The following is a 51001-nucleotide window of genomic DNA, read 5'->3' as shown; positions in this document are numbered from 1 at the left end:
ATGTGTTAAGCACGCCGCCAGCGTTCGTCCTGAGCCAGGATCAAACTCTCCAAACAATGTCTGAAAAGTGTCACCCCTGGCCGGCACCCCCCGGCTAAGGAAAGGCACCGTCAAAGGAATCCGCCACTAATCAACGGTGACGGGGTCATGCATGATTCATGCACTGGCTTTTAGCACACTGTTGAGTTCTCAAGAAACGGACGCGACCACCATCACCCGAAACCCGTCAACCAGGTCCCACGCTCCGGGGCGTTTCGTTTCGCTTGTGGTCTTAATCCTTCCCGATCAGCCATTCCGTGTCAAATCCGCCCTGTTCAGAACCGACTTGACCCGAAACCCGCCAACCGACAGGAATTCGACCGCCCCGTTTCCGGGGCAACCCCTCTAACTTACCCGAACCCTCACCCCGATGCAAACCGCATATCAGGACAAGATCCAGGAGAGTACGAGAGGCCGTCGGTCAACCGACCCGCGCACGCCAAGCCAACCACCAAGGTGATCGAAGAGGAGTGCGCCGGACCGCGCCGACATCACAAGATTACCAGGCCTCGGCAGCGCCATGACCCGAGTTGAAAGGAACGCATCCGAGGGGCGCCCTATTCCCGGTGTCGATCCCCCTGGTGTGGATCCGGGGACCGCCCCCCGAGACGGCTCGGAGGAGCCGTGGCAGGACCATGCCGAACATAGACTCTGGCGGGTGAGCGACATGCCGCCTGTAGCGAAGAAGGTTCCTTTCGAGCGCAGCCACCACGGTGACACCGTGGTCGACGAGTACGCGTGGCTGCTCAAGAAGGACGACCCCGACACCATCGCCTACCTGGAGGCGGAGAACGCCTACACCCAGGAGACGACGGCCCATCTTGGGGATCTCCAGGAGACGATCTTCAAGGAGATCAAGGGCCGGACCCTGGAGACCGACCTTTCTGTGCCCACGCGCAAGGGCGCCTGGTGGTACTACTCGCGCACCGAAGAGGGCAAGCAGTACGGCATCCAGTGCCGGGTGGCCGCCGACGGCGACGACCCGCCGAAGCTGGAGCCGGGCGAGCCGCTCCCCGGTGAGCAGGTTCTGCTGGACGGCAACGAGCTCGCCGGCGACAGCCCGTTCTTCTCCATCGGCACGAGCGCGGTCAGCCCGGACGGCACGAAGCTCGCCTATTCCACCGACTTCTCCGGCGACGAACGGTTCACGCTCCGGTTCAAGGACCTGGAGACGGGCGAACTGCTCTCGGACGAAATCCCCGGGGTCTTCTACGGCGGCGCCTGGTCGGGCGACGACTCCACGTTCTTCTACACGACCGTGGACGACGCCTGGCGGCCGTACCGGATCCACCGGCACACCCTCGGCCAGGCCTCCGAGCAGGCCGCCGACCAGAACGGGGACGTCGTCGTCTACCAGGAGGACGACGAGCGTTTCTGGGTGGGCATCGGGCTGACCCGCAGCCAGCGCTACCTCGTGCTCACCTCCGGCAGCAAGATCACGAGTGAGGTCCGGGTGCTCGACGCGAGCACTCCGGACGGCGAGTTCGCCGTCGTGCGGCCCCGGCAGACCGGCGTCGAGTACGCCCTGGAGCACGCGGCGGACGGGTTCCTCGTCCTCCACAACTACGGCGGCCCGGACGGCGACGGCGCCGTCAACTTCGAGCTCGCCACCGCCCCCATCGACGACCCGGGCACCTGGACCCCGCTGATCGAGCACAGGGACGACACCAGGCTGCTCGACGTGGACGCCTTCAGGGACCACATCGTCGTCCACTTCCGCCGCGACGGCCTCACCGGCGTGCGGATCCTGCCGGGCGACGGCGGCGACCCGTACGACATCTCCTTCCCCGAGCCGCTGTACGACGTCGCGCCGACCGGCAACGCCGAGTTCGAGACGGGCCGCCTGCGGCTCGGCTACACCTCGATGGTCACCCCGCCGTCGGTGTACGACTACGACCTGCGGTCGCGCGAGCTGATCCTGCTCAAGCAGAAGGTGGTGCTCGGCGGCTACGACCCGGCCGACTACGAGCAGTTCCGTGAGTGGGCCACGGCCGACGACGGCACCAGGATCCCGATCTCGATCATGGTGCGGAAGGGCACGGACCGGCCCGCCCCGACCCTGCTGTACGGCTACGGCAGCTACGAGTCCTCCATCGACCCCTACTTCTCGGTGGCCCGGCTCTCGCTGCTCGACCGGGGACTCGCCTTCGCCATCGCGCACGTGCGGGGCGGCGGCGAGATGGGCCGCCGTTGGTACGAGGACGGCAAGCTGACCCGGAAGAAGAACAGCTTCACCGACTTCGTCGCGTGCGCGCGCCATCTCAAGGCCTCGGGCTGGTCGAGCCGGGTCGTCGCCAGGGGCGGATCGGCGGGCGGGCTGCTCGTGGGCGCCGTCGCCAACCTCGCGCCCGAGGAGTTCGCCGGGATCGTCGCCGAGGTGCCGTTCGTCGACGCGCTGAACACGATCCTCGATCCCTCCCTGCCGCTGACGGTGACCGAATGGGACGAGTGGGGCGACCCGCTGCACGACCCCGAGGTCTACGCGTACATGAAGAGCTACTCGCCGTACGAGAACGTCGACGGCCGGCCGTACCCGCCGATCCTGGCGACCACCAGCCTCAACGACACGCGGGTGTTCTACCACGAGCCCGCCAAGTGGATCGCCCGGCTCCGCGACAGCGCGGCGGGCGGCCCGTTCCTGCTGAAGACCGAGATGGGCGCCGGCCACGGAGGCCGCAGCGGCCGTTACGACGCCTGGCGTGAGGAGGCGTTCGCGCTCTCCTGGATCCTTGACCGAGTTGGAGTGACCGAGTGAGCTACGTGGCAGCCGAGGGCCGGTACGGGCCCATGCCGTACAACCGGACCGGACGCAGCGGGCTGAGGCTGCCCGCCGTGTCACTCGGGCTGTGGCACAACTTCGGTGACGACAAGCCGATCGAGACGCAGCGGGCGATCCTCCGCCGGGCCTTCGACCGCGGGGTCACCCACTTCGACCTCGCCAACAACTACGGCCCGCCGTACGGCTCCGCTGAGATCAACTTCGGGCACCTCTACCAGCAGGACTTCGCCAGGTACCGCGACGAGCTGGTCATCTCGACCAAGGCGGGCTACGACATGTGGCCCGGCCCGTACGGCAACTGGGGATCGCGGAAGTACCTGCTGGCGAGCCTCGACCAGTCGCTGAAGCGGATGGGCCTCGACTACGTCGACATCTTCTACAGCCACCGCTTCGATCCCGAGACGCCACTGGAGGAGACCATGGGGGCGCTCGCCCACGCGGTGCGCTCCGGGAAGGCGCTCTACGCCGGCATCTCGTCCTACTCCCCTGAACGGACCCGGCAGGCGGCGGCGATCCTGCGGGACCTGGGCACGCCCCTGCTCATCCACCAGCCCTCCTACTCGATGCTCAACCGCTGGATCGAGAACGGGCTGCTCGACGTGCTGGAGGAGGAGGGCGCCGGCTGCATCGCGTTCTCGCCGCTGGCGCAGGGCATGCTGACCGACCGCTACCTCGACGGCATCCCCGAGGACTCGCGGGCGGCGCAGGGCAAGTCGCTCGACCCGTCCCTGCTGTCGGAGGAGAGCCTGCGCCACGTCCGGCGGCTGAACGAGATCGCCGGGCGGCGGGGCCAGTCGCTGGCGCAGATGGCGCTGGCCTGGGCGCTGCGCGACCGCCGGGTGACGTCGGTGCTCATCGGCGCGAGCAGCGTGGAGCAACTCGACGCCAACCTGGACGCGGTCGGCCGGCTCGGCTTCGACCAGGAGGAACTGGACGAGATCGACAAGGACGCGGTCGACTGCGGCATCAACCTCTGGGCCGCCTCCAGCGCCGAGTGACCGAGGTGAGCGTCCCGAAGTGACCCCGCGCGCCGGTCCGGGCGGTCGCGCGGGGCGGTGCCCGCTGAAAGGCAGGGCGGAGGAGGCGGGTCAGAGGGCGTTCTTGCGCTGGAGGTAGGCGAAGGAGGCCCAGCCGGGGAGGACGGGCAGCCAGAACGTCATCAACCGGAACAGCAGCACCGCCGAGGTGGCGACCGTGGCGGGCAGCCCGGCGACCGTGAGGCCGACCGACAACGAGGTCTCCACCGCGCCGAGGCCGCCGGGCGTCGGAGCTGCGGAGCCGATCGCGTTGCCGGCGAGGAACACCACGGCGACGGCCGTGAACGACACGTCGCCGCCGAAGGCCTGTACGCAGCCCGCCAGACAGATCACGAAGCTGAGCGTGAGCAGCAGCGTGCCGGCGACGGCCTCCAGGACCTTCCGGGGCGACTGCACGACGTCGAGCAGCCGGGGGATCACCCCCGAGAACAACGCGCGCACGCGGGACGTGACCACCCGGCGCAGCGGCCGTATGGCGAGCAGGATGAGGAACAGCACGGCCACCCCGAGCAGCACCACGAGAAGCCCGCGCGACGGGGTCAGGGACGGCGCGGCCTGCGTGCCCGTCAGATAGCCGAACAGCAGCAGCAGCATGATGTGCATGGTCAGGCCGATGAGCTGGGACGCTCCGACGCTCGCCACGGCGGCCCCGGGCGGCACCCCGCGCTTCTGCAGGTAACGGGTGTTGATCGCGACCCCGCCCACCGCGGCTGGGGCGACCAGCTTCACGAACGACCCGGCGAGCTGGGCCAGGATCGTGTGCCCGAGCGGCAGCGACTCGGGGACGAAGCCGCGCAGCATCACCGCGGCGGCCACGTAGCTCAGCGCGGCCGCCACCAGCGCGACCCCGCTCCACGCCCAGTTGGCCGTGGTGACGACGGAGACCAGGTTGACCTGGCTGAGCTGGGGCAGCAGCAGGTAGGCCGCGATCACGCTGAGGATGATCGTGACGAGCGTGCGGGGGTGGAACCGCTCCAGCCGCACCTCCTCCACCTCGGCCTTGGGCTTCAGCGCGATGATCTGCTCGCGGAGCGCGGGCAGCAGGTGCTTGTCGCGGCGGGCGGCGGTCCTGGTGTCGCGGCTCAGCGCGATCCGCTGGAGCAGCGGCATCGCCCCGGCCAGAGCGTCCTCCCCCAGCGCCTTCGCCGCCGACCGGACGGACCGCTCTGCTCCCACGCGGGTGCCGAGGTAGGAGAGAAGCTGGGCGATGTCGAGCCGCAGCAGCAGGTCACCGGCCGCGATCTCGCCGCTGCGGGCGTCCACGAGGTAGACGTCGCCGTGCGCGTCGACGTGGATGCTCTCGCCGGTGAGATGGCGATGGGCCAGGCGGTGGGCCTGCAGCAGCCGCACCTGCTCCCACATCCGCGCGAGCAGCTCGTCGTCGAAGTCCGCGTCGTCCAGCTCGCTCACCGGCCGGGTGTCCACGTGCTCGTAGGCGAGCAGCGCGGCCTCGGTGCCGACCTCGCTGGTGCCCAGCAGGCGCGGCAGCCGTACGCCCGCCGCCTGCGCGGCGTACGCCATGAGCGCCTCGCGCTCCAGCTCGGCGCGCAGCGAGCGGATGGCCCGGCGCCGGGTCTCGTTGTTGAGCAGGAACCGCCGCCACAGCCGGTAGAGGACCCCCGCGACCTGGCGGTCCCGGTCGAGGACGGTCACGTCGACGGTGCGGTCGCCGGCGAGGCCGATGAGGTAACGGCGGCTGCCCGAGCTGTCGTCCTCCACCCGCCGGGCGCTGACCGGCGTGAACCCGAGCCTGCGCAACGCGGCCAGCACGGCGCTGCCCGGCGGCCGGGTGTTGGCGCTGCCGATGCCGTACAACGTGCCGAAGCCGACGGCGAGGCCCACGACGTAGGTGAGGATCACGCCGAGCGCGGTGACCTTGGTGGCGGTGAACAGCGCGAACACGTCGAGGCCCAGAGCGACCCACATGAGCGCCCGCCAGTGGGGGCGGCGCGACATCCGCACCGCCGTGGCGTAGGCGATCGCGGGGGTGAGCACGGTGTTCAGCGGCTCGACGTCCCGGTTGCCGGTGAGCAGCTGCCTGAGGTCCGCGGGACCGGACTGCACCAGCCACTCGCCCAGCGCGTACGAGACCAGCAGGGCGAGGATCGCGGCGATCAGCCCTTGGGTGACGCGCATGCCGTCGCGGTGGAAGACCCGCTCGACGGCGAACGCCACCGGGACGACCAGCACGGCCACGCCGCCCAGCAGCCCGGCGGCGGCCGAGAGCACCTCGGGCGCGCGGCCGGTGCCCGTGTGGACGTCGGACTCCAGGCCGTTGAGCGTCCGCTGCAGGGCCAGGGCCAGCAGCACGACGGCGGCGAGGGCCAGCAGCGTGAGCAGGAACCGCAGGGCGTCCGAAGGACGGCGGATCCGCTGCGGCAACAGAGGCTCGACGACCAGGACGACCCCCGGGCCGGGGGTGTCCAGTGTCAGGTCCTGCTCCTTGATGCCTCTCACCACCAGCGATTCTGTGCGATCTTCGCACTCAGTGTCCAGAATTAATGGCATGCATATATCCCTGGCCTCGGACAGCCTCGACGGGATCACGCCGGCGCTGGCCGCCGAGGTGCAAAGGCGCGGCCATACAGTCACACTCTATGGAGCGCTGGCCCCGGACGGCCGGGCCGATTGGGCCTGGTGCTGCTCCAGCGCCGCGCGGGACGTGGCGGAGGGCCGGTCGGACCAGGCCGTCGTCTGCTGCTGGACCGGCACCGGCGCCTCCATCGCGGCCAACAAGGTGGCGGGGGTGCGGGCCGCGCTGTGCGCCGACGCCGTCACCGCCGCGGGCGCCCGGAAGTGGAACGACGCCAACGTGCTCGCGCTCAGCCTCCGCCTGACCTCCCCGCAGGTGCTCACGGAGATCCTGGACGCCTGGTTCGCCGCCGCGCCCAGCACCGAACCCGAGGACGCCGCCAACATCGCGTACCTGCGGGAGATCCGCTGAGGACGGTGGGAGGACGCGGCGAGGGGACGGCCGACAGCGGCACGCTAACGTCAAGGCCATGAGCACGTCGCTACCCATCCTGGGCGCCTGTCCGCTCGACTGCCCCGACACCTGCTCCTGGGTCGTGACCGTACGCGACGGCGAGGCCGCCGCGCTGCGCGGCAACCACGACCACCCCTACACGCGCGGAGCGCTGTGCGTGAAGGTGAACCGCTATCTGGAGCAGGTCCGCGCGGCGGACCGGATCCTCCATCCCCTGAAGCGGGTCGGGCCCAAGGGGTCCGGCCGGTTCGAGCGCGTCCCCCTGGACCAGGCGCTGGCGGAGATCGCGGCGAGGCTGACGTCGATCGTCGAGGAGCACGGCGGCGAGGCGATCTGGCCGTACCAGGGCACCGGGACGCTCGGGTATATCCAGGGCGAGTCGGGACAGGCCGGGCGGCGGTTCTGGAACGTCCTCGGCGCGTCCCGGCACGATCTCAACATCTGCGCGCGGGCGGGCAACGACGGCCTGCGCTACGTCAACGGGACCCCCGGCGGCATGGATCCCGAGACGTTCGCCCTGTCCCGGCTGATCCTGCTGTGGGGCACCAACACGCTGACCAGCGGGCACCACATGTGGAAGTTCGTCCAGGACGCCCGCGCCGCCGGAGCCCACGTCGTCGCGATCGACCCCGTCCGCACGCGCACGGCCGACCAGGCGGACGAGCACCTGCCGATCCGGCCCGGGACGGACGCCGCGCTCGCGCTCGGCCTGCTGCACGTCGTGCTGGAGGAGGGCGCCGAGGACCGGGCGTACATCGAGGAGCACACGACCGGCTGGGACGAGTTCGAGGCGGAGATCCGCAGGCATCCCCCGGCGCTCGTCGCGGAGATCACCGGGCTGCCCGAGGAGCGGATCAGGGCCCTCGGCGTACGCCTCGCGCACACGCGGCCGACCGGCATCCGGGCCACGATGGGCATCCAGCGGCACGAGGGCGGCGGGACCGCGATGCGGACGATCGCCTGCATCCCGGGTGTGACCGGCGACTGGCGGCACCCCGGCGGCGGGGTGGCCTACTCCACCTCGGCGTACGCGCCCACTGGGCCCGACCCCCGCGACGACCTGCTCCCCCACCCGGTGCGCACGCTCACGATGACCCGGCTGGCCGACGGGCTGGACGAGTCGGTCAAGTGCCTGTGGGTCTACGCGGCCAACCCCCTCGGCTCGACCTCCGACCAGAACCGGATCAGGGCGGCGCTGGCGCGGGAGGACCTGTTCACGGTGGTGATGGAGCAGTTCCCGACCGACACGGCCGACTACGCCGACTACGTGCTGCCCGCGACGATGCAGATCGAGCACCTGGACGTGCATCACGGCTACGGCCACATGTACATGGTGTGGAACGAGCCCGCCGTCGCGCCGCCGGGCGAGTGCCTGTCCACGACCGAGACGTTCCGCCGGCTCGCCCGGCAGATGGGCCTGACCGAGCCGTCCCTGTACGACACCGACCTCGAACTCGCCGAGCAGACGCTCGCCCAGGCCGGGATCACGCTGGAGGAGATCCGCAAGCAGGGCTGGGCGCGGCTGCCGGCGGCCGACCCGTTCGTGCCGTTCACGGAGGGCTTCCCGACCCCGAGCGGCCGGCTGGAGTTCGCCTCCGAGCGGGCCGAGGCGGCCGGGCTGCCGCGCGTCGCGGGTTACGTGCCGTCGCTGACGGCCCGTACGGCTCCCGCCGACCGGCCGCACCCGCTCGTCCTGGTCACGCCGGCGTCGCACACGTTCCTGAACACGACGTTCGGCAACAACCCGGAGCTGCGCAGGCGGTCGAAGGGCCCGCGGGTGCTGGTCAACCCGGCCGACGCGGCGCCGCGCGGCCTCGTGGACGGGCAGGCCGCCCGTGTCTTCAACGGGAACGGGGAGTTCCGGGCGTACGTGGAGGTCAGCGACCGGGTAGCGGCGGGGGTGGTCGCGGCGCCGAAGGGCCACTGGCCGAAGCACGCGGCCGGCGCCAACCCCAACGCGGTGGTGGACGAACGCGACGCCGACATGGGCCGGGGCGCGGTCTACCACGACAACTTCGTCGACGTCGCCCCGCTCCCGGAGGGGGTCACCCTGGAGGGATAGGGGTGCCGGGGGACCTGACCAGGGGGCGTCAGGGGATGCTCAGGGACTTCCCCGATGCCGCCGGACCACCCGGGCAGGCACGCTGTAACCATGAACGAACTCACCCGAATGGACGAGATGTCCCTGGCCGGCGCGGCCCTGCGCGGCGCTCCCTGGCGTGCCGCGGCGACGGCCGGCGGGGCGGTCGCAGCCACGAGCTTCCTCCTGGGCGTCATCCTGCCCGGACCGGCGGACCTGACCTGGGCCCTGTGCTCGGGTATCACCCTGTTCGCCCTCGTCGCGGGGATCGGATCGATCTCCAAGCCGAACGTGGGCGACCGGGTGACCCGGCAGGCCCGCCACTGGGCGTTGCGGCACCCCTGGCGCTTCTCGCTCTACCCGGGGCTGGGCGCGGCGGCCCTGATGTATCCCGTGCAGCTCGTGATCGACCGCGAGGGCGTCTTCGGCGCGGGCTGGGACGCGCTGTGCGGGGGCCTGCTCGTGCTGCTGGTCACCGCCGTCTTCACGCTCTCCATGCGGAGCCGGGCCAAGGGCGCGTGAGTCTCAGGACTCCCGCTCCGCCGCGCTGCGGCACACGCAGAGTTCGTTGCCCTCGGGGTCGAGCAGCGTGACCCAGCCCGCCCCTTCGGGGGTGCGGTGGTCCTCGTACGGCTTGGCCCCGAGCGCGAGCAGCCGCTCGACCTGCTGGTCGCGGGTGCCGTCCCCGGTCGGGTTGACGTCGAGGTGGAGCCGGTTCTTGACCGTCTTGCCCTCGGGCACCCGGATGAAGAGCAGGTGCGGAGGACCGTCCGGGCGGTCCAGCATGACCTCGTCGTCCTCCGGTTCGGAGCCGACGAGCGGCCAGCCCAGGGCCTCGCTCCACCACCGGGCCAGCTCGTACGGCCGGGCGCAGTCGAAAGTCATCGTATGGATCTCAAGCATGCGCCCACCCAACCGCGACACCATCAAAGGTGTCAAGCCGGTTATGTGACCATCCGCCGCGGCCGGAGCGATCGGACGAGGCCGGCCGCGGAGACCACGGCCCACACCCCCTCAAGCAGCAGGAACCCCCAGTCGGCGTCCGCGTACGCGAGCCACGCGAGCACGGCGGAGCCGACGAGGTTGAGCGTGAGGTAGATCTTCGACCGGCCGTCCAGGACGTTCATCTGGGAGAGCAGGAAAGCGCCGAGGACGAGGACGGCGCCGGCGATCTGCAGAAGCTGGTTCATATCCCTTCGCCCGCCGTCTTCGCCGCTCCGGGTACGGCAGGCACCTCGTCCGGGAGGGCCGCGAGTCGCGCCCCTCACAACCCCAACATATCCGTTGTGCGGGAGGATTCGCGCGATCTGTGGTGGAGGCTATGGATATGCCGGGTTACCGGCGGGTAGCATTCGGGCTAGAGTTACCGACCAGTACGTTACCCCCGGGTCTGGTTCTAGGAGCGCACACAGATGGGTCACTACAAGAGCAACCTCCGCGACCTGGAGTTCAACCTCTTCGAGGTGTTCGGGCGCAGGGAGATCCTCGGCGCCGGCCCCTTCGCCGAGGTCGACGAGGACACCGCCCGCAGCGTGCTGGACGAGGTCAACCGGCTCGCCACCGGGCCGATCGCCGACTCGTTCGAGGACGCCGACCGCCACCCGCCCGTCTTCGACCCGGCCACCCACGACGTGACCATGCCGGAGAGCTTCAAGCGGTCGTACCAGGCCTGGGTGGACGCCGAGTGGTGGCGCCTGGAGCTGCAGCCTGAACTGGGCGGCACGCCCGCTCCGCGCAGCCTCGTGTGGGCGATGGCCGAGATGGTGCTCGGGGCCAACCCCGCCGTGTGGATGTTCGCCTGCGGCCCCGCCTTCGCCCGCCTGCTGTTCGAGCTCGGCACCCCCGAGCAGAAGCGGTTCGCCGAGATGGCCGTCGAACGGCACTGGGGCGCGACGATGGTCCTGACCGAGCCCGACGCGGGCTCCGACGTCGGGGCCGGCCGTACGAAGGCGATCGCGCAGCCCGACGGCACCTGGCACATCGAGGGCGTGAAGCGCTTCATCACCAGCGCCGAGCACGACATGGCCGAGAACATCTTCCACCTCGTGCTGGCCCGCCCCGAGGGCGCCAAGCCCGGCACCAAGGGCCTGTCGATGTTCCTCGTGCCGAAGTACCTCGTCGACATCGAGACCGGCGAGCTGGGCGAGCGCAACGGCGTCTACGTCACCAACGTCGAGAAGAAGATGGGCCTCAAGGTCTCCACGACGTGTGAGCTCACCCTCGGCGAGAAGCACCCCGCCATCGGCTACCTGGTCGGCGACACGCACGACGGCATCCGGCAGATGTTCATGGTCATCGAGCACGCCCGCATGATGGTGGGCGCCAAGGCCATCGCCACGCTCTCCACCGGCTACCTGAACGCGCTGGAGTTCGCGAAGAACCGCCTCCAGGGCGCCGACCTCACCCGCGCCGGCGACAAGACCGCGCCGCGCGTGCCGATCACCCACCACCCCGACGTACGCCGCGAGCTCATGCTGCAGAAGTCGTACGCCGAGGCCATGCGGGCGCTGGTGCTCTACACGGCGACGATCCAGGACCAGATCCAGATCGCGGAGTTCGAGGGCCGTCGCGACGAGGCCGCCGAGGCGCTGAACGACCTGCTGCTCCCGCTGGTCAAGGGTGTCGGCTCCGAGCGGTCGTACGAGCTGCTCGCGCGCTCGCTGCAGACGCTCGGCGGCTCGGGCTTCCTGCAGGACTACCCGATCGAGCAGTACATCCGCGACTCGAAGATCGACTCTCTGTACGAGGGCACGACCGCGATCCAGGGCCAGGACCTGTTCTTCCGCAAGGTCCTGCGGAACCAGGGCGCGGCGCTCGGGTCGCTGCTCGGCGAGATCAAGGCGTTCGCCGCCTCCGAGGCGGGCAACGGACGGCTGAAGGTCGAGCGGGGGCTGCTCGACGAGGCGGCCGACGAGGTCAAGGCGATGGCCGACACGATGGCCGGATGGGCGATCGCCTCGATGGAGACGCCGCGGGAGGTCTACAAGGTCGGCCTCAACACGACCCGGTTCCTGATGGCGCTCGGCGACCTGGTCCTCGGCTGGCTGCTGCTGCGCCAGGCCGAGGTGGCGCTGAACGCGCTGTCCGTCTCGGAGCACGACAAGGACTTCTACACGGGCAAGATCGGGGCGGCCTCGTTCTTCGCCCAGACGATCCTGCCCCGCCTGGCCGCCGAGCGCCGCGTGCTCGCCGCCACCGGGCAGGACCTCATGGACCTGCCCGAGAGCTCCTTCTAGGAGGAGGCGGTCGCGTCGGTGTCGACGGTGGTGAGCAGTTCCTCCCGCTCGGGGGTGTTCTCCGGGCGGACGAAGCCGATGACCGTGAACAGCACCAGCGAGGTGGCCACCGGCGCGGCCGTCGCCACGGCGGTCGAGACGCCGCTCACGCCGTAGTCGGTGAGCCGGCGTGTGTGACCGGCTCCCGGCCGGGCACGCGCAGCCGCTCAATGGGCCCTTCGGTGATCGTCCGGCAGGGCACGTGCGCGAACGGCGGGACGAGCGGCGACGCCCGCTCGCCCTCGGCCGTTCATGCCCGGGAAGCGTGAACCGTGGTCAGAGTGCGTACTGCACGGCCGCGCGGGCGGCGAGAATCTGCGCGATGCACTCCTCGATCACCGCCAGGTGAGCCGGGTGGTCCCGATAGACGATGTAGTCCTCCGGGGAGTCGAACTCGGCCGTCACGGCGAAGGAGAAGTTGCCCTGGTTGACGCCCGCGTCCAGGCCGATCTGGTAGGTCCGGATCTCGGGGATGATGCCCGGCAGCTCGTTCAGCCGCCTGGCCACCTCGGCGCGCTGCTCCTCGGTGGCGTCGTCGGTCCACTTCAGCAGCACGATGTGGCGGAACATGCACTCTCCCTGGGACGGGACGCACGCGGCCCGGTGGCCGCGCTCTTCACGGCGCTCATCCTCTCATCCCCCGTCCCCGGCGATCTCCAGCGCCCCTGCCGTCTCCGGCGTCCCGGCTTCTCCGGCCTTCCCCGGCTTCTCCACGGCGCGGGTGTCAGATCCAGTGGCACTCGACGGAGGCCCTCCTGCGCCGTGCCACGAGCCACTCGCCGAAGGCGGCCTCGCCCGCGGCGGCGAGCGTCTCCGGATCGTCCCGCGCCGCCCGGCGGTCCAGCACCACGCCGGTCAGATAACCGTCGCCGTACGGGACCGGGCCGACCAGCGCGTCGAGGCCCGCGTGGCGCAGCGGCAGGGGCAGCTCCCCGGCCCACCGCTCGCCCACCGTCACCACGGCCTGCTCGTAGCCGGTCAGGACGGAGACGCAGTGGAGCAGTTCGCCGTCCACCGGCTGGGAGCCCGTCACCCACAAGGCGCGTACGCGGTCGAAGTCGGAGCGGTGGGAGGCGAGGTGGCCCGGCCCGAGCTCGGCCTGTTTGCGCCGCCGGAAGCGGCGCCGCCGGGCGATCCCGGCGACGAGCGCCTCGAACTGCTCCCCCGACCACGGCGTCTCCGCCAGCCAGGCCAGCGTGGCGGCCCGGTCGTGCAGGCCGCGCCGGGCGCGGAGCTCCGCCACGGCCTCCCGCAGATCGCCGTCCTCAAGCGGCTCGTCGTCCTCCACGAGCTCGCGCGGCGGGAGGCACCGCTCGGCGACCTCGTCCGGGCCGTCCGGCCGATGTCGCTCGCCTCGCGGCACCGACAGCGTCACCACCCCGCCCTCGGGATGGCGCAGCCGCAGGCCGTACCCGTCGCGGTCGCCCGGCACGAGGCGGGGGCAGGCACCGGGATGGCGGCCGGCCCACTCCTCGATCACCTTGCCCGCCTCGGCGAGAGGCGTGGCCCGACGGCTCAGGGCGCGCAGGATCTCCGCGCCCTCGGCGAGTACGACGGCGAACCCGGCGATCGCCGCCGCTCCCCCGTCTCGCGTCACGAGCGGGCCGTGGTCTCCACGAATCACGGTAGGGAGGCTAGGAACCCGTGCTTGAGTGTCACTGGTTCCGATCTTGCAGACGGCTTGTACGCCCCGAGCCGACGGGCGTGACGTGCTCCTCCGGGGTTCACGAGCGGCGCAGTCACGAGCCGCGCAGTCACGAGCGGCGCAGTCACGAGCGGCGGGTGCGCGGAGCTCGCGCCCCGGCGTCCGTCGGTAAGGCGACCGTCGGCGGAAGGGCCGGAGACCGCCATCGGTCTCCGGCCCTCCGGGGAATCGTGTGCGTCAGCTCCAGGCGAGCATGCGCAGGGGGTCCTCCAGCATGGCGCCGACGTCGCGCAGGACATGGGAGCCGAGTTCGCCGTCGACCACACGGTGGTCGAACGACAGCGCCAGCGTGGTCACCTTCCGGACGGCGAGCTGCCCGTCGACCACCCAGGGCATGTCCCTGATCTGGCCGACGGCGAGGATCGCCACCTCTCCCGGGTTCAGGATCGGCGTTCCGGCGTCGACGCCGAAGACCCCCACGTTGGTGATCGTGATCGTGCCGCCGCTCAGCTCGGCCGGCTGGCACCTGCCCGCCCGCGCCCGCTCGGTGAGCTCGCCGAGCGCCCGCGCGAGGTCGGGCAGCGACATCGCGTCGGCGTCCTTGACGTTCGGCACGATCAGCCCGCGGTCGGTGGCGGCGGCGATCCCGAGGTTCACGTAGTGCTTGACCACGATCTCCTCGCCGGTCCACGAGGCGTTCGCCATCGGGTGCCGCTTCACCGCCGTGATCAGCGCCTTCGCGACCAGGAGCAGCGGCGACACCTTGACCTCGGCGAACTCGGGCAGCGTCCGCAGCCGCCGCACGGCCTCCATCGTCCCGGTCACGTCGACCTGGAGCCACTCCGTCACGTGCGGAGCCGAGAACGCGCTGGCCACCATGGCCTGCGCGGTCGCCTTCCTGACCCCTCGGACCGGGATGTACTCCTCCCGCGCGGTCCCCGAGGCCGCGGAGGTTCCCGAGGCCGCCGGGACGGGCGCCGCCACCGCCGCCTCCACGTCGGCCCGGGTGATCGACCCCTGCGGGCCGGTGCCGGTGAGGGCCGTCAGGTCGACGCCGAGGTCCCTGGCGAGCTTGCGCACCGGCGGCTTCGCCAGCACGCGGGCCCCGGCGGAGGCCGGATGCCCGTTCCCGGGCACAGCGGGCACGGAGGACGCAGCGGGCGGGGTAGCCGCGGCGCGGGTGGCCGGAGCAGGTGTGACCGAAACAGGAGGGGCCGAAACAGGCGCGGGCGAGGCCGGTTTGCGGGGCCGGCGGCGGGTCGCGGACGTCTTCACGCCGTACCCCACGAGCACCGGCTGGCGCTTCTCCTTCTTCGGCTCGGCGCCGTCTCCCGCGCCCGGCACCAGGTCGTCGGCCAGCGCCTCCCGGCCGGCGTCGGCCGGGCCCTCGCCGTCGCCCGTACGGACCGAGATGATCGGGGCGCCGACGTCGACCGTCTGGCCCTCGTCGGCCATCAGGGCCGACACCGTGCCCTCGTACGGGCAGGGCAGCTCCACCACGGCCTTGGCCGTCTCGATCTCCACGATCGTCTGGTTGATCTTCACGGAGTCGCCCGGGGTGACGTGCCACCTGACGATCTCGGCCTCGGTCAGCCCCTCGCCCACGTCGGGGAGCCTGAACTCACGGAGCATCAGATCTCTCCCCTCTAGTAAGCGAACGAGCGGTCGACGGCGTCGAGCACCCGGTCGAGGTCGGGCAGGTAGTGCTCCTCCAGCCGGGACGGCGGGTACGGCGTGGAGAACCCGCCCACCCGCAGCACCGGGGATTCCAGGTGGTAGAAGCAGCGCTCGGTGACCCGCGCCGCGATCTCGGCCCCGAACCCGGTGAAGACCGGAGCCTCGTGGACGACCACGCAGCGGCCGGTCCGCGTCACCGACTCGGTCAGCACCTCGGCGTCCAGCGGGTTGAGCGAGCGCAGGTCGATCACCTCGATGTCCCGTCCGTCCTCCTCGGCCGCCGACGCGGCCTCCAGGCAGGTCTTCACCATCGGCCCGTACGCCACGAGCGTGACGTCCCGGCCGGGCCGTACGACGCGGGCGCGGTCGAGCGGCAGGCCGGGGGCGGCGAGGTCCACCTCGGCCTTGTCCCAGTAACGGCGCTTGGGCTCGAAGAAGATGATCGGGTCGTCGCAGCGGACCGCGTCCTGGATCATGGTGTACGCGTCGGCGGGGTTGGAGCACGCGACCACCCGCAGGCCGGCGGTGTGGGTGAAGTACACCTCCGGCGATTCGGAGTGGTGCTCGACCGCCCCGATGCCGCCGCCGCAGGGAATGCGCACGACGACCGGCAGCTTCAGCGTGCCGAGCGACCGCAGCGGCATCTTGGCGAGCTGCGTGATGATCTGGTCGGCGGCCGGGAACACGAACCCGTCGAACTGGATCTCGCAGATGGGCCGGTAGCCGCGCAGGGCCAGGCCGATCGCCGTGCCGATGATCCCCGACTCGGCGAGCGGCGTGTCGATGACGCGGTCCTCGCCGAAGTCCTTCTGCAGGCCGTCGGTGACCCGGAAGACGCCGCCGAGCTTGCCGACGTCCTCTCCCATGAGGAGGACCTTGGGGTCGTCCTCCATCGAGCGCCGCAGTCCCTCGTTCAACGCCTTGGCGAGAGTCAGTGTGGTCATCGCTCGAATCCCGCCAGGTAGGTCAGATACTGCTCGCGCTCCTCGTCGAGGAGTGCGTGGGCGCCCGCGTACACGTGATCAAAGATAGCCCCGGGCGGCGGGTCGGGCAGCGCGAGGCACCGGTCGCGCACGTCCTTGCCGAGGGCGTCGGCCTCCGCGTCGACCTTCTCGAAGAACTCCTGGTCGGCGAGCTGGTTCTTGAACAGGTACGCCTTGACCCGCTCGATGGGGTCCTTCAGCTTCCAGGCCTCCAGCTCGTTCGCGAGGCGGTAGCGGGTGGGGTCGTCGGACGTGGTGTGCGCGCCCATCCGGTAGGTGAACGCCTCGATCAGGGTCGGGCCCTGCCCCTCGCGGGCGTTCCGCAGCGCGCGGCGGGTCACGGCCAGGCAGGCGAACACGTCGTTGCCGTCGACCCGGATGCCGGGGAAGCCGAAGCCCGAGGCCCTCTTGTAGAGGGGGATCTTCGACTGCTTCTCCAGCGGCTCGGAGATCGCCCACTGGTTGTTCTGGCAGAAGAACACGACCGGGGCGTTGAACACCGAGGCCCAGATGAAGGACTCGTTCACGTCGCCCTGGGAGGTCGCGCCGTCGCCGAAGTAGACGATCGCCGCGGACTCCCCGCCGTCGCGCTGGATGCCCATGGCGTACCCGACCGCGTGCAGGGTCTGGGAGCCGATGACGATCGTGTAGAGGTGGAAGTTGTGCTCGGCCGGGTTCCATCCGCCGTTGTTCACGCCGCGGAACAGCGCGAGCAGGTTGACCGGGTCGACGTCGCGGCACCAGGCCACGCCGTGCTCGCGGTAGGTGGGGAAGGCCATGTCGGCGCCGGTGAGCGCCCGGCCCGACCCGACCTGCGCGGCCTCCTGCCCGAGCAGGGACGCCCAGAGGCCGAGCTCGCCCTGTCGCTGGAGCGCGACGGCCTCCAGGTCGATGCGGCGGACGAGGACCAGGTCGCGATAGAGGGAGCGGACCTCTTCGGCGGTCAGCTCGATGTCGTAGTCGGGATGCTCGACCCGCTCTCCCTCGGGGGTGAGCAGTTGGACGAGATCCGGGGGTGCGTCGGCACCGCGAGGGGCGTGGGCTGTCACATGCCACTCCTGTGCGTCTCGTGCCCGCCACGGGTGGGGTCGCCACCGCCGGAGGGCCGGGTAGGGTCGGCGGTCGGCCGCTGGGGGTGGGCGACCGGTCGCATATGCGGACATCGTGGCAGAAGTCACACCCCTTCGCGCAAGACCCCGCCTCCTGTCCACACTTCTCCGATTCCCGGGGCGTGAGGCGCCACACTCCTCCGCCGCGGCCCGGCCCACCGCGTGGCCCGTCGCGAGCGCGTCGCCGGGCCGCCACTAGGCTTGACCGCGAAACGGACCCACCGAAACCGGCGGACCCCCCGAAACTGGCGGACCACTCGAAATTGGAGGCACATCGTGGCGCGCGTCATCGTCGACGTCATGCTCAAGCCGGAGATCCTCGACCCGCAGGGGCAGGCGATCGCCCGGGCGCTGCCGCGGCTCGGCTTCTCCGGGGTCTCCGAGGTGCGGCAGGGCAAGCGGTTCGAGCTGGAGCTGGACGGGCCCGCGGACGAAGCCGCCCTTTCGGAAGTCCGAAAGATGGCCGAAACCCTGCTGGCCAACACGGTGATCGAGGACTTCGCAATCCACGTCGCGGAGTGAAGTGGTGCATTTCACACCGCCGTGCCCCTGACTTCTCCCTCGTAAATGGGACATAGGTCGTCTTAAACCCACCCATGAGGCACGCCCCGAATAACAGGACCGTCATTTTGCGGTTAGCCCTGATTCAGTGGGGAAGCCTACCGTGGTGACCTTCGACACCGGGGAGGGGTCCGGTGGATATTGAGTTCTCGCTGGCCATGCCGAGGGATGCGATCGGCATCCCGATGGTCCGCCGCGTGGTGGGGAACGCGCTCAGGTCCCTCGGGGTGACCGAGGAGTGCGTGTCCGACATACTCCTGGCCACGTCCGAGGCATGCGCCAACGCTGTAAGGCACGGTGGACCGGCCAACCGTTACGAGGTCATGGCCACCATCGGCAACGGCCGATGTGAGCTGCGCGTCGCCGACGGCGGCGAGGGGCTGCACATGATTCCCCGGCAGCACCCGCCGGCCGAGACCGAGCACGGCCGTGGAATCCTGATCATGCGGGCCGTCGTGGACGACCTGTCCTTCGACATCACGCCCGGCCGCGGCACGACCGTGCGGCTGTGCAAGGAGCTCGACTGGGCCGAGGACGCCATCGCCCACCATCTCACTCTCGACCGCCACCTGGCCGGGGTCTGAGGACCCCGGCCACCGGCCGCGCCGGCCCAGGGCGCGGCACGGGTGGCCCATGACGCGCCCCGATCGGTTCGGGGCTCCGCGAGAGCAGCCGATTTGGCGGCTCCGATACTCTGAGGTGTACCGCCACTGACCGCCGTCCGGCACATGAGACGGTGGCGTCCGGCCTGGCGGCGATCCTTGGAGGGAACACAGTCATGAGCGCTGCCCGGGTGGGCGTCGTCACCTTCCCCGGAACACTCGACGACCAGGATGCCGCGCGAGCCGTACGGCTGGCCGGAGCGGAGGCGGTGCCGCTGTGGCACGCCGACCACGACCTCAAGGGCGTCGACGCCGTCTTCCTGCCCGGCGGGTTCTCCTACGGCGACTACCTTCGCTGCGGGGCGATCTCCCGGTTCTCCCCCCTCATGACCGAGCTGATCCCGGCCGCGCAGGCCGGGCTGCCCGTGCTCGGCACCTGCAACGGCTTCCAGATCCTCTGTGAGGCGCACCTGCTGCCGGGCGCGCTGACCCGCAACGAGGGCCTGCACTACATCTGCCGCGACCAGCGCATCCGCGTGGAGAGCACGCGTACTGCCTGGACCGCGGACTTCGCGGACGGTCAGGAGATCGTGCTGCCGATCAAGCACGGCGAGGGCCGCTACGTCGCCGACGCCGCCACGCTGGCGGCGCTGGAGGGCGAGGGCCGGGTGGTCTTCCGCTACGCCGGCGGCAACCCCAACGGCTCGCTCAACGACATCGCGGGGATCGCCAACGAGGCCGGGAACGTCGTCGGCCTCATGCCCCACCCCGAGCACGCGGTCGAGGACCTGACCGGCGCGCCGAGCGTGGACGGCCGCGGCTTCTTCTCCTCGATCCTGAAGAGGCTGGTGAACGCGTGATGGCCCTCGACAGCGTGAAGCGCGCGCAGGAGACGCCCGAAGAGCGTCAGCCGTACGCCGAGCTGGGCATGAAGGACGACGAGTACCAGCGCGTACGGGAGATCCTCGGACGGCGGCCGACCGGCTCCGAGCTGGCGATCTACTCGGTGATGTGGAGCGAGCACTGCTCCTACAAGTCGTCGAAGGTCCACCTGCGGCAGTTCGGGACCAAGGCGCCCGAGTCGGAGGCCCTGCTCGTCGGCATGGGCGAGAACGCCGGCGTGGTCGACGTCGGCGACGGCTGGGCCGCCACCTTCAAGATCGAGTCGCACAACCACCCGTCGTACGTCGAGCCGCACCAGGGCGCCGCGACCGGCGTCGGCGGCATCGTGCGCGACATCATGTCGATGGGCGCGCGGCCGGTCGCGGTGATGGACTCGCTGCGCTTCGGCGGAGCCGACCAGCCCGACACCCGCCGGGTGCTGCCCGGGGTGGTGGAGGGCATCAGCCACTACGGCAACTGCCTCGGCCTGCCCAACATCGGCGGAGAGGTCGTCTTCGACCCCTGCTACATCGGCAACCCGCTCGTCAACGCCCTGTGCGTCGGCCTGCTGCGCAAGGACCAGATCAAGCTGGCCACCGCCCCCGGCCCCGGCAACAAGGTCGTGCTGTTCGGCGCGCGTACCGGCGCGGACGGCATCGGCGGCGCGTCGGTGCTCGCGTCGGCCACCTTCGAGGACGAGTCGCAGGCCAAGCGGCCCGCCGTACAGGTCGGCGACCCGTTCATGGAGAAGCTGCTGATCGAGTGCTGCCTGGAGCTCTACCAGGCGGACGTGGTCGTCGGCATCCAGGACCTCGGCGCGGCCGGGGTGTCCTGCGCGACCACCGAGCTGGCCGCCAAGGGCACCGGCGGCATGCGGGTGGACCTGAACCTCGTCCCGCTGCGCGATCCCTCGCTGCGGCCCGAGGAGATCCTGATGAGCGAGTCGCAGGAACGCATGATGGCGGTCGTCACGCCCGACGACATCCCGGCCTTCATGGCGATCTGCGACAAGTGGGACGTCCCGGCGACCGTGATCGGCGAGGTCACCGACTCCGGCAGGCTCGTCATGACGTGGGACGGCGAGGTCATCGTCGACATCCCGCCGGGCACGGCCGCCGACGAGGGCCCGGTCTACGAGCGCCCGTTCCACGAGCCCGCCGGGCAGGCGGCGCTCAACGCCGACGGCCCCGAGCGCCTGCCCCGGCCCGCGGACCTGCGCGAGACCCTGCTCACCCTGCTCGGCTCGCCCAACCTCGGGTCGAAGGAGTGGGTGACCTCCCAGTACGACCGGTACGTGCGAGGCAACACCGTCCTGGCGCAGCCCGCCGACGCCGGCATGCTGCGGATCTCGGAGACGATGCCGGGGGCGGAGGAGACCACCCGGGGCATCGCGCTGGCGACCGACGGCAACGGCCGCTACGCCAGGCTCGATCCGTACAGCGGGGCGCAGCTCGCGCTGTCGGAGGCGTACCGGAACGTCGCCGTCACCGGCGCGAAGCCACTCGCGGTCACCAACTGCCTCAACTTCGGCTCTCCGGAGGACCCCGAGGTCATGTGGCAGTTCTCGGAGGCCGTACGCGGGCTCGCCGACGCCTGCCGCACCCTCGGCGTGCCGGTCACCGGCGGGAACGTGTCGTTCTACAACCAGACCGGCTCGACCGCGATCAACCCGACACCCGTGATCGGCGTGCTGGGCGTGATCGACGACGTGGCGCGGCGGGTCAGGTCCGGCTTCCCGGAGGCCGGCCTGCGCGTGCTGCTGCTGGGCGAGACCCGCGAGGAGTTCGGCGGCTCGGAGTGGGCGCACGTGGTCCACGGCCACCTGGGCGGGCTGCCGCCCCAGGTGAACCTGGAGGCCGAGCGCGCCCTGGCCGCGGTGCTGGCCGAGGCGGCGGCCCGCGGGCTGCTGGAGGGCTCGCACGACCTCTCCGACGGCGGTCTTGCGATCGCCCTGGCCGAGGCGTGCCTCTCCCGTGGCGTCGGCTGCACGGTGACGCTGCCGGGCGAGGACGCGTTCACCGACCTGTTCAGCGAGTCGGCCGCGCGTGCGCTGGTGTGCGTCCGCCCGGACGCGTTCGACGCGTTCGCCGAGCTGTGCGCCCGGCACGAGGTGCCCTGCTCCGGGCTCGGCCTCACCGGCGGCGACGCGCTCGTGGTCGAGGGCGTGCTCGACGTCCCGGTCGCCGAGCTTCGCGAGGCTCACACCTCGGCCCTGCCCCGCGTCTTCGGCTGATCGTCTGTCCGAGGGCCCTTCCGGACGACCCCGTCCGGAAGGGCCCTCGGCCTTCCGTGGTGGGGAGTCGGACTCTGGACGTAGTGCCGTCTTCGAGTCGCCCGGATCACGATGGCGCGGCTAATCAACAAGTACGGGGGGCCCACGACTCACGCGGCTTTCCTCGATCACCTTCACACCACCACGAGCACCGGCGGCTTCAGCCTTGTCTCTCTCACTCCCGGGGATTTGAATCGCATGGCCGAACTGGTGCGCGGTTATCCGGCCCTGCGCCTCGATCCGGCCGTGAACTCACCACGTCAGGGTCCTTGCGTCGCGGCGGGGAAAACGGCTGGCGAGCGGAGTGCTCGGGGACCACCATGGGCACGGTGAACGACCAGCCCCAACGATGGACTCAGGCGACCGTATATCGAGACATGTGGGTGGATCCGGCTGACGATCCCCGCGAGAACAACGAAGTCAGCCCGGAAGGCGAACTGGCGACGCTGCGGGAGTACCTGAGGAACTACCGGCTGACCCTGCTGATGAAGTGCGAGGGGCTCAGCGCGGAGCAGCTGGCCCGCCGGTCGGTGCCGCCGTCGACCATGTCGCTGCTCGGCCTGCTCCGGCACCTCGCCGAGGCGGAGCGGGACTGGCGCGGCTGGATCCTTCCCGGTGGCCCGCCGCCGAAGCTGTACGGCCCGGGTGGCGACTTCGACGGAGCGGTCGCCGACCAGGCGGTGGTGGACGCCGCGTACGCCGACCTCGCCCGTGAGCAGGAGGCCACCGACGCCGCGCTGGCCGAGCACCGGGATCTGAGCGTGCGTCTGGGGAAGGACGCCATCGCCGTCCGCGACCTGCTGGTGCACCGGATCGAGGAGTACGCCCGGCACTGCGGCCACGCGGACCTGCTGCGGGAGTGCGTCGACGGCCGCGTGGGCCAGTGAGGCACATCGCCCGGGGGCGTCAGGAACACCTGCCGTTCTTGAGCAGACGGCCGCCGACCGCCTTGTTGTCGCAGGTGATCGTGTTTCCGCCTACGGTGTCGTTGATGCCGACACCGGCGGCGCCGTCGAGATAGAGGGTGTTCCTGCGGAAGACGTTGCCGGTGCCCCAGCCGTCGACGATCTCGTGGGTCTGGAAGCCGTCGGCGGGGGTGTTCCTGCCGACGTTGCCCTCGATCAGGTAGCCGTTGCCCTTGACGTCGACCCAGGAGTCGGCGGTCGCGGCGACGAGCGCCGACCCGTCGAAGACGTTGCCGACGATGCGGCCCCCGCGGGTGCCCTCCTTGACGTCCACCGCCTCGGCCCTGGACCGGATGACGTTCCCGCGGACCAGGTTCCGGTCGCTCCGGTCCATCCGCCCGCCGGAGTACCGATCCCAGTTGGACTTCGCCGAGCCGAGGTAGACGCCCTCGCCGAACTCCGCGCGACGCAGGCCGGTGTTGTCGATCCGGTTGTACTGGACGATGTTGCCGCTGCTGAAGGCACGCAGATGGACGGCCTCGTCGCCGATGTCGCGGACGGTGAGGCCCTGGATGACCGAGCCCCGGGTTCCGTCCGCCATGACGCCCTTCTGGCTGTTCCTGACGGTGAAGCCCACCAGGCGCCAGTAACCGGCCCGGTCGAGGTGGAAGCCGTACCCCTTGCCGACGCCGCCGCCGTCCAGCACCGCCGCGGCGGGGCCGCACAGGTAGATCGGCTTCTTCGGCGTGCCGGAGCGCCGGGCGACGAACCTGCCCCGGTAGGTGCCGGGCCGCAGCCGGATGACGTCGCCCGCACGTGCCGACCTGAGCGCCTCGTGCAGCTCACCGGCGCTGCCGACGGTCCTGGTCGGCTTCGGGCAGCGGATCGCGCCCGTCCCGGTCGGCACGGACATCGCGGGTGCGGCGGTGGCCGCGGCCGCCGGCCACGCCACGGCGGGGACGACCAGGGGTACGACGAAGGCGCCGACGAGCGTGGCGTTTCTCATGAGACGTCTTTCCGTCCGATTGCGCAGTCGACCACAAAGGGTGCGAGGTGGTGCAAAGCTACACCGTTCCATAGTCGGTGTCCCGGGACCATCGTGATCAGACGGCCTATCCGGGGCGGGAGCGCGTAAAGTCACTCCGGTGATCGTCGCCTCCGGCAGAGGAGAAGACAGTGTGGCTTGACGCGGAACTGAGTCCCCGGTCTCTTCACGACCCGGAGGACTTCACCGCTCTCAAGGTGACGGCCCGGCGCGAGGACCATGTCTGGCTCACCCGGGAGGACATCATCCGCCTGGCCGGTGACCAGGGCCGGGACCCGGAGTGGCGGGACAGGCTCGATCGGATGCTGGAGTACGCCGCTTCCAAGGGCTGGGTCGACGACGCCGGGGCCGTACGGGCCCACGTGGAGTGGACCTGACCCTTCGTCACGACCCGGACGGCGGGCCGGCGGCGGCCACCGGCTTGCGGGCGACGAGGTAGGCCTGGGGGGTCCGTTCGGACTCGCCGCGTTCGCAGAGCAGGCGGGCGATCACGGGGATTCCCGCGTCGGCCAGCAGCCGGGTCAGGTGATCCGGCGAGACGCGGTGGAAGTCGAGCGCGACCTGGTGCCCGAACGCCTCCGCGAGGTGGAACGGCTCGTCGCCGACCTGGCCGACCTGGAAGGCGAGCAGGAGATGACCGCCGGGCGCCAGCACCCGGTGGAACTCGGCCAGCACCGCAGGATGATCCTCCGGCGGCGTGTGGATGATCGAGTACCAGGCGACCACACCGCTCAGGGACTCGTCGGCGATGTCCAGGGCCGCGAGGCGGCCTTCCTCGAACCGGATGTGCGGGTGCTCCTGACGGGCTACCGCGATCATGCCCGGTGACAGGTCGACGCCGGAGACGTCGAGGCCGAGCGCGTGCAGGTGCGCCGTGATCCGGCCCGTTCCGCACCCGGCCTCGACCACCGGGCCCGGGAGGTCCGACGTCCGCACGAGCTCGGCGTACGTGGCGAGCATCGCGCGTTCGAAGGGCTTGCCGGCCAGCGAGTGCCGGGCGAAGTCGACGTAGTCTCCGGCCATCGCGTCGTACGCCGCCCGGGCGACCCGGACGTAGGAAGGCTCGATCATGACCGGCCACCCTAGTACCCGGAGCCGGCGACCGCCTTCCGGGACCACGAGGGCCGCACCCGTGCCCGTCGCGCGGCCTCCGGGGAGCGGCGGAGTCGAAAGCAGGCCGGAAACGCGCGAAGACCCCTCCGGTAACCCCTCCGGAAGGGCCTTCGCGGTGCCGTACGCCAACGCCTCGTCGCGTACGGCAGGCATATGTGGAGCGCCGTACGGTGGAGCCCCCACGGACTCCACCCTTCCGGCGGCGTGGCTGACTCAGACGCCGACGCAGATGACGTACATGGTGCCCTTGGTGCCGACGGACCCCTTGACCTCCCAGCCGGTCGGCTTGCCTCCGGTGATGATCGGGCCGTTGGTGGTGACCTCACCGACGATGTTGGTGCCGCGGTAGCCGCCGCCGGTCGCGTAGGTCCCGCTGTCGCAGCTCAGGCTCTTGGAGCCGCCGCCGAGGCCGAAGCTGAACTCGGCCGACTTGTACGAGACGCCGGCGACGCCGTCCTTACCGTCCTTGCCGTCCTTGCCGTCGTCGCCCTTGGGACCCTGCAGACCACGCGGGCCCTGCTCGCCGGCCTTGCCGTCGTCGCCCTTCGGGCCCTGCGCACCGGTCTCGCCCTTCGGGCCCTGCGCGCCCGTGTCGCCCTTGGGGCCCTGAAGGCCACGCGGGCCCTGCAGACCCCTCGGACCCTGCAGACCACGCGGGCCCTGGGGACCCTGCGCACCCGTGCCGCCGATCCCCGCCGGACCCTGCGGCCCCTGCGGACCCGCCTGGTTCCACGACACCTTGTACTCGGTCGCCTTGCACCTGGTCGTCACCCCGACCAGACGCATGTACCGCGTCGACTTGTTCACACACGCGTAGTACGCGCCACCACTCGCCGACGAGGCCGTCGCCGCCCCACCCAGAACCAGAACCGACCCCACCAGAGCACCAGCCGTCACAAGGCCGATGGTCCGACCGCCCGGCAACTTGATAGCCACGAGACTTCCCTTTCTGCGGCACACGAGGTGCTTGGATCACAAGAGGTACGAGTGATACACGTGCGAAAGAAAGGGATGGTTGACGGCACAAACATCACGTATGCGCATCAAGGCCGCGAGTCAGGCCGCACAGTCAGATTTGTCCGCGGCCCTCAGTGGGCGGGAGGCCGTTCCCTCCTGATCGGTGACGACGACACCGCGTCCATCGTCGCGACTTGATCTAGATGTCGATGACGATCTTGCCGTGCACGTGCCGGCCCGCCTGGAGCTCGACCGCGCGGCGGATCTGCTCGACCGGGAAGCTCGCCGCGACAGGCACCCGCAGCCGGCCCGCCGCGACCAGGGCGGCGACCTCTTCCAGGGCGCCGGGGGCGGCGTTCGCGCCGTTGGCCGTCGGCACGCCGTCGACCTGCGCGGCGATGGTGCAGATGCGGCTGTCCGGGACGCCGAGTTCCCTTGCGGCGTGCGCCGTCTCCGTCCCGTACAGATCGACGGCGGCGGTGACACCGCCGGGAGCGAGGGCTCGGACCCGGTCGGCCAGGCCGTCGCCGTACGCGACCGGCTCGGCTCCGAGATCGCGCAGGAAATCGGATGATGTCGCCGATCCCGTCCCGATCACGCGCGCTCCCGCGATCCGGGCCAGCTGGACGGCGAACACCCCGACCCCGCCCGCCGCGCCGCCGATCAGCACCGTGTCGTCCGGGCCGGGGCCGACCACGGCGAGGGCGGCGGATGCCGTGCGGCCGGCGATCGTGAGGGTGGCGGCGGTGCGGTCGTCGACGCCGTCCGGAGTGTGATGGGCCTCGTTCGCCGCGCTCCCCCCGGCCGTGTCGATCACCACGAAGTCGGCGACCGCGCGGGACAGGGCGCCCCCGAACACCCGGTCGCCGGGCGCGAAGCCGGTCACCCCGTCACCGACCTGGTCGACCAGTCCCGCGTAGTCGGTCCCGAATCCGGCCGGGAGGCTCAGGCCGAACCGGGCGGCGGTGTCCGCGTCGGCGGTCATGATCCAGTCCATCGGGTTCAGACCGGCCGCGGTGACCCGCACGCGGATCTGTCCCGGGCCGGCCTGCGGAGCGGGAACCTCACGGATGTCCAGGACTTCGGGGCCGCCGAACGAATCGAGCCGGACCGCCCTGCTCCTGCCCGCCGGCGGTTGATCGCTCTGTTCCTGCATGTACGCCTGGCTCCTTGGGGACGAGGGAACGCGTTGAAACGGACTATGCTCCGTTTCCATGGGCGACCCTAACACAACCGGAGCGCGATCCGTTTTTACTGAGGCGGAGCTGCGCGCGCCGCGGGCGGACGCGACCCGCAACCGCGACCAGTTGCTCGCGGTGGCGACCCGCGTGTTCGTGTCGGCTGACGCCGAGCCGTCGATGCGTGCGATCGCCCGCGAGGCCGGAGTCGGCATCGCCACGCTCTATCGGCATTTCCCGACCCGCGAGTCGCTGGTCGACGCGGTCTACCGGGACCAGGTCGTGCGGCTGACGACCGGCGCCCGCGAGCTGCTCGGCCGGCTGCCCCCGGCCGCGGCGATGCGGCGCTGGATGGACTTGTTCGGGGACTGGATCGCGACCAAGAACGGCATGCTCGACACGCTGCTCGCGATGATCGAGTCGGGCGAGATCGCCCATGCACAGACCCGGAGCGAGCTGCTGGCGGCCATCACCACGATTCTCGACGCCGGTCGCGCGGCGGGCGACCTCCGCTCCGACGTCACCGCCGAAGACATCGCCGCCTCCCTCATCGGCATCTTCACCGTGGCCCCCCGGCGCGATCAAGAAGCCAAGGCCGGCCGCCTGCTGGACCTCCTGATGGACGGCCTCCGGCCCCCCACCCGGCCGGCCTGAGCCCGGATCGAAGCGCGCCTTTCTCGCCGCGTACGCGGGCGCGTTCCCGGCGTGCCGATCGGATGCGATCGAACCGATCCGATCGGCACGGGGAGCCACGTGCGGACCGATGATCGTTTCCGGCTACAGCACTAGCTCTTGAGGCACAGCACGTAGATGGTGCCGCTGACGTTCTTGCCGTAGAGCTTCCAGCCGACCGCCTTGCCGTCGTCGTTCAGGTACGGCGCGTTGGTGGTGATGAAGGGCTGGCCCGAGCCACCGGCGACGAAGCCGCCTCCCGTGGCGACGGTTCCGCTCGGGCACATGACGGAGTCGCTGCCACCGGCGGCCGGCAGGTAGAGGGAGTCGGCCTTGGTGACGACGGTGGCGGAACCCCCCTCGCCCGCGGGGCCTGCCGGGCCCGCCGGGCCCGCGGGACCACGCGCGCCCGTGTCGCCCTTGTCACCCTTCGGACCGGTGTCCCCCTTGGGGCCCTGCGGCCCGGTGACGCCGTTCCTGCCGTCGTCGCCCTTCGGGCCCTGCGGACCGGCCGGACCGCGCTCGCCCTGCGGCCCCTGCTTGCCGTCGTCGCCCTTCGGGCCCTGCGCGCCTGCCGGACCGGCCTTGCCGTCGTCGCCCTTGGGACCCTGCGCACCGGTCTCGCCCTTCGGGCCCTGCGCACCGGTCTCGCCCTTCGGGCCCTGCGCGCCCGTGTCGCCCTTGGGGCCCTGAAGGCCACGCGGGCCCTGCAGACCCCTCGGACCCTGCAGACCACGCGGGCCCTGGGGACCCTGCGCACCCGTGCCGCCGATCCCCGCCGGACCCTGCGGCCCCTGCGGACCCGCCTGGTTCCACGACACCTTGTACTCGGTCGCCTTGCAGGTGGTCGTCACCCCGACCAGACGCATGTACCGCGTCGACTTGTTCACACACGCGTAGTACGCGCCACCACTCGCCGACGAGGCCGTCGCCGCCCCACCCAGAACCAGAACCGACCCCACCAGAGCACCAGCCGTCACAAGGCCGATGGTCCGACCGCCCGGCAACTTGATAGCCACGGGACTTCCCTTTCTGCGGCACGCGGAGCGTGAAGATCACATTTGTACGCGCGTATCACACGTGCCGGAAGGTGCTTTGGTTGACGTCCGAAACATCACGGATGTGCAACTTCGACCACAGGGCTATGACGCGGCGTCGCCCGTCGCACCGCCCCGTGACTTCCTCGCGGCCATGGTCTCGACGCCGCCCATCAGGAGGTCCAGGCCGAACGTGTAGTAGGCCTCCACGTCCGTCTCGTTCTCCATCAGCTTCGCGAACTCCACCATGCGGGGGAACTCGTCGGCCGGCAGCCGTTCCAGGGCGAGCCGCTTCTGCCGCCGCCACTCGGCCGCCTGCGCGGCCGTGAGCGTCCGGGGGCACCCCGGCTCGCCGCCGACGAGGGCGATCGCGCCCTGCAGGAGGTAGTGGGACACGGCCCAGCCCTCCGAGAGCGTGAAACCCGCCAGCGACAGCAGGTCGAGCGCGGCCTCGGTCGCGCGGGTGAAGCTGGGCACCTCCTCCTCCTTGACCAGCGCGAACAGCTGCGGCATGAACCGGTGCCGCCGCATCACGCCCACCAGCGCCTCGACCATCGCGCGCAGCCGGAGGTTCCACGGCGCGGCGGGGTCGAACTCGGGCGTGACCTCGGCCAGGAGGTGGTCGGAGAGGCAGGCGAGCAACTGGTCCTTGTTCTTGACGTGCCAGTACAGCGCCATCGGCGTGACGCCCAGCTCCTGGGCCAGCCGCCGCACCGTGACGGCGTCGAGGCTCTCGGAGTCGGCCACCTCGACGGCCTTCTCCACCAGCGCCCGGCGGCTCAACCGCTCCGTGTCAGCCATGGTCCGCTCCCTCGCTACCTCCGCACTTGACAACTATACGACGTACAAGTTCTCCTATGCACTGTACATGTACGCCGTACATGTACCCCGTACAAGAGGAGGACTCATGTCTGGACGGTGGTGGGCGCTCGTCGCGGTGGCGCTTGCGACATTCATGACGTATTTGGACAACAACGTCGTCAACGTGGCGTTGCCCACGATCCAGCGCGACCTAGCGCTGACGATCTCCGGCCTGGAGTGGATCGTGAGTGCGTACATCCTGGTTTTCGCGGGACTGCTGCTCGCCGGGGGACGCCTCGCTGACGTCTTCGGTCCCCGGGCCGCGTTCTTCACCGGCTTGACGGTCTTCACGCTCGCCTCGGTGGCGGCGGGCCTGGCCTGGAACCAGGAGACGCTGATCGGCGCGCGGGCCCTGCAGGGGCTCGGCGCGGCGCTGGTGACTCCGGCCACGCTGGCCTTGCTGCCGCGGATCTTCCCCGACCCGCGTGAGCGGGCGACGGCCGTCGGCGTCTGGAGCGCCGTCGGCGCCCTGGCCCTCGCGATCGGCCCGCTCACCGGCGGTTTCCTCAGCGAGAACGCCCACTGGGGCTGGATCTTCCTGATCAACGCGCCGATCGGCGTGGTGGCGGCCGTGATCGGCGCGCGGGCGATCCGGGTGGAGCGGGTCACGCCTGAGCAGGTCGCCACCGGGCAGGTCACGGTCGCTTCCGGGCGGGGCGCGACCGGGCGGCTCTCCCTCGACCTGCCGGGCCTGGCCACCTCCGCCGTCTCGCTGTTCGCCCTCACCTACGCGCTGATCGAGGGCGCGTCCCGCGGGTGGACCTCCGGCCCGATCCTCGGCGCGTTCGCCGTCGCCGCGGTGGCCGCCGTCGCCTTCCTCGTGGTCGAGTCCCGTACGGCGCAGCCGATGATCGACCTGACGCTGTTCAGGGAGCGGGTCTTCAGCGGCGGGCTGCTGGCGATGGGGCTGTGGGCGTTCGGGGTGTTCGGCATCTACTTCTTCACGGCGATCTATCTGCAGAGCGCGCTCGGGTTCTCCCCGATCGAGGCCGGTGCGGGCTTCGTGCCCATGGCGCTGCTCATGGCGGTGTCGGCGACCGTCGCGCCCCGGCTCGCCGAGCGTTTCGGCAGCGGGCCGACCGTCGCGGCCGGTCTCGGCCTGATGGCGGTGGCCGTCGCCGGACTGTCGAGCGCGGGCGAGGGCTCCCACTACGGCGACCTGCTCCCCTGGTTCCTCGTGTACGGCCTGGGCGGCGGCCTGCTCGTCCCGCTGACGAACGTCGTGCTGAACGCCATGCCCCCCGCCCGTGCGGGGGTGGCCTCGGGTGTGCTCAACGTCTCCCGCGAGGTCTTCGGCCTGCTCGGGGTCACGATCCTGGGCGCCGTCCTGAGCGCCAGGCAGAGCGCGCTCACCGGCCCTCCGCTGCACACCTTCCTGGAGGCGTACCGGTTCACACTGCTCATCGCGGGGGCGATCGTGCTGGTCGGCGTGCCGGTCAGCCTCTACTCGCTGCGCCGGACCCGCACCGCCGCGTCCGTGCCCGCCGAATCGGCCGTGCCCGAGCCCGTCGCCTGACTCTCCGGACGGCCGGGAAGGGCGGCGACGGTTCAGGACGAGAGGGCGACGCCGGGGAGCGGGGTGGCGGGCAGTAGGGCGCCGGCCCGCTTGATCGTGCGGATCACCGGAGCGGTCTCCACCTCGATCACCCCGCTCAAAGGCGCCACCCGTTCGGTCAGGTAGCGGTAGAGGGCCCGAGTGTCGCGGCAGGTCACCCCGGCCATGAGGTTGGCCGGGCCGGTGGTGGCCGCCACCACGTCGGCCTCGGCGTGACCGGCCATGGCCGCGCCGACGGCGGTCAGGGCCCGTGGCTCGACCTTCATCCACAACCATGCCTCGGCGTGGTAGCCGAGCACCTGTGCGGGGATCTCCACGTCGAGACGCAGGGCCCCGGCGGCGCGCAGTTGTTCGAGTCGCCGGCGGGCGGTGGTCTGCGAGCATCCTGCGGCCGCAGCCAGTTCGCCGAGGCCGGCCCGGCCGTCCTGGGCCAGCACCCGCAGCAGGGCGTGGTCCTCGCCGCTCAGGTCGATCTCGTGCTCGTCGTCCAGGGGATCCGGGCGCAGGCGGGCGACCTGCTCTTCGGAGAGCGGGGCCGTCCGGCTGCGCCACCCGGCGAACATGTGCAGCGTGGCGTGAGCCGACATCGAGGCGATGCGCGGAGTCCTGGGAAGCCTCTTCAGCAGCAGGTCGTCCCCCTCCTCACCGGCCTGGACCCCGCAGGCGATCTCGGTGCCGCCGGACAGCAGCCGTACCCAGACGGTGTCCTCGCGCCGGGCCAGCGCCTCGGCCACCGGCCTGGCGGCGTCCGGCGTGCACACCAGACGCACCGCCCAGGAGACCCGCCCGAAGCGAGTGCCGTCCAGCATGCCGACCACCCGCAGGAGTCCCTGAGAGCGCAGCCTGCGGTAGCGGCGCCCGATGGTGTGCTCGGAGGTGCCGATGACCTCGGCGACCCGGCGGAAGGGCACCCGGCCGTCGATCTGGAGCGCGTGCACGAGAGCGCGATCAATGCCGTCCAGCACGCCAATTTTCGCCATATTGCATGGTTTCCTGCGATTTGCCTCCACGTACAGGCCGTTGAGCTGCGGGCCCGGCCGTGCCGAGGCGATGGTGAACGCATGAGCACCTATCTGGTTTCCGGCGTCACAGGGAACGCCGGAAGGCGATTCGTGGAGCGGCTCGTCCGGGCGGACTCCGCCATGGAACGCCTTGCTCCGGCCATGCCGCTGTCGCGATGGGCCGCTGAGCACGCGGCCGGCTTCGGCGGTGGGCCGCGATGAGAGTGATCGTCGTCGGAGCGGGCCTGGGCGGCCTGGCCCTGGCCAACGGACTGCGTGCGCACGGCATCGACGTGGCCGTCTACGAGCGTGATCCCTCGCCCGTGGTCCGCGGCCAGGGCTACCGTCTGCATCTGGGCGACCTGGGCATCGACGCGCTGACATCGGTGCTCGCGCCCACGCGGGCATCCGCGTTCCTGGCCGGCGCTCACGCGCCCAAGGCCCGGTTCGTGCGTTTCGATACGGCACTCCACGTTGTGGAAGAGCATGATTTCGGCGGCCGGCACCTGTCGGTCGACCGGCAGGAGTTACGCGACGTCCTGCTGGCGGACGTGAACGAGATGATCAGCTATGGCAGGCGCCTCACCGCCTTCCGGGACGAGGCCGGACGGGTGACCGCGTACTTCGACGACGGCACCACGGCCGACGGCGAGGTGCTGGTGGGCGCCGACGGCGTCAACTCCACGGTCCGCAGGCAGTACCTGCCGCACGCCCGCGTCGTCGGCACCGGCCTCGCACAGTTCTACGGCAAGATCTCCCGTAGCCTGACCGAGGACCTGGACAACGTGTTCAGCGCGGTCGCCGGACCCGGCCACCGCGTGGTGGGGATCGCCCGCACCCGCGATTACGCCACCTGCTCCTTCAGCGCCCGGATCGACGAACTGCCGCCCGATCTCCACCGCATGACCCAGCAGCAGCTCAAATCCCTGGTGATGGAGATGACACACGGCTGGCACCCCCGCGTCCGGCAGATGCTCGAAGACTGGCGGGAGATCGTCCCGCTGGCGCTGCGCACCAGCATCCCCGTCGACCCCTGGCGCACCACCCGCGTCACGCTGCTCGGCGACGCGGCCCACGCGATGAGCCCGGCGGCGGGGGCCGGGGCCAACCTCGCCCTCCAGGACGCCGCGCGGCTCACCGCCGCTCTCGCCTGCGGCGGCCCGCCGATCCCGGGGCTGCGTTCCTACGAGAGCGAGATGATCGACTCGGGCTTCGCCGCGGTACGCGCCTCCGCCGCCAACGGCACTCGGATGCTCGGTCAGGACCCGCTCCGAGACCGCCAGGAGGATCGACGCACCGTCCCCCGAAGTTCATAGCCCCGGCCGGACGGCCGGGCGCCGGGCAGGGCGAGCCGCGCGGCCCGGACCGCGGCGCGTACGCGACCCGACGGGGAGCCGGGCCGCGGGCCGGGATCCGGGACAATGGGCCGGTGCCGGCACGCAGACTCGACCCCGAGAAGATCAGAGAGGCGCTCGACGCCCAGCTCGCCGATCTCGGACGGCCGCCGTACGACGGCCCCGCGACCAGGGCGGCCGACGCGTGTGTGGGGGCCGTGCTGGACGCCTTCGAGGCCGGGCGGGCGCCGGTCAGGACAGCCGCCCGCGCCGCCGTACGGCACCTGCTGGAGGAACTGGCCGCGCGGGCGCCGGGGCGGTCGGTGGAGGTGCGGGTCCCGCCGTACGCGGCCGTGCAGTGCGTGGAGGGGCCCCGGCACACCCGGGGCACTCCGCCCAACGTGATCGAGACCGATCCGCGCACCTGGCTCGAACTGGCCACCGGCCGCCTGTCCTGGGCCGACGCGACGGACGCCGGGAAGATCGCGGCCAGCGGCGCCAGAGCCGACCTGTCCTGGCTCCTGCCGCTGGCGTGACCTCGCGCTCCGGCGCCCTGGCATGGCCTTACGCCAGGACGCCCCGCCGCCACCGGCCTGTCATGCGGCGACCCCGAGGCGCGCGGTGACGGGATCGCCGGGGTCACCGCGGCCGGCCGAGCCTGTCGTCCACGCAGCGCCGCGCGTCCTCCTGGGTGGGGTAGAGCCGGGAGTCGAAGCACTCGCCGAGACGCCGGCTCTGGAACCAGTTGTAGAGCACCACGCCGAGGATCAGGGCGAGGACCAGGGTCAGCGCGTTCAGCACGACCCCGGCGGTGGCTCTGCGCCTGTTGGAGTTCCTGGCGATCGCCACGATGCCGAGGACCAGCCCGACGACGGCCAGGACCGTCCCGACGCCACAGAACAGCAGCAGGACGAGCGAACAGATCCCGAGCACCAGCGCCGCCGTGCCGAGGCCGCCACCGGGTCCACCGGGTCCACCGGGCCCACCGCTGGGCCCACCGCCCGGCCCTCCGGGTCCCCAGGGCCCGCCGGGACCGTCCGGCCCCCAGGGCGGCGGCAACGGCCCGCCGTACGGTGGCCTGCCCGGAGGCTCACCGGAAGGGGGCTCGCCAAAGGGCGGCCCGCCGTGAGGAGGCCCGCCCGGAGGTCCCCCGTACGGGGCCCCGCCGTACGGCCCGCGCGGGGGCCCGGGGTCGCCGGGTCTCGCCACGATGATCCCTCCCGTACGTGATTCTGACCTCTGCCGCGGCCCTCAGGCTCTCCCGGAATCACGGTGTGAGCAGGGACGACACGGCAAAGAGCGGTTGAGGGTTACGGCGGCCGAAGGGCATGCGCCGGTTTGAGCAGCGTCAATGCCTGAATAGACTCGACTGTGTGTTGAAGGGCGACGGCCGGCTGGGCCATGACCTCGACCCCCAGGACCGCGCTCCGAAGGACGCCTGTGGCGTCTTCGGCGTATGGGCGCCTGGGGAGGACGTCTCCAAACTCACCTACTACGGCCTCTACGCGCTGCAGCACCGTGGACAGGAGTCCGCGGGCATCGCGGTCAGCGAGGGCAGCCGAATCCTCGTCTACAAGGACATGGGCCTGGTGGCCCAGGTCTTCGACGAGTCGATCCTCGGCACCCTGCGCGGGCACCTGTCCATCGGGCACTGCCGTTACTCCACGACGGGATCGAGCGTCTGGGAGAACGCGCAGCCGACGCTGAACTCCACCGACGGCGGCGGGCTGGCGCTCGCCCACAACGGCAATCTGATCAACACCGCGCAGCTCGCCGAGCGGCTCACGTCCGGTGCGATGCGGGCCACCACCGACACCGAGGTGCTCACCGCGCTGCTCGCGCAGGACGCCTCGCGCCCCGTGGACGACGTCGCGGCCGAACTGCTGCCGGAGGTCAAGGGCGCCTACTCGCTCGTCTGGATGAACGAGACCACGCTGTTCGCCGCCCGCGACCCGCAGGGCATCCGGCCGCTCGTGCTGGGCAGGCTGGAGCGCGGCTGGGTGGTCGCCTCCGAGACCGCGGCGCTCGACATCGTCGGCGCGTCGTTCATCCGGGAGATCGAGCCCGGCGAGCTGCTGACGATCGACGAGCGCGGCGTGCGTTCGCGCCGCTTCGCGGTGGCCGAGCCGAAGGGCTGCCTGTTCGAGTACGTCTACCTCGCCCGGCCCGACACGACGATCGCCGGGCGCGGCGTGCAGTCCACCCGGGTCGAGGTCGGGCGCGTGCTCGCCCGTGAGCACCCGGTGGACGCCGACCTCGTCATCCCGACGCCCGAGTCCGGCACCCCGGCCGCCATCGGATACGCCGAGCAGAGCGGCATCCCGTACGGCCAGGGCCTGGTGAAGAACTCCTACGTCGGCCGCACCTTCATCCAGCCGTCGCAGACCATCCGCCAGCTCGGCATCCGGCTCAAGCTCAACCCGCTGCGCGAGGTCATCGAGGGCAAGCGCCTGGTGGTCGTGGACGACTCGATCGTCCGCGGCAACACCCAGCGGGCGATCGTGAAGATGCTGCGCGAGGCGGGCGCCACCGAGGTGCACGTCCGGATCTCCTCGCCCCCGGTCGCCTGGCCCTGTTTCTACGGCATCGACTTCGCCACCCGGGCGGAGCTGATCGCCGGGTCGCTGTCGGTGGAGGAGATCCGCTCCTCGCTCGGCGCCGACTCCCTCGGCTACATCTCGCTCGACGGGCTGACCCGGGCGACGACGCTGCCCGCCGACCGGCTCTGCCGCGCCTGCTTCACCGGTGAGTACCCCATCCCGATCGAGGACGACCGGGTGGGCAAGTTCGTGCTGGAGGCCCAGCGATGACCAGCTACGCCGACGCCGGCGTCGACATCGAGGCGGGCGACCGCGCGGTCGAGTTGATGAAGTCGCGGGTGGCGCGGTCCCGGCGGCCCGAGGTCGTCGACGACGCCAGCGGCTTCGCCGGGCTCTTCGACGCCTCGGCCTTCCTGCGTTACCGCCGGCCGCTGCTCGCCACGTCCACCGACGGCGTGGGCACCAAGGTCATGCTGGCGCAGCGGCTCGGCAAGCACGACACGATCGGCATCGACCTCGTCGGCATGGTGGTGGACGACCTCGTCGTGTGCGGGGCCGAGCCGCTGTTCATGACCGACTACATCGCCTGCGGGAAGGTGGTGCCGGAGCGCATCGCCGACATCGTCGGCGGCGTCGCCGAAGGCTGCCGCCTCGCGGGCTGCGCGCTGGTCGGCGGCGAGACCGCCGAGCATCCCGGCGCGATGGGCCCCGACGAGTACGACCTCGCGGGCGCCGGCACCGGGGTCGTCGAGGCCGACGAGATGCTCGGGCCCGACCGGGTGGTGCCGGGGGACGTGGTGCTCGGGCTGGCCTCCAGCGGCGTCCACTCCAACGGCTACTCGCTGGTCCGGCATGTGATCGCGAAGGCCGGGCTGCACCTGGAGCGGGAGTTGCCCGAGCTGGGCCGCACGCTCGGCGAGGAACTGCTCACGCCGACCCGCGTCTACTCGCTCGACTGCCTGGCGCTCATCCGGGAGACCGAGGTGCACGCGCTCGCCCACATCACCGGCGGCGGGCTCGCGGCGAACCTGGCCAGGTCCCTGCCCGCGACGGCCGACGCCGTGCTCGACCGGAGCTCCTGGACGCCTCCCGCGATCTTCGAGGTGCTGGCCGGCCACGGTGGCGTGCCCCAGGAGGAGATGGACAGGACGTTCAACCTCGGCGTGGGCATGTGCGCGATCGTCCCGGCGGCGGAGGCCGACAGGGCGCTGGCGCTGCTGACCGGCCGCGGCCTGCCCGCCTGGGTGCTGGGCGAGATCGTCGCCGGAGAGGGGCGGGCGCGTTTCCGTCGGTGAGCCCGCGTCGTCCGGCGGCCGGTGTGTGACACGTCTCACCGCGTGTCCGCCGTTCACCCCGACCGGCGGCGAGGGCTCGCCTCGGCTCCCGTCGCAGGATGCCCGTCAGCGGAAGAACGCGGGCGTCCTGGGGCGCTCCCCGAACAGGCCGACGTGGCGAGCGCGCGAGGCGGGCACGCACACAACCGGGCGTACCACCTCGCGTGAAGGCGCGTCGCAGGTCTCGGACACGCTGATCACCGCATATGAGTCAGCAACCCGGCGGGGGAACGGTCCCCGCCGGGTCACTCAACTGGCGATCGGTAACGGCTCAGCGCCGCCCGGGGCTGCCGTCGTCGCCGTCATCGTCGTCGACGGCCGCGTAATCGCTGTAGCGATCAGCCAACTCGTCGTAAGGGTCATGCTCGTCACTGTGGCCGGAATCGTCGGCGTCCACGACTCCGAGCTCCGCGCGCAGGCGCTCAAGATCCGTCCCGCCGCTGTTGTACTTCAGCTGACGGGCGACCTTGACCTGCTTGGCCTTGGCTCGGCCGCGCCCCATTGGCTCGACCCCCTCATGCGGGGTCGTGCCCGACCCCTCGTCACTAACGCACCGCGCACCGACGCCACCTGACTTCAGGCGTCAGTCTCTCGTTCGCCTATTACCGTACCTGGTTTGTGCGCCGCTCGGTACGTCGTAAGAGCGGCGGCGGTCAGCGCCGGAGCCAAATCCCCCTAAGCCGACCTATTTCCGACATTCTGCGCTCCGCCAGCCTATCCGCGGCGACCGCGGGAGGAACCCCTTCCTCCTCGGCCGACCGGAAGATCCTGCGGGTGGTGTCGAAGATCATTGCGGCCCGCGCGCGGGCGCGTTCCATGTCGAATCCCCCGATTTCATCGGCCACCTGGATGACCCCGCCCGAGTTGACGACGTAGTCGGGGGCGTACAGGACGCCCCGTTCGGCGAGCTGCTTCTCGACGCCCGGATGGGCGAGCTGGTTGTTCGCCCCGCCACAGACGATCTTCGCCTTGAGCCGGGGGACGGTCTCGTCGTCCAGCGCTCCGCCGAGCGCGCAGGGGGCGTACACGTCGATGTCGGACGCGGCCAGCGTGGCGGCGTCGGGCACGACCTCGACGGCCGGATGGCGCTGCCGCACCCACTCGACGGCCCGCTCGTCGACGTCGCAGACGACGACCTCGGCGTCGTCCTCGATCAGGTGGTCGACGAGCCGGCGGCCGACCTTGCCGACCCCCTCGACCCCGACCCGCCGGCCCCTCAGGGACGAGGTGCCGTACATGTGGTCGGCGGCGGCCCGCATGCCCTGGAAGACCCCGAAGGCGGTGAGGATGGAGGAGTCTCCGGCGCCGCCGTGCGCCGGGGTCCGGCCGGTGACGTAGGAGCACTCCCGCGCCACGACGTCCATGTCCTCGCTGTAGGTGCCCACGTCACAGGCGGTGTAGTAGCGGCCGCCCAGCGACTGGACGAACCTGCCGTACGCGCGAAGGAGCGCCTCGCTCTTGTCGGCCGAGGGATCGCCGATGATCACGGCCTTGCCGCCGCCGTGGTCGAGCCCGGCCAGCGCGTTCTTGTACGCCATGGCCCGGGAGAGGTTGAGGACGTCGGCGAGGGCGGCCTGCTCGCTCTCGTAGGGATAGAACCGGGTGCCGCCGAGCCCCGGTCCGAGGGCGGTGCTGTAGATCGCGATGATCGCGTAGAGGCCGCTGCGCTCGTCGGTGCAGAAGACGACCTGCTCGTGCCGTATCGGCTGAACGGGGTTGACGCCGTCACCCGAGCCGGATTCCTTGTGGGACAGCCCGAAAACGTCGGTCACGGTAGTGACTCCTGATCGTGTACGCCGCCTCGTCGCGGCGATTCGCCTCCAGCTTAGCCGACCCGGGCATGAAACGATCATGAAAAACCGGGACAGTGCTGCGCGTTCCTCCCCCGACATGGCACGATTCTGGTGTGCTCCCCTACGCCGCCTATCTCCGTGTGTACGAGCCGCTGACCGCTTTCACCCCTCAGGATCGGGCGCGGTGGGCCCGGTACGCCGGGTCGCGCGACCGGCCGCGCCGGGCCGGCGCGCTCGAGGTCGAGCACGGCGAGGCGGTCCGCCGGCTGCTGAGCGTCCCGCCCCTGCCCGCGCCCGAGCGCGAGAGCCCCAACGCCTACCTGCGGCGGGTGGAGGAGACGCTCTACGTCTGCCCCTGGCAGAGCAGGCTCCGGTCGTGGCTGGCGTTCGCCTCCTTCCGCGGCAGCACGCCGGTCAGGCTGGCCTCCCGGTTCGTCCCCCAGGCCATCGCCGAGCAGACCGCCGACGACTTCGACCGGTTCAAGCGCGGGGAGGAGTCCCTGCGCACCTACATCCGCACGAGCACCTGGCACGTCCCGACCGCGTGGTTCGTGCCGTTCGACTCGGCCGAGCGCTGGCTCGTGCTGGGCTCGGAGCAGCCGGCCGAGCCCGTCTCGCAGACCACCGCCGCGCCGCCCAGGAACATGCTGTACGTCACCTCGATGGCGCAGGCCCGCCGCCGGGTGGCCCGGGCCCTGGTGGTCATCCGCCGCCATGTCGGGCAGGTCGCCGCGCTGACCGAGGTGGAGGACATCGGCCGCTGGCTGGAGGAGTTCCATCCCCACTCGCTCGTCGAGCTCGACTACGGCGGCCTCGTCCACCTGATGGACGACCGGACGCTCCAGGGCGACCAGTCCGTCGCGGAGGTCGCCGCGGCCCTGGCGGGCCTGGATACGGGTCAGGAAGAACTTGCCTTCGCGATGTATCAGCGGGTGATTGTCCGCTGGAGGTCGATCCGCGCCCTCGAATCGGCAAACTGAGGGTCATCAACACGCCCCGACCTGCAGATTCTGGTCATGGGATAGTCGATCACACATCTACGAACTGAGTAGTTTGCCGTTTTCACTGCGATACCACGAAACGTGTCGCTAGAATCACCCAGCGTGACATCAACCCGTGGTCGAGACGTTGTGCCCGGAGGGCTCGCCAATCGCGCTACGTGGCTGTATGGTCACATCGGGTGATGCCGTAAATGATCCTAGAAACCGCACGTTTTTGGATCATTGACGGACATCCGTGACAGTGCCGCGCCGACAGCATTGTGCTGTACGGAGCGGCACGAGCGTCAGACAAGTCGGAGGATCGCTGCCGACGGTCCACACGGAGGAGAGGCCGCACAAATGTCAGCTCGTACACCCGAGGCCGAGCCACTGCTCACCCCGGCGGAGGTCGCCACGATGTTCCGCGTCGACCCGAAGACCGTCACGCGGTGGGCGAAGGCGGGCAAGTTGACGTCGATCCGCACCCTCGGCGGTCACCGGCGGTACCGGGAGACCGAGGTCCGCGCACTGCTCGCGGGGATTCCGCAGCAGCGGTCCGAGTAGGACGTGGCCGCCGCGTCACGGGGGAACGACGGCGCGCTCGCGTCGGGGATGTGAGCGCGCCCACCATGCTCCCGTGACCGATCACCGGTCACGGGAGGGATCTGGGGCCGGCGCCGCCCGCCCGGCGCCTCCCCGCGCACGCTGTCCCGTGCGCCTTTCTTCCCTGCCTCCACGGCGATCCGATCCTTACCGGAACGCCCGGAGCAGGCGCCCTCGCCGTCCCCGTACGGGGAGCGCACCCGACCGTTCGGCGATCAGACCGGCCCGTTCGGCGATTGACCTGATCCGGTTCAGGGGACCGGCTCGCCACCCGGCACGAGCGCCGGAGAGCCCAGCAGCGTCCCGGCTCCGGGGTCGTGCCCACCGGCCACCTCCAGGAGCGCGACCACCTGGCCCACCAGCAGCCGCTCCAGGTCGCCCCGCGCCATGTCGCGGTGCTCCAGCCAGTCGAGCCCGGCCGTCTCCACCGACGCGATCCACGACCTCAGCGTGACGCGCAGCGCCGGGCCGGGCGTCTCGACGCCCAGCTCATAGGTGATCATGCGGAGCATGCGCTGTCGCACGCCGTCCACGATCTCGCCGATCTCGCCCGCGCGGTTGGCCGGGCCACCCCTGAGCAGCGCGGCGAACCCGGCCGCGCGCTCCTCCACGAAGTCGAAGTAGCGCGTCAGGCCCAGCGCGAGCCGCTCCAGGGGCCCGCCTTCGCTCTGCGGCTGCAACCGCGCCTGTAACTCGGCGGCGGCGCTGCGCAGGGCGGCCACGTAGAGCTCCTGCTTGCCCCCGAAGTAGTGGTAGACGAGCGCCCGGGAGGCGCCCGCGGTGACCGCCACGTCGTCGATCGAGACGTCCTCGGCGTCATGCCTGCTGAACAGCTCCAGCGCGGCGGCGATGAGCTCTTCCCGCCGCCTGTCGACGCTCAGCCTGCGCCGCGCCGGCCGTGCGCCCTCCTCCGCTTGGCGTGTGGCACCCACATCCCGCACCCTAGCGAATCGTCCTCGTTATGGGGGGATCGGGCAGATCAAGGGTCGACCCCGGAACCGCATCCGCGGCGGGCGCCGTACCCGCGTTCCGGCTACCCTTCCCACACCCGCTGGGAAGGAATGATCCCGCTTTAAGGCGCTCTTAAGGCGGTCAACCCGTACCCTCAGGGCAACTCGATCGTTTGGTGTGTCAGGTGCACGTCCACGCATCGTGGGGAGAACCATGTCAGGACCGTCCATGCAGACCACTGCCCGGAAAGACGCCGGGGTCGGGATACCCGACTGCGGACTGTCCGACGGGTTCAGCCCTCGGCCACGTCCCACGATCCGCAACGTGGCCGAACGCGCCGGCGTCTCCAAGTCGCTGGTGTCACTCGTACTGCGGGGTTCCCCGCACGTCAGCGAGCACCGCAGGGAAGCGGTGCTGCAGGCAGCCCGCGAGCTCGGCTACCGGCCGAACGCGGTGGCGCGCAGCCTCGTCGAGGGGCGGACCCACCTGGTGGGCGCTCTCGTGGCCGACCTGCACAACCCGTTCTACGCCGAGTTCCTCGACGGCCTGCAGGAGAGTCTGCACGGCGACGGGCTGCGGCTGCTGATCGGCAGCGGCCGCTGGGACCCGGCGTTCGAGGACGAGGCCGTGGAGGCCTTCCTGGAACTGCGCGTGGACGGCCTCGTCCTGCTCGGCGTCGCGCCCTCCAGCGACACGCTGGCCGAGGCCGCGGCGTACACCCCGACCGTGGTGGTGGGCGAGCGCGACGTCGAACTCGAGGGCGTGGACATCGTCGTCGACAACGACCAGTACGGCGCCCGCCTCGCCGTCGACCACCTCGTGGAGCAGGGGCACCGGCGCATCGCCCACATCGAGGGCGCTCCGTCGTCGGCGGCCCGCTGCCGCTGCGAGGGATACCTGGTGGCCATGCGCCGCCACGCGCTGGCGCCGTACATCATGGTCGAGCACGGCGACTTCAGCGAGGAGGGCGGCCGGCGCGCGGCGCTGGCGCTGCTGCGGCGCGAACCCCGCCCGACGGCGATCTTCGCGGCGAACGACATCGTGGCCATGGGCGTGCTGTCCGCGGCGAGCGAGCTGGGCCTGCGGGTGCCCGAGGACCTGTCGGTCGTCGGATACGACAACACGCACCTGGCGTCCGTCACCCACATCTCGCTGACCAGCGTGGACCAGCCCCGGCGGGCCATGGGCCGCTCGGCGGCGGCGCTGCTGAGCGACCGCATCACCGAGCCGGGCCAGACCGCGCGGCTGCGGCAGGTGACCCCCCAGCTCGTCGTACGGCGCAGCACCGGCCCCGCGCCAAGCGACGCCAAAAGCTAGGTCAACCGGCGACGTGTCCCCTCGCGGCCGGTGTTGACTGCGGCCGTGACGCCGGCCCCCCGGCGGGTCGCCGAGTGGCTTCCCGCGGGCCGGTGACCGAGAATCGGGGGGGATTCATGCGTGATCCTGAGTTGGTCTCCTGCGCCCAGCGGGCCGCGGTCGAGCTGGAGCGGGCCTGGGCGCACTGGCGGGAGAGCCGGGGGCTCGACGGCGAGGACGTCGCGGAGTCGGTGGCGAGCTACGTCGCCCACTCGATCGACCATCCGTGGGGACGGCCCCGCGTGGTGCTGGGCCTCGACGCCGAGGACGCCCGTGAGCTGGCCGCCCTCCTGCACCGGCAGGAGATCCCCGAGCCGGCCTGGATAGCCAGGTTCCCGGCATAACGGTCTGATCACGAGCCCCTTCCGGTTAGGTTGGTGAGACCACACCTCCGGGAAGGGACTTCCAGCGTGATCAGACGCCCGCTCGCCGCCGCAGCCCTGGCCCTGTGCGGGTTCGGCGCCGCCGCCTGCGGCGGCGGTGAGGCCACCGGCACGGGGGCCGCGGCCCCCGCCGCCTCTCCGCAGGCCGCGGCCCCGGACACCGCCTCGGGCACGGCCGGCGGCACCGCTGCGGGCTCCGCTGACGGCACGCCGGCCGCCCCGGACACCGGCACGGCCAGCCCGGTCACCCGTACGGCGTCCGAGTCCGCCGCCCGGCCGCTGAGCGGCAAGATCGTGGTGATCGACCCGGGCCACAACGGGGGCAACTTCCGGCACACTCGGGAGATCAACAGGCAGGTGAACATCCTCACCCAGAAGAAGGCCTGCGACACCACCGGGACGTCGACGAACGACGGCTACACCGAGGCGGCCTTCACCTGGGACGTGTCCAACCGGCTCGCCCGGCTGCTGCGGGACCAGGGGGCCACGGTCAGGCTCACGCGGGCGGACAACACCGGCTGGGGCCCGTGCATCAACCAGCGGGCCGCGATCGGCAACAAGGCGCACGCGAACGCCGCGATCTCCATCCACGGCGACGGAGCGGCGCCCGGCGCGCACGGGTTCCACGTCATCATGCCGAAGAAGATCGGCGGGCCGGTCGACCCGGTCGTCGGCGACTCCCAGCGGCTGGGCCGGAAGGTCCGCGACGCCTTCCACAACGGCACCGGGCTGCCGTACTCGACCTACATCGGCAGGCAGGCGCTGAACTACCGCAGCGACCTCGGCGGGCTCAACCTGTCGACCGTGCCGAAGATCTTCATCGAGTGCGGCAACATGCGCAACGCCGGCGAGGCCCGCAGGTTCAGGGACGCGAGCTTCCGGCAGACCATCGCCGAGTCGCTGGCGAAGGGCCTCAAGGCCTACCTCACCACTCAGTAGAGGCGGCGCGGGATGGATGACCTGCTTCCCCTGCCGAGGTCGATCGAGACGGGCGCCGGGACGGCCGAGATCGCGGCCGGGGCCGTCGTGTCGGGCCCGGCCGCCCTCTGCGACGCCGTACGGCTCGCGCTCGGCGTGCTCGACCCGCGGCCCGGCGACGCCGCCACGGCGGCCCTGCGGGTGGAGGAGGACCCCCGGCTCGGACCGGAGGCGTACGTGCTCACGATCGCCCCGGACGGCGTGCGCATCGCGGCCGGGGACCGGGCGGGCGCCTTCTACGCGGCGCAGACGCTGCGGCAGGCGCTGCCGGACGAGGCCTTCCGGTCGGCCCTTCCGCCCGGGACACGCTGGACCCTCCCCTGCGGGCGGGTGGCGGACGCGCCGGCCTTCGCCTGGCGCGGCACGCATCTCGACGTGTCCCGCAGCTTCCTACCCAAGCGGGAGGTGCTGCGCATGATCGACCTGATGGCGTCGCACAAGCTGAACCGGCTCCACCTGCACCTGGCCGACGACCAGGGCTGGCGGGTGGAGAGCAGGGCGTTCCCGCTGCTGCACGAGGTGGGCTCGCACCGCCCTCGCACGGTCGTCAGCCATCACGGGGAGGACCTCGCCTTCGACGACGTCCCGCACGGCGGTCACTACACGCTCGCCGACCTGGCCGAGATCGCGGCCTACGCCCGGGCGCGGGCGGTCGTCGTCGTGCCGGAGATCGACGTGCCGGGACACGCCTCAGCCGTGCTGGCCGCCTATCCGGCGCTCGCGTCGCGACCGGGCGAGCACTACCGGGTGCTCGACCGGTGGGGCATCTCGCCGGCGATCCTCTCCCCGCTTCCGGCGACCGTCGACTTCCTGCTCACCGTCTTCGGTGAGATCGCCGACGCCCTGGGCGAGGTGCCGTACTTCCACATCGGCGGGGACGAGTGCGTGCTGGACGACTGGGCCGCCTCGGCCGAGATCTCGGCGTACCGCGCGTCGCTGGGGCTGGAGAGCACGGGCGACCTGCACGCGTGGTTCCTGCGGCGGCTGGCCGACGCGCTGGCCGAGCGCGGCAGCCGGGCGGTGGTGTGGGACGAGGCGTTCGTCAGCGGCGGGCTCAGGCCGGACACGATCGTGATGCCGTGGCGCGGCGAGCACGTCGCCCGGCGGGCCGCCGCGGCGGGCCACGACGTGGTGGCGACGCCGGTCTTCCCGATGTACTTCGACTACGCCGAGGCCGCCTCACCCGAGGAGCCGGCCGGCCTGGGTGACGCGATCACGGTGGCCGACGTGGCGGCGTTCGAGCCGGCGCCCGCGTCGTGGTCGCCCGAGGAGCGGGCCCGGGTCGTCGGAACGCAGTTCCAGCTGTGGAGCGAGCGCATCCCGGACGGCCGTTCGCTCGACTACCGCGCCTGGCCCCGGGGCTGCGCGGCGGCGGAGGTCGCCTGGACCGGCGGCCCGCCCGCGTCCGAGGACTTCGCCCGCCGTCTCGGCAGGCATCTCGGGCGGCTGGACGCGATCGGCGTCGAGTATCGCCCGCTCTCGGGGCCCCGGCCCTGGCAGCGCGGCGGCACCGGCCGGCGCCGGCACCGCCCGGGGATCGTCACCGTCCAGGAGGTCATGCGTCACCTGCACGAGCTGAGCCTCTCCGCCGACTCCACCCGCCCCAGCATGTGACGGTCAGGCGCCGTCGAGGACCTCGGCCACGATGGCGGCGGCGATCTTCTCGGTGTCGAGGTCCCGGTGGGCCTCGATGACCTCCCGGATCCTGGTGGTCAGGCTCAGGTCGGCGTGGGCGGCGTCGCCGATGTGGTGGGCGGCCACCGCGACGGCGGCGGCGAACTCGTAGGCGTCGTCCGGCCCGAGCCCCTGCGGGTCGATCTCCGCGAGCACACGGGCGCCGTTCTTCGGCGAGACGCGGACCGTCCAGCCGCCGGACCGTGCGGCGACCGACAGGGTGTCCTTCCGCAGGGCGGGCGGGAACAGGACGACGGCCATCCGGCCCGCCGCGGCGAGGATCCGCTCCGCGAGCCTGCGGACGTCCTTCTTCGCGACGACGATCCTCCCGGAGCGGTTGACGATGCTCACGAGATCACCGCTGTCGGCCACGGCGATCCTCTCGCCGTCGGCCTGGTCGTAGATGGCGCTCATGGGGGTGTCACGCTTACCAGTTCTCGTCGGGGCGGGCTGCGAGACGTCGCCCATGCATGATCTCGCACTTTCCCCCCGAAAAGATCGCGTTCGGCCCTTCCGCCACAGAGGCCGGCCGGGTCACACCAGGGTGTAACCGGCCTCCTTCACGGCCTCGCGCACGGCGTCGTCGGTGACGTCGCCGGAGACCTCCAGGCGGCCGCTGCCGAGATCGACCTCGACGCCGGTGACGCCGGGGATCTCCCCGACCTCCTCCTTCACGGAGCTGACGCAGTGGCCGCAGGTCATGCCTTCGACGGTGTAGGTCTTCACGCTCATGACGGTCTTCCTATCCGAGAGAACGGGGTTCAGGCGGTCCGGCCGATCACTTCGCGGACCGAGCCGTATCCGTGCCGCCGCAGCCGGCGGGCGAGCCGCCGGTTGATCCGGGACGGCCACAGCGGGCCCTCGTAGATCAGGCCGGTGTATCCCTGGACGAGGGTGGCCCCGGCGAGCAGCCGTTCCCACACGTCGTCGACGTCCTCCACGCCTCCGACGGAGACGATCGTGAGCCGGTCACCGGCCTTCTGGTGCAGGCGGCGCAGCACTTCGAGCGAGCGGCTCTTGAGGGGCCGTCCGGACAGCCCTCCGGTCTCGGTGCTGGAGACGCCCGTACGGCTGATCGTGGTGTTGGTCGCGATGATCCCGGCGAGGCCCAGGTCGGCGGCGAGCTCGGCCACCGCGTCCACGTCCTCGTCCGCCAGGTCCGGCGCGATCTTCACGAGCAGCGGGGTGCGCCCGGCCGCCTCCTTCACCGCCGAGAGCAGCGGCCTCAGGCGGTCGACCGCCTGGAGGTCGCGCAGGCCCGGGGTGTTGGGCGAGCTGACGTTGACGACCAGGTAGTCGGCGAGCGGCGCCAGCCTGCGGGCGCTGTCCACGTAGTCCCGTACGGCCTCGGACTCGGGCACCACCTTGGTCTTGCCGATGTTGACGCCGACCACCGCCGGGAGATGCCGCACCCGGCGCAGCCGGGTGGCGGCGGCGGCCGCTCCCGCGTTGTTGAAGCCCATCCGGTTGATGACCGCGCGGCTCTCGGGCAGCCGGAACAGCCGCGGGCGCGGGTTCCCCGGCTGGGCGTGCGCGGTGATCGTGCCGACCTCGACGTGCCCGAAGCCGATCGCCGAGAGCGGCTCGACACACCGGGCGTCCTTGTCGAACCCGGCGGCGAGCCCGAACGGCGAGGGGAAGTGGACGCCGAACGCCTGGACGCGCAGCGACTCCGCCCGCGGCGCGAGCAGCCGGTGCAGCAGCCGCGTGAGGGGCGGGAACATCGCGAGCAGGCGGAGCAGCCTGATCGTGAGATGGTGGGCGGCCTCGGCGTCGAGGCGGCTCAGGACCTGCGTGAACACGAGTCGATACATCACGGCCAGACTATCGTCCGGGCGCGGGTCAGTTGAGCCGAGGACGGGCCTGGCCGGTGGGCTGGACGAGCGGCACCCGCCTCGCCACCCGGATGGACAGCGCGGCGTCGAAGCCCAGCAGCCGCAGCAGGCGCAACGGGCTTCTGCCGGGGTGATGGAAGCTCACGCTGCCGCCCCAGCTCCGGATGCGCTCGTCGGCCCACAGCAGGCTCCGGGCGCCCGCGCAGTCCAGGAAGCCGACCCCGGACAGGTCGACCTCGACGTGCCCGGGCCGGCAGGTCTCCAGGACCTGCCCCAGGCACGCACGGAACTCCGGCGCACCCGACAGGTCGAGGTCACCGCTCAGGACGAGCCCGACGCCGGCCTCAGACGACGTGGTCTGGATTCGCAACATTCCTCGGACCCTGCTCGCCCAGCAGCTCCGCCGCGAGCTCGGATACCTTCCGTCTGCTGTCCCTGGCCTGCTTGCGCAGTCCCGTGAACGCCTGTGACGCGGTCAGATCGTGCTTGCCCATGAGATAGCCGATGGCCCGCTCGATCACGACCCGGTAGTCCAGGGCGTACTGGAGCTGGTCGGCGAGCACCGCCTTCTCGTCCGCCTCCATGGACGCGAGCAGGACCTGCTCGATCACGTGCGCGTACGCGTGGAGGGCCTGGGTGTCGGTCTCCTGCCACTCGTGCGGCGCGTCCTGGTAGACGTTCAGGGTGCCCACGGGCACACCGCCGAGCCGGATCGGCACCCCCGCCACCCCGCGTACTTCGGGGTGCAACAGGTCACGCAGAGCCGGCCACCGCCGGTCGGCCCGCACGTCGACCGTCGTCACCGCGGTGTCCCCCACGTACGCCGCAACGCACGGGCCCTGGCTCGTCACCGCCTGGGCCCGTTCGAGGCTGCGGCCGCGCTCGTCCGTCGCGAAAAGGTAACGCAGTGTGCGATCCTCCTCGGCGAACATCAGGCCGGCGCCGGAGTAGCCGAAAAGCCGATCGACCACCTGGACGATGCGCTCGAGGTGGTGCACGATCCCGGTCGCCGACCTGTCCTTCTGCAGACGTCGCAGGCTGGCGACAAGAGCCTCAGGATCGATATGGGTCATTCCGTATCCTCTCGTGAACCTCACCTCGCACCGCCGTGGCCGTGGGAGAGGTGGCGATTCGGCCATCACAACTGCCCCAGAGGGGCGCGATCAGTCCTGTTCTCTGCCAGGACCTGCAGAACGATGACCATCAGCTCACCGAGGCGGTAACCGGCTTCCACCTCTGTGCGGTCCCAGACGTGCCCCGCTCGGGCGTAGAAGTCCAGGACGCCGATGAGCTCCCCGCCCTCGACGAGAGGTACGGAGAGGACGGCCCGGACCGGGAGTGCGTGGACGGCCACGTGCGGGAACCCCAGGGGGCGATCGGCGTGCAGATCGTGGATCGCGACGAGACCGCCGCTCGCGGCGCTCGCGATGGCCGGGCCGTCGCCCACGTATTCCTGGGCGGACTCCAGCAGGACCCCGTCGTCGTCCGTCGCACCGATCGCGCGAAGGCGGTCCTGCGCGTCGAGGAGCATCAACGCGGCGCCGTCGACGCCGAACAGACCGGCCATGCCGGTGAGGACGTTCTCCAATACAGACGACGCGTCCGATGCCATCGCGAGCCCACTCTCAAACGATCAAGCGGCCGCGGACACAGGGCGGATTGCCCCTAAGCCTAGTGGGCTCTGAGCAGTTGAAGCCAGGTGATCCTCAGGGTTGCCGACAGGGTTGGCCGACAGGGCTGGAGAGGATACGAGAAATCCGCCCTCCTGCGGGGAAGGCGGATCGGGAACGGATGGGGAAACGGGGTCATTCGCCCCAGAATGCGTCAACCTCGTACTGGTCGCGGCTGTGCAGCCACGACTCGGCGATCCTGCCGTCGCGCATGGTGATGACGTGCGCGAGGTTGTTCTCCAGCGGCACCTCACGGTCCGGCCGCGTCGCGGTGTACGTCGCGAGCGCGACGGCCGCCTCGTCGTCGGCCAGGACACGGTGGACGTCGAGCTTGAGCGTCCCCTTGCTGAGCGTGGCGGCCTTGAGCACGAAACCGATCACGGCCTCCCGCCCGGCGTAGTCGCCGGTGTTCGTGCTCTTCCCGGGGACATGGAGCACCGAGTCGTCGGTCAGGAACGCCCCGGCGGCCTCCAGGTCTCCCCCGCTCAGCGCGTCGTAGAAGCCCCTGACGACCCGGGCGTTGTTCTCAGCCTGCGCCTTCTCCGATTGGGCGGACATGCGAACCCCTCCTCAAAGTATTTCGATGTCGAAAGAGTCGCACAGAGGTCTTTTGATGTCAAAATAGATGAGTGAGGGATCCAGACTTCCCCGTACGGCAGATGATGGACCAGTGGGCCGCGCGCAGGCCGGACCTCGACCCCCGGCCTATGGCCCTTTTCGGACGGCTGACCAGGGCCGACACCCTGGCCAACGGGGCCATCGCGGCGACCCTGAGGGCGCACGGGCTCAACCGCGGGGAGTTCGACGTGCTGGCCACGCTCTACCGGGGCGGGGAGGAGATGTCGGCGGGCGCGCTCGCCGGGGCACTCCTGCTCTCCCCCGCCGCGACCACCAACCGCCTCGACCGCCTCCAGGCGGCGGGGCTGCTGGCCCGCCTGCCCGATCCGGAGGACGGCCGGGGCGTCCGCGTACGGCTCACCGACGCGGGCCGGGATCTGCTCAAGCGCAGCGTCGAGGATCACGTGCGGGGGCTGGAGTCGCTTCTGGCGCTGCTGTCGCCGGACGAGCGCGAGCAGTTGTCGGCCCTGCTCGCCCGGCTGCTGCACAGCATGGCCGCGCTTCGGGACTAACGCCCGGCCCTCTTCCCCTCGGGGGTGACGGCGTACCACTCGCCGCCGAAGTCGCGGACGTTCTGGCCGGTCACGTCCCCGGCCTTCCGGTCCTTGGCGTAGTAGTACAGCGGGTGCTTGTTGTAGGTCACCTGGCTGCCGCCGTCCGGCCGTTTGATCGTCCCCAGCAGGTCGGCGCGCACTCCCGAG

General features: G+C 71.2%; 54 protein-coding genes and 1 riboswitch (1 of these 55 only partly in view). Of the genes, 26 read left to right on the top strand and 28 right to left on the bottom strand.

Annotated elements, in window-relative coordinates:
* Positions 1 to 706: 706 nt before the first annotated feature.
* Both HHX37_RS28600 and mgrA read left to right on the top strand, forming a co-directional pair.
* On the top strand, positions 707 to 2794 hold the full coding sequence (locus tag HHX37_RS28600; protein WP_182887468.1) for a S9 family peptidase: 2088 nt from the start codon (positions 707 to 709) through the stop codon (positions 2792 to 2794).
* Positions 2791 to 3816, top strand: coding sequence for an L-glyceraldehyde 3-phosphate reductase (gene mgrA / locus HHX37_RS28595; RefSeq protein WP_182887447.1), 1026 nt, complete (start codon positions 2791 to 2793; stop codon positions 3814 to 3816). The genes HHX37_RS28600 and mgrA overlap by 4 nt, the downstream gene beginning before the upstream one ends.
* 90 nt (positions 3817 to 3906) lie before the next feature.
* Here mgrA and HHX37_RS28590 read toward each other — a convergent pair whose 3' ends face one another.
* Positions 3907 to 6312, bottom strand: coding sequence for a lysylphosphatidylglycerol synthase transmembrane domain-containing protein (locus tag HHX37_RS28590; RefSeq protein WP_310738389.1), 2406 nt, complete (start codon positions 6310 to 6312; stop codon positions 3907 to 3909).
* A gap of 49 nt (positions 6313 to 6361) precedes the next feature.
* Between HHX37_RS28590 and HHX37_RS28585 the strand changes: the two genes are divergently transcribed.
* From HHX37_RS28585 to HHX37_RS28575, 3 genes are all read left to right on the top strand, one after another.
* Positions 6362 to 6799, top strand: coding sequence for an RpiB/LacA/LacB family sugar-phosphate isomerase (locus HHX37_RS28585; RefSeq protein ID WP_182887446.1), 438 nt, complete (start codon positions 6362 to 6364; stop codon positions 6797 to 6799).
* 58 nt (positions 6800 to 6857) lie between these two features.
* Positions 6858 to 8903: a molybdopterin-containing oxidoreductase family protein gene (locus HHX37_RS28580; RefSeq protein WP_182887445.1), complete on the top strand. Its 2046-nt coding sequence runs from the start codon at positions 6858 to 6860 to the stop codon at positions 8901 to 8903.
* Between the two features lie 90 nt (positions 8904 to 8993).
* Positions 8994 to 9443: a hypothetical protein gene (locus HHX37_RS28575; RefSeq protein ID WP_117409649.1), complete on the top strand. Its 450-nt coding sequence runs from the start codon at positions 8994 to 8996 to the stop codon at positions 9441 to 9443.
* A gap of 3 nt (positions 9444 to 9446) precedes the next feature.
* On the opposite strand, the gene HHX37_RS28570 is transcribed toward HHX37_RS28575, so the two are convergent.
* Positions 9447 to 9824, bottom strand: a complete 378-nt coding sequence (locus HHX37_RS28570; RefSeq protein WP_182887444.1) for a VOC family protein — start codon at positions 9822 to 9824, stop codon at positions 9447 to 9449.
* Positions 9825 to 9865: 41 nt separating this feature from the next.
* Complete coding sequence (locus HHX37_RS28565; RefSeq protein WP_117409647.1) at positions 9866 to 10111, bottom strand: CBU_0592 family membrane protein; 246 nt, start codon at positions 10109 to 10111, stop codon at positions 9866 to 9868.
* Between the two features lie 5 nt (positions 10112 to 10116).
* A riboswitch (guanidine-III (ykkC-III) riboswitch) is annotated at positions 10117 to 10188 on the bottom strand.
* Between the two features lie 145 nt (positions 10189 to 10333).
* Between HHX37_RS28565 and HHX37_RS28560 the strand changes: the two genes are divergently transcribed.
* Positions 10334 to 12157 carry an acyl-CoA dehydrogenase gene (locus tag HHX37_RS28560; protein ID WP_117409646.1) on the top strand — a complete coding sequence of 608 codons (1824 nt, stop codon included), beginning with the start codon at positions 10334 to 10336 and terminating at the stop codon, positions 12155 to 12157.
* Here HHX37_RS28560 and HHX37_RS28555 read toward each other — a convergent pair.
* The 6 genes from HHX37_RS28555 to pdhA all read right to left on the bottom strand — a co-directional run bounded on the left by HHX37_RS28555 (position 12154) and on the right by pdhA (position 17550).
* On the bottom strand, positions 12154 to 12306 hold the full coding sequence (locus tag HHX37_RS28555) for a hypothetical protein (RefSeq protein WP_182887443.1): 153 nt from the start codon (positions 12304 to 12306) through the stop codon (positions 12154 to 12156). The two genes, HHX37_RS28560 and HHX37_RS28555, sit on opposite strands and share 4 nt — an antisense overlap.
* A 166-nt stretch (positions 12307 to 12472) precedes the next feature.
* Positions 12473 to 12766, bottom strand: coding sequence for a Dabb family protein (locus HHX37_RS28550; RefSeq protein WP_182883745.1), 294 nt, complete (start codon positions 12764 to 12766; stop codon positions 12473 to 12475).
* Positions 12767 to 12920: 154 nt separating this feature from the next.
* Positions 12921 to 13820, bottom strand: coding sequence for a hypothetical protein (locus HHX37_RS28545; protein ID WP_182883744.1), 900 nt, complete (start codon positions 13818 to 13820; stop codon positions 12921 to 12923).
* A gap of 258 nt (positions 13821 to 14078) precedes the next feature.
* Positions 14079 to 15473 (bottom strand): dihydrolipoamide acetyltransferase family protein, encoded by a 1395-nt coding sequence (locus HHX37_RS28540; RefSeq protein WP_182887442.1) that lies wholly within the window; start codon positions 15471 to 15473, stop codon positions 14079 to 14081.
* Positions 15474 to 15487: 14 nt separating this feature from the next.
* Positions 15488 to 16462 (bottom strand): alpha-ketoacid dehydrogenase subunit beta, encoded by a 975-nt coding sequence (locus HHX37_RS28535; protein WP_182883742.1) that lies wholly within the window; start codon positions 16460 to 16462, stop codon positions 15488 to 15490.
* Positions 16459 to 17550 carry a pyruvate dehydrogenase (acetyl-transferring) E1 component subunit alpha gene (gene pdhA, locus HHX37_RS28530; RefSeq protein WP_310740571.1) on the bottom strand — a complete coding sequence of 364 codons (1092 nt, stop codon included), beginning with the start codon at positions 17548 to 17550 and terminating at the stop codon, positions 16459 to 16461. The genes HHX37_RS28535 and pdhA overlap by 4 nt, the downstream gene beginning before the upstream one ends.
* Positions 17551 to 17886: 336 nt before the next feature.
* On the opposite strand from pdhA, the gene purS reads away from it, so the two are divergent.
* From purS to HHX37_RS28505, 5 genes are all read left to right on the top strand, one after another.
* Positions 17887 to 18132: a phosphoribosylformylglycinamidine synthase subunit PurS gene (purS, locus tag HHX37_RS28525; protein ID WP_138461733.1), complete on the top strand. Its 246-nt coding sequence runs from the start codon at positions 17887 to 17889 to the stop codon at positions 18130 to 18132.
* 173 nt (positions 18133 to 18305) lie between these two features.
* Positions 18306 to 18755 (top strand): ATP-binding protein, encoded by a 450-nt coding sequence (locus HHX37_RS28520; protein WP_117409638.1) that lies wholly within the window; start codon positions 18306 to 18308, stop codon positions 18753 to 18755.
* 194 nt (positions 18756 to 18949) lie between these two features.
* Positions 18950 to 19633, top strand: a complete 684-nt coding sequence (gene purQ, locus HHX37_RS28515; RefSeq protein ID WP_182887440.1) for a phosphoribosylformylglycinamidine synthase subunit PurQ — start codon at positions 18950 to 18952, stop codon at positions 19631 to 19633.
* Positions 19633 to 21888: a phosphoribosylformylglycinamidine synthase subunit PurL gene (gene purL / locus HHX37_RS28510; protein ID WP_182883740.1), complete on the top strand. Its 2256-nt coding sequence runs from the start codon at positions 19633 to 19635 to the stop codon at positions 21886 to 21888. The genes purQ and purL overlap by 1 nt, the downstream gene beginning before the upstream one ends.
* A 416-nt stretch (positions 21889 to 22304) precedes the next feature.
* Positions 22305 to 22814: a DinB family protein gene (locus tag HHX37_RS28505; RefSeq protein WP_259406851.1), complete on the top strand. Its 510-nt coding sequence runs from the start codon at positions 22305 to 22307 to the stop codon at positions 22812 to 22814.
* Between the two features lie 19 nt (positions 22815 to 22833).
* On the opposite strand, the gene HHX37_RS28500 is transcribed toward HHX37_RS28505, so the two are convergent.
* On the bottom strand, positions 22834 to 23838 hold the full coding sequence (locus HHX37_RS28500) for a right-handed parallel beta-helix repeat-containing protein (RefSeq protein ID WP_220503225.1): 1005 nt from the start codon (positions 23836 to 23838) through the stop codon (positions 22834 to 22836).
* Between the two features lie 170 nt (positions 23839 to 24008).
* On the opposite strand from HHX37_RS28500, the gene HHX37_RS28495 reads away from it, so the two are divergent.
* Positions 24009 to 24254 carry a hypothetical protein gene (locus HHX37_RS28495; protein ID WP_117409633.1) on the top strand — a complete coding sequence of 82 codons (246 nt, stop codon included), beginning with the start codon at positions 24009 to 24011 and terminating at the stop codon, positions 24252 to 24254.
* Between the two features lie 7 nt (positions 24255 to 24261).
* Here the strand turns inward: HHX37_RS28495 and HHX37_RS28490 are convergent, their stop codons facing one another.
* From HHX37_RS28490 to HHX37_RS28480, 3 genes are all read right to left on the bottom strand, one after another.
* Positions 24262 to 24948: a class I SAM-dependent methyltransferase gene (locus HHX37_RS28490; protein WP_182887437.1), complete on the bottom strand. Its 687-nt coding sequence runs from the start codon at positions 24946 to 24948 to the stop codon at positions 24262 to 24264.
* A gap of 255 nt (positions 24949 to 25203) precedes the next feature.
* On the bottom strand, positions 25204 to 25797 hold the full coding sequence (locus HHX37_RS28485) for a collagen-like protein (RefSeq protein ID WP_220503224.1): 594 nt from the start codon (positions 25795 to 25797) through the stop codon (positions 25204 to 25206).
* Positions 25798 to 26146: 349 nt separating this feature from the next.
* Positions 26147 to 27103 carry an NADP-dependent oxidoreductase gene (locus HHX37_RS28480; protein ID WP_182887436.1) on the bottom strand — a complete coding sequence of 319 codons (957 nt, stop codon included), beginning with the start codon at positions 27101 to 27103 and terminating at the stop codon, positions 26147 to 26149.
* Between the two features lie 58 nt (positions 27104 to 27161).
* Between HHX37_RS28480 and HHX37_RS28475 the strand changes: the two genes are divergently transcribed.
* Positions 27162 to 27779: a TetR/AcrR family transcriptional regulator gene (locus HHX37_RS28475; RefSeq protein WP_182887435.1), complete on the top strand. Its 618-nt coding sequence runs from the start codon at positions 27162 to 27164 to the stop codon at positions 27777 to 27779.
* A gap of 131 nt (positions 27780 to 27910) precedes the next feature.
* On the opposite strand, the gene HHX37_RS28470 is transcribed toward HHX37_RS28475, so the two are convergent.
* On the bottom strand, positions 27911 to 28687 hold the full coding sequence (locus HHX37_RS28470; protein WP_220503223.1) for a collagen-like protein: 777 nt from the start codon (positions 28685 to 28687) through the stop codon (positions 27911 to 27913).
* Positions 28688 to 28939: 252 nt separating this feature from the next.
* On the bottom strand, positions 28940 to 29635 hold the full coding sequence (locus tag HHX37_RS28465) for a TetR family transcriptional regulator (RefSeq protein WP_182887434.1): 696 nt from the start codon (positions 29633 to 29635) through the stop codon (positions 28940 to 28942).
* A 106-nt stretch (positions 29636 to 29741) separates the two neighbouring features.
* On the opposite strand from HHX37_RS28465, the gene HHX37_RS28460 reads away from it, so the two are divergent.
* Entirely contained in the window at positions 29742 to 31211 is a 1470-nt protein-coding gene (locus tag HHX37_RS28460; RefSeq protein WP_182887433.1) for an MFS transporter, read from the top strand.
* A gap of 32 nt (positions 31212 to 31243) precedes the next feature.
* Here the strand turns inward: HHX37_RS28460 and HHX37_RS28455 are convergent, their stop codons facing one another.
* Positions 31244 to 32230 carry an Lrp/AsnC family transcriptional regulator gene (locus tag HHX37_RS28455; protein ID WP_182887432.1) on the bottom strand — a complete coding sequence of 329 codons (987 nt, stop codon included), beginning with the start codon at positions 32228 to 32230 and terminating at the stop codon, positions 31244 to 31246.
* Between the two features lie 81 nt (positions 32231 to 32311).
* Between HHX37_RS28455 and HHX37_RS28450 the strand changes: the two genes are divergently transcribed.
* From HHX37_RS28450 to HHX37_RS37255, 3 genes are all read left to right on the top strand, one after another.
* The gene (locus tag HHX37_RS28450; protein WP_182887431.1) at positions 32312 to 32473 is read left to right on the top strand and encodes a hypothetical protein; all 162 of its coding nucleotides are present in this window, start codon (positions 32312 to 32314) and stop codon (positions 32471 to 32473) included.
* Positions 32470 to 33567, top strand: coding sequence for an FAD-dependent oxidoreductase (locus HHX37_RS37260; protein ID WP_182887430.1), 1098 nt, complete (start codon positions 32470 to 32472; stop codon positions 33565 to 33567). Before HHX37_RS28450 ends, HHX37_RS37260 begins: the two co-directional genes overlap by 4 nt.
* Positions 33568 to 33680: 113 nt before the next feature.
* On the top strand, positions 33681 to 34121 hold the full coding sequence (locus HHX37_RS37255; protein ID WP_182887429.1) for a sterol carrier family protein: 441 nt from the start codon (positions 33681 to 33683) through the stop codon (positions 34119 to 34121).
* A 103-nt stretch (positions 34122 to 34224) separates the two neighbouring features.
* On the opposite strand, the gene HHX37_RS28435 is transcribed toward HHX37_RS37255, so the two are convergent.
* Positions 34225 to 34518 (bottom strand): DUF4190 domain-containing protein, encoded by a 294-nt coding sequence (locus tag HHX37_RS28435; RefSeq protein ID WP_117410244.1) that lies wholly within the window; start codon positions 34516 to 34518, stop codon positions 34225 to 34227.
* Between the two features lie 440 nt (positions 34519 to 34958).
* Here HHX37_RS28435 and purF point away from each other — a divergent pair, with 440 nt between their 5' ends.
* Positions 34959 to 36395 carry an amidophosphoribosyltransferase gene (purF, locus tag HHX37_RS28430; protein WP_182874930.1) on the top strand — a complete coding sequence of 479 codons (1437 nt, stop codon included), beginning with the start codon at positions 34959 to 34961 and terminating at the stop codon, positions 36393 to 36395.
* Positions 36392 to 37420 carry a phosphoribosylformylglycinamidine cyclo-ligase gene (purM, locus tag HHX37_RS28425; protein WP_182887428.1) on the top strand — a complete coding sequence of 343 codons (1029 nt, stop codon included), beginning with the start codon at positions 36392 to 36394 and terminating at the stop codon, positions 37418 to 37420. Before purF ends, purM begins: the two co-directional genes overlap by 4 nt.
* Positions 37421 to 37730: 310 nt before the next feature.
* Here the strand turns inward: purM and HHX37_RS28420 are convergent, their stop codons facing one another.
* Together HHX37_RS28420 and HHX37_RS28415 are read right to left on the bottom strand one after the other, a co-directional pair.
* Complete coding sequence (locus HHX37_RS28420; protein ID WP_117410310.1) at positions 37731 to 37961, bottom strand: DUF3073 domain-containing protein; 231 nt, start codon at positions 37959 to 37961, stop codon at positions 37731 to 37733.
* A 151-nt stretch (positions 37962 to 38112) separates the two neighbouring features.
* Entirely contained in the window at positions 38113 to 39231 is a 1119-nt protein-coding gene (locus tag HHX37_RS28415) for a Leu/Phe/Val dehydrogenase (protein ID WP_310738387.1), read from the bottom strand.
* Positions 39232 to 39365: 134 nt separating this feature from the next.
* On the opposite strand from HHX37_RS28415, the gene HHX37_RS28410 reads away from it, so the two are divergent.
* Together HHX37_RS28410 and bldC are read left to right on the top strand one after the other, a co-directional pair.
* Entirely contained in the window at positions 39366 to 40232 is an 867-nt protein-coding gene (locus HHX37_RS28410; protein ID WP_117410312.1) for a hypothetical protein, read from the top strand.
* Between the two features lie 360 nt (positions 40233 to 40592).
* Positions 40593 to 40796, top strand: a complete 204-nt coding sequence (gene bldC / locus HHX37_RS28405) for a developmental transcriptional regulator BldC (protein ID WP_013133571.1) — start codon at positions 40593 to 40595, stop codon at positions 40794 to 40796.
* Positions 40797 to 41086: 290 nt separating this feature from the next.
* On the opposite strand, the gene HHX37_RS28400 is transcribed toward bldC, so the two are convergent.
* The gene (locus tag HHX37_RS28400; RefSeq protein ID WP_310740570.1) at positions 41087 to 41767 is read right to left on the bottom strand and encodes a TetR/AcrR family transcriptional regulator; all 681 of its coding nucleotides are present in this window, start codon (positions 41765 to 41767) and stop codon (positions 41087 to 41089) included.
* 232 nt (positions 41768 to 41999) lie between these two features.
* Between HHX37_RS28400 and HHX37_RS28395 the strand changes: the two genes are divergently transcribed.
* The 4 genes from HHX37_RS28395 (at position 42000) to HHX37_RS28380 (ending at position 46117) form a co-directional block, all read left to right on the top strand.
* Entirely contained in the window at positions 42000 to 43103 is a 1104-nt protein-coding gene (locus HHX37_RS28395) for a LacI family DNA-binding transcriptional regulator (protein ID WP_182887426.1), read from the top strand.
* A gap of 116 nt (positions 43104 to 43219) precedes the next feature.
* Positions 43220 to 43486 carry a hypothetical protein gene (locus tag HHX37_RS28390; protein ID WP_138461723.1) on the top strand — a complete coding sequence of 89 codons (267 nt, stop codon included), beginning with the start codon at positions 43220 to 43222 and terminating at the stop codon, positions 43484 to 43486.
* Between the two features lie 66 nt (positions 43487 to 43552).
* Complete coding sequence (locus HHX37_RS28385) at positions 43553 to 44464, top strand: N-acetylmuramoyl-L-alanine amidase (RefSeq protein ID WP_182887425.1); 912 nt, start codon at positions 43553 to 43555, stop codon at positions 44462 to 44464.
* 12 nt (positions 44465 to 44476) lie between these two features.
* Positions 44477 to 46117 carry a beta-N-acetylhexosaminidase gene (locus HHX37_RS28380; RefSeq protein WP_182887424.1) on the top strand — a complete coding sequence of 547 codons (1641 nt, stop codon included), beginning with the start codon at positions 44477 to 44479 and terminating at the stop codon, positions 46115 to 46117.
* Positions 46118 to 46120: 3 nt separating this feature from the next.
* Here the strand turns inward: HHX37_RS28380 and HHX37_RS28375 are convergent, their stop codons facing one another.
* From HHX37_RS28375 to HHX37_RS28345, 7 genes are all read right to left on the bottom strand, one after another.
* Entirely contained in the window at positions 46121 to 46591 is a 471-nt protein-coding gene (locus HHX37_RS28375; protein WP_117408510.1) for a hypothetical protein, read from the bottom strand.
* A gap of 120 nt (positions 46592 to 46711) precedes the next feature.
* Positions 46712 to 46909 carry a heavy-metal-associated domain-containing protein gene (locus HHX37_RS28370; protein ID WP_117408511.1) on the bottom strand — a complete coding sequence of 66 codons (198 nt, stop codon included), beginning with the start codon at positions 46907 to 46909 and terminating at the stop codon, positions 46712 to 46714.
* A gap of 29 nt (positions 46910 to 46938) precedes the next feature.
* Complete coding sequence (locus tag HHX37_RS28365; RefSeq protein ID WP_182874936.1) at positions 46939 to 47991, bottom strand: quinone-dependent dihydroorotate dehydrogenase; 1053 nt, start codon at positions 47989 to 47991, stop codon at positions 46939 to 46941.
* A gap of 28 nt (positions 47992 to 48019) precedes the next feature.
* Positions 48020 to 48385 (bottom strand): STAS domain-containing protein, encoded by a 366-nt coding sequence (locus HHX37_RS28360; protein ID WP_182887423.1) that lies wholly within the window; start codon positions 48383 to 48385, stop codon positions 48020 to 48022.
* Positions 48357 to 49085 (bottom strand): GAF and ANTAR domain-containing protein, encoded by a 729-nt coding sequence (locus tag HHX37_RS28355; RefSeq protein WP_165900800.1) that lies wholly within the window; start codon positions 49083 to 49085, stop codon positions 48357 to 48359. Before HHX37_RS28355 ends, HHX37_RS28360 begins: the two co-directional genes overlap by 29 nt.
* Before the next feature lie 65 nt (positions 49086 to 49150).
* Positions 49151 to 49624, bottom strand: a complete 474-nt coding sequence (locus HHX37_RS28350; protein WP_182883726.1) for a GAF domain-containing protein — start codon at positions 49622 to 49624, stop codon at positions 49151 to 49153.
* 193 nt (positions 49625 to 49817) lie between these two features.
* The gene (locus tag HHX37_RS28345; protein ID WP_182887422.1) at positions 49818 to 50240 is read right to left on the bottom strand and encodes a nuclear transport factor 2 family protein; all 423 of its coding nucleotides are present in this window, start codon (positions 50238 to 50240) and stop codon (positions 49818 to 49820) included.
* Between the two features lie 71 nt (positions 50241 to 50311).
* On the opposite strand from HHX37_RS28345, the gene HHX37_RS37970 reads away from it, so the two are divergent.
* On the top strand, positions 50312 to 50812 hold the full coding sequence (locus HHX37_RS37970) for a MarR family winged helix-turn-helix transcriptional regulator (protein WP_208759090.1): 501 nt from the start codon (positions 50312 to 50314) through the stop codon (positions 50810 to 50812).
* On the opposite strand, the gene HHX37_RS28335 is transcribed toward HHX37_RS37970, so the two are convergent.
* Positions 50809 to 51001 carry the end of a hypothetical protein gene (locus HHX37_RS28335; RefSeq protein ID WP_182887421.1) on the bottom strand. It continues 380 nt past the right edge of the window, so only the last 193 of its 573 coding nucleotides appear in the window; its start codon lies off the right edge, out of view; the stop codon is at positions 50809 to 50811. The two genes, HHX37_RS37970 and HHX37_RS28335, sit on opposite strands and share 4 nt — an antisense overlap.

The organism is Microbispora sp. H10885, from assembly GCF_014161415.1.
Taxonomy (GTDB): Bacteria; Actinomycetota; Actinomycetes; order Streptosporangiales; family Streptosporangiaceae; genus Microbispora; species Microbispora triticiradicis.
This window is presented reverse-complemented; position numbering and strand designations above follow the sequence as displayed.

Bases quoted from the DNA above. Each gene is read 5' to 3' on its own strand.
- HHX37_RS28505 (WP_259406851.1), top strand. From the start codon at position 22,305: ATGTGGGTGGATCCGGCTGACGATCCCCGCGAGAACAACGAAGTCAGC.
- HHX37_RS28535 (WP_182883742.1), bottom strand. From the start codon at position 16,462: ATGACCACACTGACTCTCGCCAAGGCGTTGAACGAGGGACTGCGGCGC.
- HHX37_RS28565 (WP_117409647.1), bottom strand. From the start codon at position 10,111: ATGAACCAGCTTCTGCAGATCGCCGGCGCCGTCCTCGTCCTCGGCGCT.
- bldC (WP_013133571.1), top strand. From the start codon at position 40,593: ATGTCAGCTCGTACACCCGAGGCCGAGCCACTGCTCACCCCGGCGGAG.
- purQ (WP_182887440.1), top strand. From the start codon at position 18,950: ATGAGCGCTGCCCGGGTGGGCGTCGTCACCTTCCCCGGAACACTCGAC.
- HHX37_RS28375 (WP_117408510.1), bottom strand. From the start codon at position 46,591: ATGAGCGCCATCTACGACCAGGCCGACGGCGAGAGGATCGCCGTGGCC.
- HHX37_RS28500 (WP_220503225.1), bottom strand. From the start codon at position 23,838: ATGAGAAACGCCACGCTCGTCGGCGCCTTCGTCGTACCCCTGGTCGTC.
- HHX37_RS28465 (WP_182887434.1), bottom strand. From the start codon at position 29,635: ATGGCTGACACGGAGCGGTTGAGCCGCCGGGCGCTGGTGGAGAAGGCC.
- purL (WP_182883740.1), top strand. From the start codon at position 19,633: ATGGCCCTCGACAGCGTGAAGCGCGCGCAGGAGACGCCCGAAGAGCGT.
- HHX37_RS28390 (WP_138461723.1), top strand. From the start codon at position 43,220: ATGCGTGATCCTGAGTTGGTCTCCTGCGCCCAGCGGGCCGCGGTCGAG.
- HHX37_RS28455 (WP_182887432.1), bottom strand. From the start codon at position 32,230: ATGGCGAAAATTGGCGTGCTGGACGGCATTGATCGCGCTCTCGTGCAC.
- HHX37_RS28480 (WP_182887436.1), bottom strand. From the start codon at position 27,103: ATGCAGGAACAGAGCGATCAACCGCCGGCGGGCAGGAGCAGGGCGGTC.
- HHX37_RS28350 (WP_182883726.1), bottom strand. From the start codon at position 49,624: ATGGCATCGGACGCGTCGTCTGTATTGGAGAACGTCCTCACCGGCATG.
- HHX37_RS28365 (WP_182874936.1), bottom strand. From the start codon at position 47,991: ATGTATCGACTCGTGTTCACGCAGGTCCTGAGCCGCCTCGACGCCGAG.
- HHX37_RS28575 (WP_117409649.1), top strand. From the start codon at position 8,994: ATGAACGAACTCACCCGAATGGACGAGATGTCCCTGGCCGGCGCGGCC.
- HHX37_RS28585 (WP_182887446.1), top strand. From the start codon at position 6,362: ATGCATATATCCCTGGCCTCGGACAGCCTCGACGGGATCACGCCGGCG.
- HHX37_RS28380 (WP_182887424.1), top strand. From the start codon at position 44,477: ATGGATGACCTGCTTCCCCTGCCGAGGTCGATCGAGACGGGCGCCGGG.
- HHX37_RS28540 (WP_182887442.1), bottom strand. From the start codon at position 15,473: ATGCTCCGTGAGTTCAGGCTCCCCGACGTGGGCGAGGGGCTGACCGAG.
- purM (WP_182887428.1), top strand. From the start codon at position 36,392: ATGACCAGCTACGCCGACGCCGGCGTCGACATCGAGGCGGGCGACCGC.
- HHX37_RS28370 (WP_117408511.1), bottom strand. From the start codon at position 46,909: ATGAGCGTGAAGACCTACACCGTCGAAGGCATGACCTGCGGCCACTGC.
- HHX37_RS28450 (WP_182887431.1), top strand. From the start codon at position 32,312: ATGAGCACCTATCTGGTTTCCGGCGTCACAGGGAACGCCGGAAGGCGA.
- HHX37_RS28475 (WP_182887435.1), top strand. From the start codon at position 27,162: ATGGGCGACCCTAACACAACCGGAGCGCGATCCGTTTTTACTGAGGCG.
- HHX37_RS28580 (WP_182887445.1), top strand. From the start codon at position 6,858: ATGAGCACGTCGCTACCCATCCTGGGCGCCTGTCCGCTCGACTGCCCC.
- HHX37_RS28460 (WP_182887433.1), top strand. From the start codon at position 29,742: ATGTCTGGACGGTGGTGGGCGCTCGTCGCGGTGGCGCTTGCGACATTC.
- HHX37_RS28570 (WP_182887444.1), bottom strand. From the start codon at position 9,824: ATGCTTGAGATCCATACGATGACTTTCGACTGCGCCCGGCCGTACGAG.
- HHX37_RS28345 (WP_182887422.1), bottom strand. From the start codon at position 50,240: ATGTCCGCCCAATCGGAGAAGGCGCAGGCTGAGAACAACGCCCGGGTC.
- HHX37_RS28600 (WP_182887468.1), top strand. From the start codon at position 707: ATGCCGCCTGTAGCGAAGAAGGTTCCTTTCGAGCGCAGCCACCACGGT.
- HHX37_RS28490 (WP_182887437.1), bottom strand. From the start codon at position 24,948: ATGATCGAGCCTTCCTACGTCCGGGTCGCCCGGGCGGCGTACGACGCG.
- HHX37_RS28560 (WP_117409646.1), top strand. From the start codon at position 10,334: ATGGGTCACTACAAGAGCAACCTCCGCGACCTGGAGTTCAACCTCTTC.
- HHX37_RS28360 (WP_182887423.1), bottom strand. From the start codon at position 48,385: ATGTTGCGAATCCAGACCACGTCGTCTGAGGCCGGCGTCGGGCTCGTC.
- HHX37_RS28550 (WP_182883745.1), bottom strand. From the start codon at position 12,766: ATGTTCCGCCACATCGTGCTGCTGAAGTGGACCGACGACGCCACCGAG.
- HHX37_RS28395 (WP_182887426.1), top strand. From the start codon at position 42,000: ATGTCAGGACCGTCCATGCAGACCACTGCCCGGAAAGACGCCGGGGTC.
- HHX37_RS28355 (WP_165900800.1), bottom strand. From the start codon at position 49,085: ATGACCCATATCGATCCTGAGGCTCTTGTCGCCAGCCTGCGACGTCTG.
- HHX37_RS28420 (WP_117410310.1), bottom strand. From the start codon at position 37,961: ATGGGGCGCGGCCGAGCCAAGGCCAAGCAGGTCAAGGTCGCCCGTCAG.
- HHX37_RS37260 (WP_182887430.1), top strand. From the start codon at position 32,470: ATGAGAGTGATCGTCGTCGGAGCGGGCCTGGGCGGCCTGGCCCTGGCC.